The sequence below is a fragment of the Cyclobacterium xiamenense genome, assembly GCF_900109255.1.
GTDB classification, from domain to species: Bacteria; Bacteroidota; Bacteroidia; order Cytophagales; family Cyclobacteriaceae; genus Cyclobacterium; species Cyclobacterium xiamenense.
Genome location: NZ_FNZH01000002.1, coordinates 1,012,715 through 1,070,385, shown reverse-complemented (window position 1 = coordinate 1,070,385; position 57,671 = coordinate 1,012,715). Strand labels below are relative to the sequence as shown.

The 57,671-nt window shown below is 47.6% G+C and carries 51 protein-coding genes, 1 tRNA gene and 1 pseudogene (2 of these 53 running past the window's edge); 21 read left to right on the top strand and 32 right to left on the bottom strand.

The annotated features are described in order from the left end of the window. The 5 genes in view from BMW71_RS09260 to rodA are tightly spaced (at most 7 nt apart) and all read left to right on the top strand, a layout consistent with a single transcriptional unit that may run on beyond the window. Window positions 1-205 carry the final stretch of a rod shape-determining protein gene (locus BMW71_RS09260; RefSeq protein WP_092172517.1) on the top strand. Its footprint begins 824 nt before the window's first position, so the window shows 205 of its 1,029 coding nt (coding positions 825-1,029); its start codon lies off the left edge, out of view; it ends in the stop codon at window positions 203-205. Between the two features lie 7 nt (window positions 206-212). Further along, the gene (gene mreC / locus BMW71_RS09255; protein ID WP_092172514.1) at window positions 213-1,046 is read left to right on the top strand and encodes a rod shape-determining protein MreC; all 834 of its coding nucleotides are present in this window, start codon (window positions 213-215) and stop codon (window positions 1,044-1,046) included. Next, window positions 1,043-1,564 (top strand): rod shape-determining protein MreD, encoded by a 522-nt coding sequence (gene mreD / locus BMW71_RS09250; protein WP_092172511.1) that lies wholly within the window; start codon window positions 1,043-1,045, stop codon window positions 1,562-1,564. The genes mreC and mreD overlap by 4 nt, the downstream gene beginning before the upstream one ends. After that, window positions 1,565-3,367, top strand: a complete 1,803-nt coding sequence (locus tag BMW71_RS09245) for a penicillin-binding transpeptidase domain-containing protein (RefSeq protein ID WP_092172508.1) — start codon at window positions 1,565-1,567, stop codon at window positions 3,365-3,367. It begins immediately after the preceding gene. Next, a complete protein-coding gene (gene rodA / locus BMW71_RS09240) occupies window positions 3,368-4,642 on the top strand; it encodes a rod shape-determining protein RodA (RefSeq protein WP_092172506.1) in 1,275 nt (424 codons plus the stop codon). An 8-nt stretch (window positions 4,643-4,650) separates the two neighbouring features. Here the strand turns inward: rodA and BMW71_RS09235 are convergent, their stop codons facing one another. The 3 genes from BMW71_RS09235 to BMW71_RS09225 are packed head-to-tail and all read right to left on the bottom strand — an operon-like array spanning window position 4,651 to window position 8,483. Continuing rightward, the gene (locus BMW71_RS09235; protein WP_092172503.1) at window positions 4,651-5,397 is read right to left on the bottom strand and encodes an MIP/aquaporin family protein; all 747 of its coding nucleotides are present in this window, start codon (window positions 5,395-5,397) and stop codon (window positions 4,651-4,653) included. A 4-nt stretch (window positions 5,398-5,401) separates the two neighbouring features. After that, window positions 5,402-6,904: a glycerol kinase GlpK gene (gene glpK, locus BMW71_RS09230; RefSeq protein ID WP_092172500.1), complete on the bottom strand. Its 1,503-nt coding sequence runs from the start codon at window positions 6,902-6,904 to the stop codon at window positions 5,402-5,404. 4 nt (window positions 6,905-6,908) lie between these two features. Then, a complete protein-coding gene (locus BMW71_RS09225; protein ID WP_092172497.1) occupies window positions 6,909-8,483 on the bottom strand; it encodes a glycerol-3-phosphate dehydrogenase/oxidase in 1,575 nt (524 codons plus the stop codon). Window positions 8,484-8,577: 94 nt separating this feature from the next. Here BMW71_RS09225 and BMW71_RS09220 point away from each other — a divergent pair, with 94 nt between their 5' ends. Beyond that, window positions 8,578-9,339 carry a DeoR/GlpR family DNA-binding transcription regulator gene (locus tag BMW71_RS09220; RefSeq protein ID WP_092172494.1) on the top strand — a complete coding sequence of 254 codons (762 nt, stop codon included), beginning with the start codon at window positions 8,578-8,580 and terminating at the stop codon, window positions 9,337-9,339. Here BMW71_RS09220 and BMW71_RS09215 read toward each other — a convergent pair. The 5 genes from BMW71_RS09215 to tilS form a co-directional block, all read right to left on the bottom strand. Then, window positions 9,336-11,048, bottom strand: coding sequence for a mechanosensitive ion channel family protein (locus tag BMW71_RS09215; protein ID WP_244891126.1), 1,713 nt, complete (start codon window positions 11,046-11,048; stop codon window positions 9,336-9,338). The genes BMW71_RS09220 and BMW71_RS09215 overlap by 4 nt on opposite strands. A 10-nt stretch (window positions 11,049-11,058) precedes the next feature. Continuing rightward, window positions 11,059-13,785: a hypothetical protein gene (locus BMW71_RS09210; RefSeq protein ID WP_092172488.1), complete on the bottom strand. Its 2,727-nt coding sequence runs from the start codon at window positions 13,783-13,785 to the stop codon at window positions 11,059-11,061. An 87-nt stretch (window positions 13,786-13,872) separates the two neighbouring features. Beyond that, complete coding sequence (mdh, locus tag BMW71_RS09205; RefSeq protein WP_092172485.1) at window positions 13,873-14,811, bottom strand: malate dehydrogenase; 939 nt, start codon at window positions 14,809-14,811, stop codon at window positions 13,873-13,875. Window positions 14,812-14,897: 86 nt separating this feature from the next. Beyond that, window positions 14,898-15,413, bottom strand: a complete 516-nt coding sequence (locus tag BMW71_RS09200) for a Crp/Fnr family transcriptional regulator (RefSeq protein WP_092172482.1) — start codon at window positions 15,411-15,413, stop codon at window positions 14,898-14,900. Further along, window positions 15,397-16,737: a tRNA lysidine(34) synthetase TilS gene (gene tilS / locus BMW71_RS09195; protein ID WP_092172480.1), complete on the bottom strand. Its 1,341-nt coding sequence runs from the start codon at window positions 16,735-16,737 to the stop codon at window positions 15,397-15,399. Before tilS ends, BMW71_RS09200 begins: the two co-directional genes overlap by 17 nt. A gap of 49 nt (window positions 16,738-16,786) precedes the next feature. On the opposite strand from tilS, the gene BMW71_RS09190 reads away from it, so the two are divergent. The 8 genes from BMW71_RS09190 (at window position 16,787) to BMW71_RS09155 (ending at window position 25,426) form a co-directional block, all read left to right on the top strand. Continuing rightward, on the top strand, window positions 16,787-18,400 hold the full coding sequence (locus BMW71_RS09190) for an OstA-like protein (RefSeq protein ID WP_092172477.1): 1,614 nt from the start codon (window positions 16,787-16,789) through the stop codon (window positions 18,398-18,400). 197 nt (window positions 18,401-18,597) lie between these two features. Continuing rightward, complete coding sequence (locus BMW71_RS09185; RefSeq protein ID WP_092172474.1) at window positions 18,598-19,311, top strand: T9SS type A sorting domain-containing protein; 714 nt, start codon at window positions 18,598-18,600, stop codon at window positions 19,309-19,311. Window positions 19,312-19,376: 65 nt separating this feature from the next. Further along, a complete protein-coding gene (locus tag BMW71_RS09180; protein WP_092172471.1) occupies window positions 19,377-20,303 on the top strand; it encodes an outer membrane protein assembly factor BamD in 927 nt (308 codons plus the stop codon). A gap of 12 nt (window positions 20,304-20,315) precedes the next feature. Beyond that, the gene (locus BMW71_RS09175; protein ID WP_092172468.1) at window positions 20,316-20,630 is read left to right on the top strand and encodes a DNA-directed RNA polymerase subunit omega; all 315 of its coding nucleotides are present in this window, start codon (window positions 20,316-20,318) and stop codon (window positions 20,628-20,630) included. A gap of 1 nt (window position 20,631) precedes the next feature. Continuing rightward, window positions 20,632-21,870, top strand: coding sequence for a bifunctional phosphopantothenoylcysteine decarboxylase/phosphopantothenate--cysteine ligase CoaBC (gene coaBC / locus BMW71_RS09170; protein ID WP_092172465.1), 1,239 nt, complete (start codon window positions 20,632-20,634; stop codon window positions 21,868-21,870). A 58-nt stretch (window positions 21,871-21,928) separates the two neighbouring features. Further along, window positions 21,929-22,804, top strand: a complete 876-nt coding sequence (gene porD / locus BMW71_RS09165; protein ID WP_177179611.1) for a type IX secretion system protein PorD — start codon at window positions 21,929-21,931, stop codon at window positions 22,802-22,804. A gap of 47 nt (window positions 22,805-22,851) precedes the next feature. After that, window positions 22,852-24,504: a DNA repair protein RecN gene (gene recN / locus BMW71_RS09160; protein ID WP_092172458.1), complete on the top strand. Its 1,653-nt coding sequence runs from the start codon at window positions 22,852-22,854 to the stop codon at window positions 24,502-24,504. A 103-nt stretch (window positions 24,505-24,607) separates the two neighbouring features. Next, window positions 24,608-25,426: an enoyl-ACP reductase FabI gene (locus tag BMW71_RS09155; protein ID WP_092172455.1), complete on the top strand. Its 819-nt coding sequence runs from the start codon at window positions 24,608-24,610 to the stop codon at window positions 25,424-25,426. A 66-nt stretch (window positions 25,427-25,492) separates the two neighbouring features. On the opposite strand, the gene leuB is transcribed toward BMW71_RS09155, so the two are convergent. From leuB to ilvD, 9 genes are read right to left on the bottom strand one after another with little or no spacing between them, the layout of a single operon-like run. Beyond that, window positions 25,493-26,563 carry a 3-isopropylmalate dehydrogenase gene (gene leuB / locus BMW71_RS09150; protein ID WP_092172452.1) on the bottom strand — a complete coding sequence of 357 codons (1,071 nt, stop codon included), beginning with the start codon at window positions 26,561-26,563 and terminating at the stop codon, window positions 25,493-25,495. After that, window positions 26,532-28,121, bottom strand: a complete 1,590-nt coding sequence (locus BMW71_RS09145; protein ID WP_092172835.1) for an alpha-isopropylmalate synthase regulatory domain-containing protein — start codon at window positions 28,119-28,121, stop codon at window positions 26,532-26,534. Before BMW71_RS09145 ends, leuB begins: the two co-directional genes overlap by 32 nt. Window positions 28,122-28,172: 51 nt before the next feature. Then, window positions 28,173-28,763: a 3-isopropylmalate dehydratase small subunit gene (gene leuD / locus BMW71_RS09140; RefSeq protein ID WP_092172449.1), complete on the bottom strand. Its 591-nt coding sequence runs from the start codon at window positions 28,761-28,763 to the stop codon at window positions 28,173-28,175. A gap of 3 nt (window positions 28,764-28,766) precedes the next feature. Then, a complete protein-coding gene (gene leuC, locus BMW71_RS09135; RefSeq protein ID WP_092172447.1) occupies window positions 28,767-30,188 on the bottom strand; it encodes a 3-isopropylmalate dehydratase large subunit in 1,422 nt (473 codons plus the stop codon). Between the two features lie 22 nt (window positions 30,189-30,210). Continuing rightward, window positions 30,211-31,710, bottom strand: a complete 1,500-nt coding sequence (locus BMW71_RS09130) for a 2-isopropylmalate synthase (RefSeq protein ID WP_092172444.1) — start codon at window positions 31,708-31,710, stop codon at window positions 30,211-30,213. A gap of 8 nt (window positions 31,711-31,718) precedes the next feature. Continuing rightward, window positions 31,719-32,762, bottom strand: a complete 1,044-nt coding sequence (ilvC, locus tag BMW71_RS09125; protein ID WP_092172441.1) for a ketol-acid reductoisomerase — start codon at window positions 32,760-32,762, stop codon at window positions 31,719-31,721. A 30-nt stretch (window positions 32,763-32,792) separates the two neighbouring features. Next, window positions 32,793-33,293: an acetolactate synthase small subunit gene (gene ilvN, locus BMW71_RS09120; RefSeq protein WP_092172832.1), complete on the bottom strand. Its 501-nt coding sequence runs from the start codon at window positions 33,291-33,293 to the stop codon at window positions 32,793-32,795. Window positions 33,294-33,298: 5 nt separating this feature from the next. Beyond that, the gene (gene ilvB, locus BMW71_RS09115; protein WP_092172438.1) at window positions 33,299-34,993 is read right to left on the bottom strand and encodes a biosynthetic-type acetolactate synthase large subunit; all 1,695 of its coding nucleotides are present in this window, start codon (window positions 34,991-34,993) and stop codon (window positions 33,299-33,301) included. Window positions 34,994-34,998: 5 nt separating this feature from the next. Continuing rightward, window positions 34,999-36,681: a dihydroxy-acid dehydratase gene (gene ilvD / locus BMW71_RS09110; RefSeq protein WP_092172435.1), complete on the bottom strand. Its 1,683-nt coding sequence runs from the start codon at window positions 36,679-36,681 to the stop codon at window positions 34,999-35,001. 549 nt (window positions 36,682-37,230) lie between these two features. On the opposite strand from ilvD, the gene ispE reads away from it, so the two are divergent. After that, entirely contained in the window at window positions 37,231-38,040 is an 810-nt protein-coding gene (gene ispE, locus BMW71_RS09105) for a 4-(cytidine 5'-diphospho)-2-C-methyl-D-erythritol kinase (protein ID WP_092172829.1), read from the top strand. Window position 38,041: 1 nt separating this feature from the next. On the opposite strand, the gene BMW71_RS09100 is transcribed toward ispE, so the two are convergent. From BMW71_RS09100 to tgt, 3 genes are read right to left on the bottom strand one after another with little or no spacing between them, the layout of a single operon-like run. Then, on the bottom strand, window positions 38,042-38,959 hold the full coding sequence (locus BMW71_RS09100) for a DMT family transporter (RefSeq protein WP_092172432.1): 918 nt from the start codon (window positions 38,957-38,959) through the stop codon (window positions 38,042-38,044). Between the two features lies 1 nt (window position 38,960). After that, window positions 38,961-40,034 carry an LptF/LptG family permease gene (locus tag BMW71_RS09095; RefSeq protein WP_092172429.1) on the bottom strand — a complete coding sequence of 358 codons (1,074 nt, stop codon included), beginning with the start codon at window positions 40,032-40,034 and terminating at the stop codon, window positions 38,961-38,963. Between the two features lie 53 nt (window positions 40,035-40,087). Beyond that, a complete protein-coding gene (gene tgt, locus BMW71_RS09090) occupies window positions 40,088-41,218 on the bottom strand; it encodes a tRNA guanosine(34) transglycosylase Tgt (RefSeq protein WP_092172426.1) in 1,131 nt (376 codons plus the stop codon). A gap of 122 nt (window positions 41,219-41,340) precedes the next feature. On the opposite strand from tgt, the gene BMW71_RS09085 reads away from it, so the two are divergent. The 3 genes from BMW71_RS09085 to rsmG are packed head-to-tail and all read left to right on the top strand — an operon-like array spanning window position 41,341 to window position 43,721. Then, a complete protein-coding gene (locus tag BMW71_RS09085) occupies window positions 41,341-42,468 on the top strand; it encodes a glycosyltransferase (RefSeq protein WP_092172423.1) in 1,128 nt (375 codons plus the stop codon). Beyond that, window positions 42,459-43,070, top strand: coding sequence for an RNA polymerase sigma factor (locus BMW71_RS09080; RefSeq protein ID WP_092172420.1), 612 nt, complete (start codon window positions 42,459-42,461; stop codon window positions 43,068-43,070). The genes BMW71_RS09085 and BMW71_RS09080 overlap by 10 nt, the downstream gene beginning before the upstream one ends. Before the next feature lie 3 nt (window positions 43,071-43,073). Further along, a complete protein-coding gene (gene rsmG / locus BMW71_RS09075) occupies window positions 43,074-43,721 on the top strand; it encodes a 16S rRNA (guanine(527)-N(7))-methyltransferase RsmG (protein WP_092172417.1) in 648 nt (215 codons plus the stop codon). A gap of 88 nt (window positions 43,722-43,809) precedes the next feature. On the opposite strand, the gene BMW71_RS09070 is transcribed toward rsmG, so the two are convergent. From BMW71_RS09070 to era, 3 genes are read right to left on the bottom strand one after another with little or no spacing between them, the layout of a single operon-like run. Then, the gene (locus BMW71_RS09070; protein ID WP_143057595.1) at window positions 43,810-44,343 is read right to left on the bottom strand and encodes a hypothetical protein; all 534 of its coding nucleotides are present in this window, start codon (window positions 44,341-44,343) and stop codon (window positions 43,810-43,812) included. A 3-nt stretch (window positions 44,344-44,346) separates the two neighbouring features. Beyond that, on the bottom strand, window positions 44,347-45,660 hold the full coding sequence (gene der / locus BMW71_RS09065; protein WP_092172411.1) for a ribosome biogenesis GTPase Der: 1,314 nt from the start codon (window positions 45,658-45,660) through the stop codon (window positions 44,347-44,349). An 11-nt stretch (window positions 45,661-45,671) separates the two neighbouring features. Continuing rightward, complete coding sequence (gene era, locus BMW71_RS09060; RefSeq protein WP_092172408.1) at window positions 45,672-46,562, bottom strand: GTPase Era; 891 nt, start codon at window positions 46,560-46,562, stop codon at window positions 45,672-45,674. 241 nt (window positions 46,563-46,803) lie between these two features. Here era and BMW71_RS09050 point away from each other — a divergent pair. Next, window positions 46,804-46,876, top strand: a tRNA-Met gene (locus tag BMW71_RS09050). A 113-nt stretch (window positions 46,877-46,989) separates the two neighbouring features. On the opposite strand, the gene BMW71_RS09045 is transcribed toward BMW71_RS09050, so the two are convergent. The 3 genes from BMW71_RS09045 to BMW71_RS09035 form a co-directional block, all read right to left on the bottom strand. Then, complete coding sequence (locus BMW71_RS09045) at window positions 46,990-47,895, bottom strand: BspA family leucine-rich repeat surface protein (RefSeq protein WP_092172402.1); 906 nt, start codon at window positions 47,893-47,895, stop codon at window positions 46,990-46,992. Window positions 47,896-48,045: 150 nt separating this feature from the next. Beyond that, window positions 48,046-48,924, bottom strand: a complete 879-nt coding sequence (locus BMW71_RS09040) for a BspA family leucine-rich repeat surface protein (RefSeq protein WP_092172399.1) — start codon at window positions 48,922-48,924, stop codon at window positions 48,046-48,048. Window positions 48,925-49,062: 138 nt separating this feature from the next. Beyond that, a complete protein-coding gene (locus BMW71_RS09035) occupies window positions 49,063-49,254 on the bottom strand; it encodes a hypothetical protein (protein WP_143057594.1) in 192 nt (63 codons plus the stop codon). Window positions 49,255-49,866: 612 nt separating this feature from the next. Between BMW71_RS09035 and BMW71_RS09025 the strand changes: the two genes are divergently transcribed. Both BMW71_RS09025 and BMW71_RS09020 read left to right on the top strand, forming a co-directional pair. Next, window positions 49,867-50,949, top strand: a complete 1,083-nt coding sequence (locus BMW71_RS09025) for a phosphatidylinositol-specific phospholipase C1-like protein (protein WP_092172826.1) — start codon at window positions 49,867-49,869, stop codon at window positions 50,947-50,949. Between the two features lie 12 nt (window positions 50,950-50,961). Further along, on the top strand, window positions 50,962-52,827 hold the full coding sequence (locus BMW71_RS09020; protein WP_244891125.1) for a metallophosphoesterase family protein: 1,866 nt from the start codon (window positions 50,962-50,964) through the stop codon (window positions 52,825-52,827). A gap of 101 nt (window positions 52,828-52,928) precedes the next feature. Here BMW71_RS09020 and BMW71_RS09015 read toward each other — a convergent pair whose 3' ends face one another. From BMW71_RS09015 to BMW71_RS08985, 6 genes and pseudogenes are all read right to left on the bottom strand, one after another. After that, complete coding sequence (locus tag BMW71_RS09015) at window positions 52,929-53,795, bottom strand: SDR family oxidoreductase (RefSeq protein ID WP_244891124.1); 867 nt, start codon at window positions 53,793-53,795, stop codon at window positions 52,929-52,931. A gap of 87 nt (window positions 53,796-53,882) precedes the next feature. After that, window positions 53,883-54,923: pseudogene (locus BMW71_RS23900) on the bottom strand (serine hydrolase domain-containing protein). A 216-nt stretch (window positions 54,924-55,139) separates the two neighbouring features. Beyond that, window positions 55,140-55,700 carry a hypothetical protein gene (locus BMW71_RS09000; RefSeq protein WP_092172378.1) on the bottom strand — a complete coding sequence of 187 codons (561 nt, stop codon included), beginning with the start codon at window positions 55,698-55,700 and terminating at the stop codon, window positions 55,140-55,142. A 139-nt stretch (window positions 55,701-55,839) separates the two neighbouring features. Further along, a complete protein-coding gene (locus tag BMW71_RS08995) occupies window positions 55,840-56,055 on the bottom strand; it encodes a hypothetical protein (RefSeq protein WP_092172375.1) in 216 nt (71 codons plus the stop codon). A 225-nt stretch (window positions 56,056-56,280) separates the two neighbouring features. Continuing rightward, window positions 56,281-56,901, bottom strand: a complete 621-nt coding sequence (locus tag BMW71_RS08990) for a CatB-related O-acetyltransferase (protein WP_092172372.1) — start codon at window positions 56,899-56,901, stop codon at window positions 56,281-56,283. Between the two features lie 100 nt (window positions 56,902-57,001). Beyond that, a protein-coding gene (locus tag BMW71_RS08985; RefSeq protein WP_092172369.1) for an MFS transporter crosses the window boundary here: on the bottom strand, window positions 57,002-57,671 show its 3' portion. 557 nt of this gene lie beyond the right edge of the window; the window shows 670 of its 1,227 coding nt (coding positions 558-1,227); its start codon lies off the right edge, out of view; it ends in the stop codon at window positions 57,002-57,004.

Genomic DNA, 57,671 nt, shown 5'->3' with positions numbered 1-57,671 from the left:
ACCTCCGGAGCTCTCTGCGGATATCTACGATAATGGCATTCACCTGACGGGAGGCGGCGCATTACTCAAAGGCCTGGACCGGCGGTTGCACCAAAAAACCAAATTACCGATCCATATTGCAGAAGACCCGCTACGCGCAGTGGTCAGAGGCACCGGAAATGCATTAAAAAATATCAATAATTTTAGAACCGTACTCATGACGTAAAAGCAGAATGCAACAAATAGTTTTATTTTTATACCGTCTGAGGGCACTTATTCTTTTTCTAGTCCTGGAGATGTTGGCCGTAGGGATCGTTTTCACACATAATTCACCACAGGGTGCCGTTTTTTTCAATAGTAGCAACAAACTGACCGGAAACCTGCTTGCAGTGAAAACCAATTTCATGTCTTATTTTTCGCTCTACACCGTCAACCAATCGCTGGCAGAAAAAAATGCCTCTCTGCTCAACCGGCTAGACCAACTCACCCCTGTTCGGGATTCGGTGGAGTTTACGCTGGATAGCGTCCTGGCCAATTCCTTCGAATTCTGGTCGGCCAGAGTGATCAATAACTCCATTCACCTCAGCCAAAATTACCTGACACTCAATAAGGGAATCATTCACGGAATAAAAGAGGGAATGGGGGTTTTTAATGAACAAGGGGTAATCGGCCGGGTGAAGGGTTCAAGCACTCATTTTTCTTCGGTCATTTCCGTATTACATACCGACCTATTGATCTCCTCCAAAATCAAGGATACGGAAGTCATCGGGTCCACCCAATGGGACGGACTCAAATCGGATGAGGCCAAATTGCTGTATGTGCCCCGCCATGTAGAGGTTGTCCCTGGGCAAGAAATCGTCACCTCGGGATACAACGCCGTCTTTCCGGAAGGAATTTCCATAGGAAAAGTAAAAGAGGTCAGACCGGGGGTTGAAGGAAATTACCTGGACATCACCCTGACTTTAAGTGCCGATTACAGCCGGTTGAATTACGTCTATTTGGTAGAAAACTACCTTCGGGAGGAATTGGATAGTTTGGAGATAGAAAACAGCGCCCCAGGACTATGAGCTCAGGTAAAATTTTAAAATACAGTGGTAGTTTTTTGGTCTATTTCCTGATTCAGGTATTTATTCTCAAGGATTTGGTCTTGTTTGGCTATGCCTTTTGTTTTCTCTATGTGTTTTTTATTTTGAGCCTTCCGCACGAAATGCCGACTATTCCACTCATGCTTATTGGTTTCTTCATGGGGCTGCTCATCGATTTGTTTTACGACAGCCTGGGCATGCATGCGGCCAGTGGCGTGTTGGTGGGGTTTATCAGAAACTCCTGGATCAAGGTAAATACGCCCACTGGGGGCTATGACGACAATGTACCACCTACGTTACTAAACATGGGCATTGGTTGGTTTTCGTTTTATAGCCTGCCATTGTTACTGCTTCACCACTTGCTGTTTTTTTATATCGACAGTTTAGGAACAGAAGTATACCTGCCACTCGTTATACGTGTAGTAAGTAGCACCGCTTTCACGTTTATTCTTGGAAGCATCGTGCAAGCAATATTTTATCGAAAAGAAAGGGTACTATAAATGTATACAGGTAGGTCGTTGGTTGTTGCAGTCAGCATTGGGTTGATAGCATTTGTGCTGTTGGGAAAATTATTTTTAATTCAGGTTACGGATGACAGCTATTTGAGGAAAGCGGAAAAAAACGCCATCCAACGTGTCGTGGATCATCCCTACCGTGGACTGGTATACGACCGAAACAATTCGCTTCTTGTTTTTAACGACCCGGTTTTTGACCTGATGGTGATCCCAAGGGAATTTAACCTGGAAGATACGGCCAGGTTTTGTGAGCTTTTCGGTGTGGAAAAGGAGCTTCTGGTTACCAATTTCAACGCGGCAAAAAAGTATTCCTGGGTAAAGCCCTCGCCACTGATCAAACAGATTTCCAAAGAGGAATTTGCGGGAATTCAGGATTTCCTCATCGATTACAAAGGACTGTTTGTCATGACCCGCTCCGTTCGGTCTTATCCCCAATCGGCAGCTTCCAGCGCACTTGGGTATATCGGAGAAATCAATGCTTCTCAACTTAACCGCGACAATTCGCAGTATTATTCCCAAGGGGACTACGTAGGTTTGAGTGGAATCGAATCCTATTACGAGCCCGACTTGCGGGGAAAAAAAGGAGCCAAATACAAGCTGGTAAATGTGCGAGGGATAGAAAAAGGTGCATTTAAAAATGGCGACCTGGATACACTGTCCCTCCCCGGAGAAAACCTGCAGTCCACTCTGGACCTGGATTTACAGGTTTATGGGGAAAAGCTAATGGAGGGAAAGCGGGGTTCCGTAGTCGCTATTGAGCCAAAATCGGGAGAAATCCTGACGATGATTTCTGCCCCTGTATACGATCCCAACATTCTTACCGGAGCTAAATTTGGCCAAAATTACCAATCCCTCAACCTCGATCCGGAGAAACCCCTTTTCAACCGGCCCATTATGGCTATGTATCCCCCGGGGTCCATATTTAAAATTGTTCAATCGCTAATCGGGCTGCAGGAGGGTATATTAACCCCTAATACGACCTTTGCCTGCAACAAAGCCCTGGTAAACTGCCACGAACACGCCAGCCCCACCAACCTGTTTGGAGCCATTCGAAACTCCTGCAATCCCTATTACCATCAGGCATTTCGACAGATAATCAACCGGGAAATTTCCCCGAACACCTACAAAGACACCCAAATCGGCCTGGATCAATGGGGAGAATCGGTTAGGAAATTCGGATTGGGTGAGCGCCTGGGTATCGATATCCATGGTGAAAAAGGAGGGTCCATCCCTTCCAGCCAGCTGTATGACCGCATTTACGGGGAAGGACGCTGGAAGTATTCGACCATTTATTCCCTTTCCATTGGGCAGGGTGAAATGCTGGTGACCCCCCTTCAAATGGCCAACCTGGCGGCAATATTTGCCAATAAAGGATACTACTACACCCCGCATTTGATCAAGGCCATCGGTGGGGACCCGTCCCGAATTCCCGAAAAGTTCAAAACCAAGTGGTACACAGGGGTTGATTCGGTTCATTTTGATTTGATTCAAGATGCCATGGAAGCGGCCTTATCCGGTACTGCTTCCCGGGCAATCATGAAGGACATAGCCATCGCTGGAAAAACCGGTACGGCACAAAATCCGGCAGGTGAAGACCATTCGGTTTTTATCGCATTTGCCCCGAAAGAAGATCCCAAAATCGCTATTGCGGTATACGTAGAGAATGCGGGATGGGGAGGCCGGGCCGCTGCAAGTACGGCGAGCCTTTTGATCGAAAAATACCTGACCGGAGAAATTAATAGGCCCCTGTTGGAAGAGTATGTATTGGCCGGTGATTTTATTTATTAATTGAGACAGAAAGAAACATATTTCGATCGGATCGACTGGGTAACCATCGGGTTGTATTTTGCACTGGTTTTAGTGGGATGGCTCAACATTTATGCGGCCGTCTACGACGAGCAAAATGCCACGTCGATTTTTGACTTTTCCATCAATTCCGGGAAACAGCTGGTGTGGATTGGAACCGCCATCCTGTTAATTGTATTGATCATGGTTGCCGATTACAGGCTCTTTCAGAATCTGAGTTTGGTACTGTACCTCTTTTTTGTCGTCATTTTGTTCTTAACCCCATTTATCGGAAAGGAAATCAATGGACAGCGAGCCTGGTTTGAACTGGGTGTTTTCCGGCTCCAGCCCGCAGAGTTTGCAAAATTTGCCACCGCTTTGGCCCTGGCAAAACTCATGGAAAACCCCACCTTTGACTTGAGCAAACTGAGCTATCAGCTGAAGGCAATAGGCATCGTCTTGCTTCCTGTTTCCTTGATCATGCTCCAGCCGGACACGGGTACGGCCATGGTATACAGCTCCTTTTTTATCATGCTTTACCGGGAAGGAATGCCACAAAAGTACTACGTGTTTTCCCTTGGCTTGATCGGCCTGTCGGTAGTCACCCTTGCTGTGGAGAATTCCTGGTACGTATTCGGAGGATTGGGCTTTTTGGTGCTATTATTGGTACTGGCGAGCAAAAAATCCTGGAAAAATATGCTGGGAATAGTTCTTCTGGGGCTGCTGATGGCAGGCTACTCCTACAGCCTGGACAAGGTGGTAGAAAAACTCCCCCCACACCAGCAAAACAGAATCATGGTTCTTTTTGATCCCGACGTGGACCCATTGGGTGTCGGCTGGAACGTAACCCAGTCCAAGATCGCCATCGGCTCCGGAGGACTTCTCGGAAAAGGCTATTTGGAGGGAACCCAGACCAAATTCGATTTTGTGCCGGAACAGCACACCGATTTTATCTTCTGTACACTGGGAGAGGAATTTGGATGGACGGGAAGCCTCGTGATGATTTCGCTTTTTGTCGCCTTGTTACTGCGGCTTATTTTCCTCGCGGAGCGACAAAAGACACGCTTTTCCCGAATCTACGGCTACTGCGTGGTGAGTTTGCTCTTTTTTCATTTTGCTATCAACATTGCGATGACTATCGGCTTGTTTCCGGTGGTCGGCATTCCCTTGCCATTTTTTAGTTACGGCGGTTCGTCCTTGTGGTCGTTTACCTTGCTTTTATTCATCTTCGTTAAACTGGACTCCCATCGCATTCAAATTCTCGGCAGAAGCTATTAATACAGGATTTATACCATGCCCCCGACACCCAAGAGCAAGTAAATTCCAGCCGCCACCGCCGCACCCAATATTGGACCAAGGATTGGCACCCAACTATACCCCCAATCGGAACTGCCCTTGCCTTTTATGGGCAACAGTTGGTGCATAATTCTGGGACCTAGATCTCTGGCCGGATTGATGGCGTACCCCGTAGTACCTCCCAGGGAAAGACCAATCACCCAAACCAAAAACGCTACAGGGAGTGCGCCAAGCGAACCCAGGCCGATGGGTGTATTCCGGCCGTCTTCCAAAACCGGTCCGGTAGAATACAAAATCACGATGATCAACACCGAGGTACCTACCATTTCTGAAAGTAAATTGGAAGGTAGGTTTCGTATCGCAGGTACCGTCCCAAATGGGGCAAATTTTAATCCGGGGTCATCCGTTGCATCAAAATGGTCTTTGTACACCAGCCAGGCAATCCCAGAGCCAAACATGGCGCCGAGTACCTGGGCCAGCACGTACTTGGGCACCAGCATCCACTCAAAATCTCCGGCAAGTGCCAAACCAATACTTACCGCAGGATTTAAGTGTGCCCCACTGTAAGGACCAGCCACTACCACGCCAATAAAAACACCCAATGCCCAGGCAGTCGTGATAACAATCCAACCAGAATTGAAACCCTTTGTCTTGTTCAGGACCACGTTGGCCACAACACCCGAGCCCATGGCTAGCAGCAGGGATGTCCCGACGAATTCGGCTACAAATACGTTCATACAATCAGTCGGTTAACCAGTTAAGGGTTCTTTTTACAGCTCTGTGCCAATATTTCAGGTTCTTTTCCATGGCAACGTTGTCTTTTTTAGGAGTGAAGGATTCGTCTGCTTTCCAAAGGGTCCTGATTTCATCCAGATCTTTCCAATACCCTACCGCTAACCCCGCCAGGTAGGCAGCACCAAGAGCTGTCGTTTCGATGATTTCCGGTCTTTTGATTGCGCATTGGGTAAGGTCTGCCTGAAATTGCATCAAAAAATCGTTGGCCGTAGCGCCCCCATCCACGCGCATTTCCTTCGTGGCTTCCCCAGCATCCTTTTCCATGGCCTTGAGCACATCGTAGACTTGATAGGCAATGGCCTCCAACCCAGCCCGCACCAAATGTGCCCGGCTGGTTCCCCGGGTAATCCCAAAAAAAGAACCCCTGGCATCCTGATCCCAATAGGGTGCACCGAGCCCGGTAAGCGCCGGAACAAAATACACACCGCCATTGTCCGAAAGACTATTGGCCATTTTTTCACTATCCCTTGCATCGTTTACTACGGAGATTCCATCACGAAGCCATTGAATGGCGGCACCGCCAATAAAAACGCTCCCCTCCAGGGCGTACTGTACCTGATCCCCTATTTGCCAGGCAATGGTAGTAAGCAGTTGGTTGTTGGATTTTACCGGTTTTTCCCCCGTGTTCATTACCAAAAAACACCCGGTCCCATAGGTGGTTTTGGCCATACCGGGTTCGGTGCATAACTGCCCAAACAACGCCGCCTGCTGATCGCCAGCTATACCCGCAATGGGAATCCTGGCCGACAACAAATCACCGGAGGTGGTGCCATATACTTCACTGCTCGATTTTACGACCGGCAAAATGGCCCGGGGGATGTCCAACAATTCCAGTAATTCCTCGTCCCAGGCCTTTTCGTGAATATTAAAAATCATGGTTCTGCTGGCATTGGTAATGTCCGTGATGTGCGCTTTACCACCAGTCATTTTCCAAACCAGCCAACTATCCACTGTACCAAAACAAATCTCTCCTTTTTCGGCCCGTGCTCTGGCCCCCTCCACATGGTCCAGTATCCATTTGATCTTGGTTCCCGAAAAATAGGCATCAATGATCAAACCGGTTTTGTCACGCACCATCTCCGAATACCCCTTCTCCTTGAGGGAATTGCAGAAGGCTGCGGTACGGCGATCCTGCCAAACGATGGCATTGAAAATTGGCTCTCCGGAATTTCGATCCCATAATATCGTGGTTTCGCGTTGGTTGGTAATGCCGATACCAGCGAGTTGGTGTGCACTGATATTCGCACGGGTGATGGCCTCTGTCGCTACCGAAGCCTGGGACGTCCAGATCTCCCTGGGATCGTGCTCCACCCAGCCCGATTGAGGAAACAGCTGTTCAAAATCCTTTTGAGCGGTAGCTACCGGCTGCCCCTTTTTGTCAAAAATTATAGCTCTGGAACTGGTCGTGCCCTGATCCAATGCCATCAGGTACTGGTTATTCTGGTCCATGGGTTTATATCTGAATTAAATATTTCTTGGCTAATTTATAAAATTCTTCGAGTTCTGACATGATCCAGTCCGCATCTTTTCCAAGTTCGGCCGCCATAAGCTCCGCTACCTTTGGCGCCATGTGCAAGGCAGCTTTCGCATCCAATAGCAAAATCCGGCACCTTCTGGAGAGGAAATCCTCCACGGTTTGGGCCATCTCCTCCCGTACCGCCCACACTACCTCTGCTCCTGTATAGGGATAATCCGGATGGATCGGTTGTGCCCATTCGGGATGGGATTCCTGTAACTTCCGAATGGTTGCCGCATCCGAACCATACAACTGCAGGGGACCCGCTTCCGGAAACTCCTGGTAACCATGTAAACGCCGGCCGGCCGACTTACTTTCCACGGGATTGATCCCATGCATTTTGTAATGCGCATCCACCGTGTCTTCCCCCATTTTTCGGAAGGTGGTCCACTTCCCCCCCGTAATGGTAATCAACTGGCTATCGGAAACGATCACCTTGTGGCTTCTGGAAATTTCCTTGGTCTTGGTACTGCCCTCCTTTGGCGCAGCCAGAGGCCTTAAGCCCGCAAAGACGGAAAGCACATCTTCTCTACGGGGTGCTTTTTCCAGGTACTGGCCGGCAGTCTCCAAAATAAAAGTAATCTCTGATGAGAGTGGCTGGGGCTCCATTTTCGGCTTTTTCCGCAAAGTATCCGTGGTGCCTACCACGAGTTTTCCCTGCCAGGGGACCGCAAAAAGAACCCGTCCATCGGACGTCTCCGGAATCATCAATGCATCGTTCCCTCCAAGGAACGACCCCTCCAATACCAAATGCACACCTTGACTGGGTTGAATCATCTTGGGTGCATCGGGTTGATCCATTCGGAGAATTTTATCGGCAAACACGCCGGTGGCATTCACTACTGTTTTTGCCTTCACCCGATAGTTTTTCTTGCCTATCAGGTCCCGAAACCGAAGCCCATTGATCCTTCCTGACGCATCCTTACTGAGTTCGGTGACTTTGGCATAGTTGAGCATGCAGCCACCCATATCGTCGCAGGTGCGGGCCAACATTAAAGCTAGTCGCGCATCATCAAACTGCCCATCGTGGTAGACGATGCCCCCACGAAGCTTTTCCATTCGGATTTTGGGCAGGCGACGTTGCGTCTCTTCCGGAGAAATAAAACGGGATTTTCCCAAACGTAGCCCCCCCGCCATCCAATCGTAAATCTTTAAGCCGATACCATATTTTAACCGATCGAACAAGGTATACAAGGGAATGACGAAGGGCTGATTTTCCGTGAGGTGTGGTGCATTTTTCAATAACCTCCCCCGTTCTTTCAACGCCTCGAACACCAATCCCACCTCTCCCTGAGCCAGGTAGCGCACGCCCCCATGCACGAGCTTGGTACTCCTGCTAGAGGTGCCCTTTGCAAAATCAGATTTTTCTAAAAGCAATACGCGAAGGCCGCGGGACAGCGCATCCAGGGCCACACCCAGCCCTGAAGAACCTCCTCCGATCACCACCAAATCCCAATTATCTCCTGATTCTTCTACCTTTTCTACCCGGGATAAATTCTTTTTTCTATTCATTCCATCATTTTTACCTCACTAAAGTAGTATAAAAGGAAACAAAAAGAAACAAAAAGAAATTTTTTCTTACCTTTATTGGAAAAGTAGTGCGCCTATGGTAATTGCAGAAAGACATAAGTTTATTCTGGACAAGCTGGAACAGGCCGGTTATGTTAGTGTAGCGGCACTGAGCAGGGAGATGAACGTAACCATGGTAACGGTCCGAAAGGACCTTAAAATACTCGAAGACAAGGGGTTACTTTTTCGCTCCCACGGAAGTGCCACCCCAGTAGCCCCTTACGTCAACGATAAACCTGTAAATGAAAAGCAGCTGGTGCAGGTAGAAGAAAAACGGGCGATTGCGCGGAAAGCAAGTAGTCTGGTAAACGCAAAGGACGCCATCATCATCGGTTCCGGCACCACCGTATTGGCCTTTGCCCGGGCCCTTCCGCGGGACCTGCCCCTCACGGTACTCACCGGAGCCATGAATGTCAGCATGGCACTTCTGGATTTTCCGGAGGTGGAAATTGTGCAACTGGGAGGTGTGGTACGAAAAAGCAGCAGCTCGGTGGTTGGTCATTATGCCGCCTCCATGATCGAGGATTTTGCCTGTAGCAAACTTTTTATCAGTGTGGATGGCATTGACCCGGAGTTTGGTCTCACTACCTCAAACATGATGGAAGCGCACCTGAATCATGTGATGATCCAAGCGGTACAAAAAACCATCGTACTTGCCGATAGCAGCAAGTTTGGAAAAAAGAGTTTCGGTAAGATCGCCGCACTTGAAGACATCGATACCATCATTGTCGACCAGGCACTTCCCAGTCATTACGTGCAGGTATTGGAAGACAAAGGGGTTGAGGTCTTATTGGTTTAACTGGTTGTTTTGTCAGGAGGGCTGCTCCCCGCCCCCGTTTCGGATTTGATAAACTGCTCCAGTTTCTGCTGGTACCCTGCCCTGCCGTCTTCGTAAATGGGGGTAAACCCCTGTTTTTCAGGGAATGTCTCCATGTGTAAGGTTTGGGTAGGAAACGCAAAGCGCACCTCCAGCTTGTTGGCCAGCCGAATCGCCGCCAAAATCAGGTCTTCTCGTGCCTTTAACTCCTCGGGCCAGGAGGGTACTTCAAAAAACACGTAAAACATGATATCCAGGCTGTATGCAGAAAGGTTATTCAGGTAAATATTGTAATAATCCTTTCGCGTTTTGGGGTGGTTTTGTACGATCCGGCGCAGGCCTTCCACAAACACTTCGATCAGTTCCGGCGGCGTATCGTAAGTGATGGTAATGGTGCTGTAAAAGCGTCTGTATTTCCGAAGACCATGGTTATCAACGGTAGCATCGGCGATTTTTCCATTTGGAATGTACATGAGTGAATTTCTGAACGTGCGGACCCGGGTAGACCGGAACCCTACCTCTTCCACGGTGCCGTCTACGTCCCCACTCGTGATCCAGTCTCCCACCTGAAACGGTTTATCGATAAAGATCATTACCGACCCGAAAAAGTTTTTGATGGTGTCCTGTGCCGCCAGGGCAAAGGCCAGACCGCCAATCGAAAGACCGGTCAAAAACGGAACGATATCAATTCGCAACCCATATTTCAAGACAAAAAGCGAGCCTACAATGATCACAAAGGCCTTAAGTGTCTTTCGCACCAGGGGCACCAGTTGATCATCCAGCGTAGAGGCAGTTTTTTCCGCCATCCGCTCCATGTAGCCAGAAAAGACATTCACCAATTTGTAAAAGATGATGGTGACGATAAACGGCTTTACGGCATTTAGAAAAATTGTTACCCAGGAAACAATGGAAATGGGCAATTGAAGTACCCGGACAAAAATAGCCAGTAGCAATACGATCAGGTAGATGCTTACAATCCGAGCTACGGGCAGCAGGTATTTTTTTGCAATGGTACCGTAACCCGAACGGACCAGCACGTAGTACAGCCCCCTATCTACCAAAAAGGTAAACAACCGATGGCTGGCAAAAACCAGCAGCAGGAGAAAAAAGAGACCAAAAAGCTGCCATAGGTGAAGCCCGAAATACACCTGACTGCCCAGTTTGGGAAGAAGTGTCAACAACTTATCCGTTCCATACGGATAGGTTTCCTTGTGCAAGGCTTTGATGTTTTGTACCGTGGTCGATGAAAATTTCCATTGATTCCCCACCTTTTCTAAATACACAGAAGGAAGGATAATTTCATCAAACACATAAATCTGCTGACTATTCCGCACCGAATCCCGGTAATTCGGAGCATTCGGAATTTCGTTCATGCGCACGTACACGCCATTTCCATCAAAAATCTGCTTGAGCATCACGGCCAATGCGGCGGCATTCTGTCCTTCGCTACCGACCATGTTCAGCGCTCCCGCTGAAATGTCCGGGTCATAGTTGCCTTCGTTCAGGTGGTAAAAAAAAGTATAGGTGCTGTGATAAGGCGTGCTGAAATTAGTATGATCTGTGGTATCTGGGAGGTAATTCACCCCGGTTTGGAAAGCGTGGGTGGCCGTAGAACCTACCCAAACCAAAAGTGCGAGAAAAAAACTGCACCTGGATACTGATCGATTTTTTTTCATTGGAGTCGTCGTCATAAAAATCGCGTTATAAGGGTATTTTGTATTCGTTTAGCCGATTCATGTAAACGGTGACCAGGCTGTATTCATTGGTACTTCCCGAAAATTCCACCCATAGGTCTCCGCTGACATTTACGGGCTTTTGGTTAATCAACGTCCCATCGCGGTTGTACAAGTAGGCAAAATCCTGCACCCGATCCAACACAGCAAAGATCTTATTTTCCGGACCGAAGGAGAAATACCGGTAATCCAGCTCTTCGGATAGAATGTCCAGGCCAAACAAGAGTCTTTCGTCTGGAGAAAGCACTTTCAATTGATTGTATTCCTTGATCACCCACACAAAATCAGAACCGTTTTGGTCGTTTACAAGGGAAAATCGGGTATCCCGATCCGGACGCAGCAATTGATTTCTGTAAGTAAGTTCGCCTTTAAAGTTCACTTTTACTACTTCTCCGGCATCGTTTATTGTTACCAACCTTGCCTGGCCTTCCACGATACCTTCTTCGATACCGTATGCAGTGGAGATACCCTCTCCCAGGACTATAGGCCCACCGGTCTTCGATTCGCCCCTACGACTGTACAAGCCGAGACTTCCGTTTGCGTGGAGCGCCACCATGAAGTCGCCAAGCCCGGGTACCCGGTGATGCGCAGGTGGGCTCGCCAGCATTCCCCGATTGGTCTGCTTGGGGGCCCAGTCATCCAACAGCTCTCCGGTTCTGGAATACAGGTAAAGATTGCCCTGCTGATCGGCCACAAAAAACCGGTAATCCCGGCTATTGTCGTAATCCAGTACGTTCAGGTGCGCGATATTCACGCCTTCTTCGAAATGAATGGGAAAGCCCGGAAGCAGGTTACCGTACCGATCCAATGCATACACGAGGTTTTGGGTGGCGAAAACCAATTGCAACTTCCCATTTTCATAGAAATCGATCTGAAATACGTCCGAGATAATTTCACCCGGAATCCGCTGAGTAAAAACCAACTCCCCTTCGTTCGTGAGTAAATGAACAAAATAATCTTCATCCTGAACCAAAAAATCCGTACTCCTATCGTTGTAGTTTTGTAAGCCCGCCGGCCCGTAAATCAGCGGTTTGTCAAATGCTGAACTCCTGCTTTCTGTGAGAATGAGTGAGCGACTTGCTGCCTTTTCTTCGAAATTTATGGCCAGATCGATCGCTAGTTTACCACTTTCCAAAAAGGAAACAGACAACCAATCAAACGATCCAAAGACCTCGGCATATTTTTGAAACAAAGCCGCCCAGGACGGATCGCTGTTGCCAGTCAATGCCGGAAAAAACCGGTCATTGTTTAAAAAAAAGCGAATGGGAGCCCTGGCTTGCTGCTTTAACTGTTCCTGTTGCCAGATGGATTTGCCCCAGGTATTATCCTGATACACATCATCTAGCAGATTTCTGAGGGTACGCAAGCTATTGGCGAAGACCAGCTGTCCGTTTACAGCGGCGAAGTAAGTCTTTGAAAATCCGGTGAAATTTCCGCTAAATAGGTGTGCTGGAAATTCTTCGAGATCCAGCAAAACCACCTCAGTACCCCGGTAGTAATCTCTAAAGACCGTTGTTGAATCGTTTTGGTTTACCGCCAGGGAATAGGAATTTAGGTGCTCAAGGGATCCAAATGGATCATTTGTGCCAAGGATCAACAATTGTCTCGGCGATTCCTCCAGCAATCCCTCCTCGATGACAAGTACGGTCTGTCCGGTGATCGTCCTTCGAAAATTTTGGATTTCCGGACTGTTTTCCAACTCCGCCTGTAGCACGGGTTTTGCTGAGAAGGATGGATTCGTAATCCTTTCGAAATCTGTCAAATCTGACATCCAATAGCTACTGACGAGCATTGATCGGTTGCTAATCAGGGAATTCATTTCCTGAGACACCTCCGAAATCGCCGCTTCCGAACCCAATTCTTGTAACGTTCCTGCTACAAAAAAGTCTCCCCTGAATTCTATAGCGGCATCGGAAAATCCTGGGATGAGGTTTGCAGAAAAATCGCCTGCGCGCAGGTCTTCTACAAGTTTATTGGAACTGCCAAGGGTTACTTCCTGAATAAAATTAGCAAAATTTTTCCCGGACAGGTGCACCAGCCCCTGAGGTGGCAGTTCGGAGTCCTTCGAAAATAAGTGGGGGAAGGTTTCTTTGAAGTTTTTCAGACCCTCCGACTGTGCATAACGAATCGCATCTTCTACCAGAAAAGAATGGTAGCTACCTAGCAATACGTTGTCAACTATCGCATAAGTAAACCGCTTCTCTCCATTTTCTAGGGAGATTTCAAAGAGGGAGATGCCACTGTAACTCCGTCTTTTGACCTCCCCCCCCTGGTTTTTGAATTTCTGTTCCAGGTTTTTTATGAAAGGAAGGAATTCCCGGTTTGTAAAGGCTGTGGCAGCGAGGAAGCCGAATGTTTGCTTTCCCAACGGATGGAGGGAAAGTCGAAACCGCTGCCCCTTCAAAAACTGGTGTAGGTTACCTTGATTTCCGGTGATATTGTCCAGAAATACCAATTGGGATTCGAGTTGTTGCAAACCAGCGAATTGATGCAATTTTTCCCATACCGGCTGTTGCACGAGGGAATTCCAAAACCCCACGGGATCATCTGTTTCAAAGACAAATACCGCATTGGGGGGTATCATCTCGGTACCTTCCCATTGATCGTCAAAATAGCCTGTTTTCAGCATTAGAAACGCTGCAACTCCCAAAACCAAGATCAATAAAATTACCAGTAAGTTTTTTAATTGGCTCACGTTATCTACGGTTAAACCTCACCCAAAACAACAAAAAAATCCCAACGTGTGAAAGTTGGGATTTCATAAGTTTACTAAGCGAAAGGATTAGTTGGCAGATAATTTATCAAGTACGGCCATTACCTCCTTCACGTGTGTGCGGGATACTTCCAAAAGTGCTTTCTCCTCGTTATTCAGATCCAGCTCAATAACCTTTTCAATGCCGTTTTTACCCAAAATCACAGGCACTCCAAGGTAGCAGTCATCGATCCCATATTCCCCATCCAACTTGATACAAACCGGAAAAACGCGTTTTTGATTTTTTACGATCGATTCCACCATTTGTGCGGCGGCAGAACCTGGCGCATACCATGCAGAGGTGCCCATCAGCTTGACTAACTCGCCCCCGCCAAACTTGGTACGCTCGATGATGGCATCCAATTTGTCCTTGGCGATCAGTTCTGTCACCGGGATCCCAGCAACGGTCGTGTATCGGGGAAGGGGAACCATGGTATCCCCGTGTCCACCCATGAGAATTGCTTGAATTTCTTTCGGAGAAATATTGAGTTCTTCAGCTAAAAAAGCCCGGTATCGCGCCGTATCCAGGATACCCGCCATGCCCATGACCTGTGTTTTTGGCTTTTTGGAGGTAATATGTGCCTGATAAGTCATCACGTCCAAGGGGTTGGAAACGATGATGATAATGGCATCTGGAGAGTGTTTAATCACGTTTTCGGTAACCATTTTCACGATTCCCGCATTGGTTTCGATCAGGTCATCCCGGGTCATGCCAGGCTTTCGCGGCAAACCGGAAGTGATGACCACTACGTCAGAACCCGCGGTTTTTGAGTAATCATTGGTGCTACCAATGGTCCGGCTATCGTACACATTAATGGGTGCTTTTTGCCAAATATCCAGGGCTTTCCCTTCGGCCACCCCTTCTTTGATGTCTACCAAAACGATTTCCTCGGCTATTTCTCGGTAAGCCAAAACATCTGCACATGTTGCGCCTACATTCCCGGCTCCGACTACGGTTACTTTTGTCATTTTTTATAATCGGTTTAGATTGTTATTTTTTCAAAATTTGCGCTAAGATATTAAAGAATGCGCTTTATACGAAGGAATATCCCGAATTATTCGAACATCTGCCCCAGGTTAAAAAACCCATAGGAGTTTCTGTAGGAGGAGAATAATTGCTGGTTCGTTTGGTTGTAAAAGGCCGCAAGCGCCGTCATCATTTTCGCGCGTATTTTTTGATTGTTTTGAAAAATATCCAGTATCGCATAGTTGGGAATCACCCATAAAATCGCCTCCTCGGTACTGACGATCGCGGTGTAAATTCGTTTGGAATCGGCCAGCATCGAGTTCTCTCCAAAAGGATTGCCTTCCTTTAGTTTGATGATGGTTTCAAAGGTTCCGCGAATGTCGATGTTCAGCGTGACTTCTCCTTTTTCTAAAATATACAGCGCCTGACTGGGATCGTTTCGAAAAAAAACCACCTCGTCTCGCGCGTATTTTCGTTGGTGAATGGCTGGTAAGAATCGGGACAGCTCTTCGTAGCTCAGGTCCCGAAAAAATCTGGCCTTTTCCAAAAACGCAAACTGCTTCAACTCCGTTGCGCTGTATTTCTTTTTAAACGGATTCACCATTTTGTTTCTTTTTAAAATATACTACCTCACGTGTCGCACCGGTCAATTTAAACCGATCGTCTATCCGATATCCTACTACCCACGCTATTTCTCCTCCGGAACATAGCACTTTTACCTGATTTTTCGTAATCAGGGGAACTTTCAAATCGATCAGAAAGTCGCTCACCTTTTTAAACTGCCGCATGCCCAAAGGCCTGAAGCGATCTCCTTGCTGCCAATTTCTCAGAAGGAGGGGAAATTCAAGCAACTGCTTGTCCAACTGGGCATTTTCAGGAGACCGGTCCAGCTGCCAATCTCCTTTCAACTGGATGATTTCGTAGGTACGCCGTTCATCCGCCCTGAACGAGATGGCATGCTGTTCGAGTTCGATAGATTCCGCCCTACTGCTTTCCTTCCCCAAAATTAAGTTTTCCCGGTCGACGTTAAGCATCCATTCGCCTGAAAAAAAACACTTCCCGGAAGCATTTTCCTCCATGGCTTGCAATATTTCCAGCACCTGCCCATAGACAAACCCCTTATTTCTCAACCAATAAAAAAGAAGCGAGGCCTTCCCCGGCACGCCCTGCAGGCTGGAAAAAGGGAGGTATTCAACGGGGAATTCCTGCACCACGTTTTTTTTCCGCCATTGCTCAAAAAAATAAAAAAAAGCTTTTCCTGTATCTTTTATTCGCTCGAAACTAGTGCGCATGGACTCCGGTCCACTGGGATCCCTTTTTTCCACTACCGGAATCAATTCATGGCGCAGGTAATTCCTTTTGTAAATGGTCTGACTATTGCTACTGTCTTCCCGCCAATCCAGTGCGTTTTCCTCCAAAAAGGCTACGATTTCAGCTCGCTTAAATGGTAACAGTGGCCGGAAGATATAGTCCCGGCGCTCCGACATCCCGTACAGTCCCTCGATGCCTGTTCCCCGCATGAGGTTAAGCAGAATGGTTTCGAGCTGATCGTCTGCATGGTGGGCCAGGAGCACCCCATGCGTGTTTCGCGCCGCGTGCATCTGAGCGAACCACTGATACCGCAACTCCCTGGCAGCCATTTGAAGGGACAGTCCCTGCTCCTGCATGTAGGGTTCCGGCGCAAAATCACGGACATGGAGCACAAGCCCCAAACGATCCGCCAGTTTCTGCACAAATGCTGCATCGCCGTCGCTTTCCTTTCCACGCAAATGGAAGTTGCAGTGCAGTAACTCAAAATCAAAGCCAGCCCGATGCATCAGGTGCGCAAGAGCCACACTGTCTGCTCCTCCGCTGATTGCCAAAAGATACCTGTTGTGGACATCTAAAATGTTATTTTCCCGTACATGTTGGATAAATCGGCTGAGCATAACTCAAAAATACCATTTTATATTAATTTTGATCCGGAAATACATGCGAATGACACAAAACAACTTATTTTTACTGGGCATTTGCTTCCTGCTGGGCTGGCAATCGGCCCAAAGTCAAACCGAACAAAGCCGGTTAGAAATCCTTCATGCCGACGCGCTTCGGAAAGGAAAAGGTTATGACCGGCTGCTGGACAGCGTGGTGATGAAGCACAAAAACTCCCTTATCTATTGTGACTCGGCGCATTTTTACGGACAAGATCAACTGGCCAAACTGTTTGGAAACGTAAAAATCGAAAACCAGGAAGACTCGGTCACTGTCACCAGCCGCTATGCCGAATACGACGGGGAAACACAACTTGCCAAACTACGAACAAATGTGGTATTGGTCAACGAAGGAACCACTCTTTATACGGATTTTTTGGATTACAACCGGGAAACAGGTGTGGCCAACTATTACAACACCGGCATGGTAAAGGACAGTATCAATACCCTTACAAGCCAACGGGGCGTCTACGAAACCCGGGACGAAAAAATCACCTTCAGGGATAAAGTAGTTTTGGAGAACCCCGACTACACCATGAAGTCAAAAATACTCTACTACTTCACCCTGACCAAAATCGCCGAAACAGAAAAATTGACAAACATCCTTTCCAAGGAGGGCGACAAACTCAACGCGCAACGGGGGAGCGTTTACGATACCGAAAACAAAATTTTTCGGTTTTACGATGGAAATGTGGAATCGGAAAACAGTGTTGTTTCGGGAGAAATCCTCTATTACGATGAAAATGCCAAGTATTTTGAGGCCAGAGAAAACGTGAGCATCTTCAACAAGGAGCAGAACGTGGAAGTGTTTGGTGAGGAAGGGAAGTACTGGGAAGACCTGCAATATTCCAGGGTGTACGGCCGGGCGCTGGTCCGCAAGTACTTTGAAGCCGATACCCTGTTTATGATCGCCGACACCCTCGTTACCCAGGACAGCGATGTTCCCGAGGACCGCTACATGCTGGCTTATCCGGATATGCGGATGATCAAGTCAACGCTCGCGGGTAGGGCAGATTCCATGGCCTACACCTATGCAGATTCTACCGTGTACCTATTTTCCGATCCAGTATTATGGAACAATAAGAGCCAAATCACGGCAGACAGCATCCGCTTTTTACTGGCTAACGAGGAAATTGACCGGGCTTTGTTGGTCGACAATGCCTTTGCCATTACCCGGGATACTGTAGCTAACTTCAATCAAATCAAGGGTAGAAAAATGACCAGCTATTTTGCTGAGGGAGACATCGAGTTACTGGACGTGGAAGGAAACGGCGAATCATTGTACTTTGCCCTGGAAAATGACACCACATTTAAGGGACTTAATAAACTGCTTTGCGGCAGAATAATCATGGAGTTTCAGGAAGGAACCGTTTCCCGAATTAGTCATTCGATCAAACCGGAAGCCTCGTTTACACCTCCTCACCTGATCGAGGTCGACCAGAAACAACTGAAAGGATTTACCTGGCGATCCGAGGAAAGACCCGACCGGCAACGCATTGATGATTGGAGGACACCCAAAAGAAGGGAAAAAAAACCTTATAGTTACTTTGACGAACCCGACGTCATCCTGCCCCTTCCGGATGAGGATGAACTGCAAAAACGTATAGATAATTTCTATTAATTATCTGTTAAATGACATTTTTTTGAAAAAGGAGCAGCCTAAAAACCATTTTTTAACGGTTGTCCAGAAAAAAAATTTTATAAAGGTTAACATTTTTTAACCCCTTTGTGCGTAAAATGTGGAACCAATTAAGTATTTTTATACGTATATACTAACAGAGAATAGAAAAAACGGAATCCTATTGATTTAAACTTTACATGAAATTTTTGCTCGCACTTGTCTTCACCCTAACCCTGTTTATTCAGCAACATGCTGAAGCGAGGCAGGTGCGTGTGCTTAGCGAGAGGGTAGAGTTCAACGGGAAGGTAAATACTACGCAACGAAAATCCCTTATTCTCCAAAACGAATCCGAAGAATTGTCGGTATATTACCTGCGTTATTTACGTGGAAATATTGGCTCTTCCCAGAATATCCAGGTTTGCCTGGGGGACAATTGCTATGACCCCAGAAAGGACCTTTCCCAGATCAAACTTACGTTGAAACCGGGAGAAATTTACACGGACTTGTACATCGAATTTGAATTGGGAATCATTCCGACCAAGGGTACATTTGATCTGCATTTTTTTAACAGCGCTACCACCCGGGATTCGTTCATTATCGAAAGTGTGTATAGCGTCTCCGGTGAAAATCCCTTGGAAGAAGTGAGTCACAAAGATGTGGATATGGGAAGCATCTACCCAAACCCCAGTGTCCGGTCCGCTCAACTTGATTACAAAATTAAAAACCCTGCTGCCAACGTACGGGTGGTCATCAATAGCTTCATCGGCAACCCCATTTATGACTTCAGTCTGGATCCGGTTCAAGAGACACTGGTCATTCCGGTCACGGATTTAAATCCAGGCACCTATTTTTATACACTCATTGTCGACAATAAAAATATTGTCACCAAAAAACTCTACGTTAAAAGGTAAGCGAAACTGCTGCAGTAGGCGTTCCCTTGAAAACCAATTATTAATCCCTTATATTTGCAGGCTACATGATAAAATCAACACCATACGTTCTTGTATTACTACTGGCAGTTCTACTTTCCGGCTGTGGAGAGTTTTACAAGTTAGAGAAGAGTACCAATTGGGATGAGCTGTACGAAGCGGCAAACCGGTACTATGATCAGGGCGATTACAACAAGTCCATCATTCTATACGATCGGGTGCTGCCCGTAATCAAAGGCAGTGGAAAGGCGGAATTAGCAGAATTTAATTATGCCTATGCGCATTTCCGTACAAAACGGTACATCGAATCTGCCGGTTATTTCAAAACCTTTTTTGATACGTACAACCGATCTCCCATGGCCGAAGAGGCGCTTTTTATGCATGCGTACTCGCTCTACCTGGATTCTCCCGATTACAACCTCGACCAGCGTAGTTCACGGGAAGCGGTAAATTCCATTCAGTTATTTATGAATCGGTACCCGGAATCCGACTCCTACGAGCGGGCCATTTCCATGATCGATGACCTACAGAAAAGGTTTGAAGAAAAAGCCTTTGAAGAGTCCAAAATGTACTACCGCCTCACCGAAGGGCTTTTCCCGGGAGAATTCTACCGAGCGTGCATCATTAACTTTCAAAACTTTGCCAAGTCCTATCCCGATAGCGATTACAACGAAGAGCTGGCGTTTAAGCTGGTGGAAGTCAGTGCTGCGTATGCAGAACGAAGCGTTTTTGACAAGAAGGAAGAGCGTTTGAAGCAATCCATCGAATTTGCACAGGACTTTTCCCAAAAATATCCTGAGAGTAGCTTTGTTAAAAAAGTAGAAAACATCAAAAGTAAAACCACTACCGAGCTGGAGTCTCACTACCGGTTGAAAGAACAATACGAAGCCCGTTCTGCGGAAGCGCGAAAGCTTCGTGAGGAGGAAGAGAGAAATCAGGCAGCTACGGAAGCATTGCGAAACACAGAAAACTAAAAATAAACAATCATGGCGGTTAATCCATCAATAGTAACCAGAGACCTGGATAAAGTGGCCGAAAAATCAGGCAACCTATACGAATCCATCTTTGTGATTTCACAACGGGCAAAGCAGATTTCTTCTTCCATGAAGGAGGAATTGAACAACAAGCTATCCGAATTTGCTTCCACTGTGGACAACTTGGAGGAAGTATTCGAGAACAAAGAGCAGATTGAGATTTCAAAGTTCTACGAACGGATGCCCAAACCCAGCACCCTGGCGATGGAAGAGTTCATGGAAGACAAAGTAATGTTCAGGTACCCGGAAGAGGAAACCGAATCCTAACATGTCGTCACTTTCCGGCAAACGCATCTTACTCGGGGTTACCGGAGGAATTGCTGCCTACAAGGCGGCACACTTGATTCGATTGCTTGTCAAAGAGGGGGCAGAAGTGCAGGTCATTGTGACTGCTTCTGCCCTCGACTTTATCACGCCACTAACCTTGGCTACCTTGTCGAAAAATCCGGTGTACCGGGATTTTTTTGATAAAAACACAGGAGCATGGAACAACCACGTGGAGTTGGGAAATTGGGCCGATCTACTGGTGATTGCACCGCTGTCTGCGAATACGCTGAGCAAGCTGGTGAGTGGTCAGAGTGATAACTTGCTTTTGTGCACCTACTTGTCCTGTACCTGCCCCATACTGGCAGCTCCCGCCATGGACCTGGATATGTACCGTCATCCCGCTGTTCGTCAAAACCTCAGCGCCTTAGCGGCATACGGTGCCCACGTGATGGAAGCGGCTAGTGGGGAGCTGGCCAGTGGGCTGAATGGACAAGGCCGAATGCCTGAACCAGAAGAAATCGTATCCCGCATATACCAGCTGCTTTCCCCCTCCTCCTCGCTCAACGAAAAATCGGTATTGATTACAGCCGGACCAACCCGTGAAGCCATTGATCCGGTCCGCTACATCAGCAACCATTCCAGTGGTAAAATGGGAATTGCGCTTGCCGATATAGCCGCTGCGAGAGGTGCCCGCGTCACCTTGGTATTAGGTCCGACCAACCTGCGGCCCAGCGATCCAGCTGTGCAAGTAATGCCTGTCACAACGGCGCTGGAGATGTACGAAGCAGCCGAAACCGCGCACGCACAATCGGATGTAGCGATCTTTACCGCAGCGGTCGCTGACTACCGACCGGAGAACCCATCGCTAGCAAAGATTAAAAAAAAGGAGGCACACTTACACCTTTCCTTAATCAAAAACCCCGATATCGCGGGTGCCTTGGGAAAGAAAAAAACAACCCGGCAAATACACGTCGGTTTTGCACTGGAAACGGACGAAGGGTACCGCAGTGCCGAAGGCAAACTGGCCTCCAAAAACTTTGACTTCATCGTATTGAATTCCTTGCTTGATCCGGAAGCTGGATTTCAGAAAGACACCAACCAGGTCACTTTTTTCAGTGGCAACGAAAAAAGTGAAAAGACACCGGTGCTAAAAAAAGATGAATTGGCATCCCTCATCCTGGATAGAGTTGAAGCTCGCATTCGGGAAACCGAAGCCGATACAAAACGTTTAAACGCTTAGACAAACAAACAAGCCCAAACCGATGACGCGCTACCTGGTACTTTTCGGATTCCTTGCGATGGGATTTTTGCCCGGTGCGAGCCAGTGCCAGCAACTCAACTTCACCGTTACCATCAACAGTGAGCGGGCAAGGACCCAGGACCGGGACATTTTTGAACAGATGAAGTCCTCCTTCGAACAATTTTTAAACGGACGAACCTGGACCGACGATGAGTACAAACCCGAAGAACGCATCAAGGGAAATTTACTGATTACCATCAATGACATGCCGCAGGTGGGCCTTTTTTCTGCCACCGTCCAGATCCAGACGGTACGGCCCATTTACGGATCCAACTACGAGAGCCTGATGTTGAATTTTGCCGATCGCAACTGGACCTTCGAATACGTAGAGTCCCAGCCGCTGGAATTCAATCAGTTTTCCTTCCTGAACAACATTACTTCACTGCTAGCCTACTATGCCTACATCGCCATAGGGTTGGACTACGATTCCTTTGCTCCAAGGGGAGGGGATCCGTATTTTGAAACTGCCAATAACATCGTCGCAAATGCCCAGCAGTCCTCCAGACCGGGCTGGAACCAAAACCCATCCGATAAACGAAACCGCTACTGGCTAGCCAATGAGTTGTACAATTCGCAGGTAATGGTACCAGTAAGGGATGCGTACTACCTTTATCACCGAAAAGGGCTCGACTTGCTGACCTCCAAACCAGAGGAAGGTTTCGAAAACATCCTCCAGGCGATAAAAATGGTGGAAGAAGCCAATCAGGTACAGCCCAATAGCATCCTCACGATCAGCTTCATGGATGCAAAATCGGATGAAATAAGTAAGCTCCTAAAATCCGCTCCGGATGAAATCAAAGAGGAAGCCGTTGAGGTATTGTTGAAAGTCGACCCCAACAACGCCCGAAAATACAATGATATTTTAAAAGGATAATCCTCAATTTTGGTTAATTTTGACTCCTTAAACGAAACCAGAACAGCATGTTAACCAACCTTAGCATAACGAATTATGCTTTGATAGAAAAATTGGAGATGAACCCCTGCCCGGGACTGAACATGATAACCGGAGAAACGGGCGCGGGTAAGTCTATCATGTTAGGGGCCGTTGGCTTATTGCTGGGCAACAGGGCCGATACTAAAGCCCTGTTTGACGAAAGCAAAAAATGCATCATCGAAGGTGTAGTCGCCATACAAAGTTACGGGTTGAAGTCCTTTTTTGATCGGGAAGAATTGGATTACGAGACCACTTGCATCATTCGCAGAGAAATTGCCCCTTCGGGCAAATCCCGGGCCTTTATAAACGATACGCCGGTAAAGCTGGATGTCTTGAAAGAGCTGGGAAAAACCCTTATGGACATTCATTCCCAGCACGAAAACCTACTCCTGGGAGCTTCCGTGTACCAATTGTCCCTGGTAGACGCCTTTGCTACCACCAAGGGTGAAAAAGCGCTTTACAGCGAACAGTACGGGCATTTCCAGACCCTGAAAAAAAAGGTGCGGGCATTGGAACAGGAGATGCTAGGCTTGCAACAGGAAGCCGACTACAACCAATTTCAGTTGGAAGAACTATCCGCCCTCAATCTGGAAAAAGGGGAACAAGTCCGGCTTGAATCGGAGGAAGAACTCCTAAACCACGCCGAAGAAATAAAATCCCAGGCCATGGAAGCCCTGGGATACCTGGATCACGATGAAATGGGCGCCCTCCAAATGCTGGGTTCTGCCAAACCCCATTTTCACTTTCTGAGCAGATTTGGAAAGGAGTTTGAGGATTTAAACCAACGCTTTACCAGCCTGCTGATTGAGTTGAAGGACATCGCGGAAAGCCTATCAACGGAAGAACAACGGATGGAGGTGGATACGGAACGATCCGAATGGATCCGTGAGCGCCTAAGTAAAATTTACCAACTACAAAAAAAGCACGGGCTACAGACGGATGCCGAACTAGTCGACCTGGCTGCCACACTTGCAGACAAGGTGTTTCGGGCCGATCACCTGGAGGAAGCCCTCGATCGAGAAAAAGCGGCACTGGAAGAGGCCCGAAACGCACTCATGGACGCAGGCCAGCGCCTTTCTGAAAAGCGCCTGGGTGTTTTCAGCAGCTTCAGCGAGGAACTACAAGCATTGTTGGCTCAACTAGGAATGGAAAATGCCCGAATCGAAATCCAACGCAAGGAAATCCCTGCCAATGAGTCTGGAATCGACGAAATCGAGGTTCTGTTTTCGGCAAACAAGGGCATATCTCCACAACCCATAGGGCAGGTCGCGTCCGGGGGTGAGTTTTCTCGCCTGATGTTTGCGATCAAATACGTGATGGCCGATAAAATGGCCTTGCCCACACTGATCTTTGACGAAATCGATTCGGGTATCTCCGGAGAGGTAGCACTTCAGATGGTACGCATGATGCAAAAGATAGCAGAAAAACACCAGGTTATCTGCATCAGCCATTTGCCTCAGGTAGCGGCAAAAGGCGAAAAGCACTACTTCGTCTACAAGGACAACAGTGCCAAAAAAACCGTCAGCAAGATAAAATTGCTGAACGAGGAGGAACGGCTCCTTGAAATTGCCACGATGATTTCCGGGTCCAATCCATCCATTACCGCTTACGAAAATGCCAGGGAATTGCTTGGCAAATAAAGCCCCCCTTGATCGTAATTTTCAAAAACTAGAAAGTTTACACTAGAATTAGTTAAATTTGTAAAATATTATTTAATCCAAGAAAGAAAATCAAAACTAAAATATGCCTGAGAACTTATTAAAAGGAAAGAAAGGAATTATTACCGGAGCCCTGGATGAGAATTCAATCGCCTGGCAAGCGGCGCTGAAAGCCAAAGAGCAAGGAGCGAAATTTGTACTTACAAATGCGCCCATCGCCATGAGAATGGGTGCCATCAAAGAACTGGCCGAGCATTGCGATACCATAATCATCCCAGCAGATGCCACTTCCGTGGAGGATATCGAAAAACTTTACGACGAAGCGAAAGAATATCTGGGAGGGAATTTTGATTTCCTTTTGCATTCCATCGGCATGTCGCCCAACGTGAGAAAAGGCAAGCCTTATGGCGACCTGAACTACGAATGGGTTCAGAAATCCTACGACGTGTCCGCAATATCGTTTCATAAAATGCTACAAGTAGCCGAGAAAAAAGATATATTAAACGAGTGGGCTTCTGTGGTGGGATTGAGCTACATTGCTGCTCAACGGGCGTTCCCCTTTTATTCTGATATGTCGGAAGCCAAAGCGATTCTGGAAAGCATCGCTAGAAATTATGGATTAAGGTACGGAAAGCTCAAGAAAGTCCGCGTCAACACCATTTCCCAATCGCCGACCAAAACAACGGCTGGATCCGGAATCGGGGGATTCAACGATTTTTACGATTTTGCGGACATTGCTTCCCCTCTGGGAAATGCCTCGGCCGCATCCTGCGCTGAATACATCGTGACCCTGTTTTCTGACTTCACACGGATGGTCACCATGCAAAACCTCTTCCACGACGGAGGCTATTCCTCCAGCGGCATTACTCAGGAGTTAATCGATGTTTTCATGGAAAAAAAATAGTCCAAAGTAAAAAGCCGCCCTACGACCAATCGAAGGGTGGCTTTTTTATTTAACGAGATTTGGGTCTTATGCTTTTTCGATTTGTTCGGCCAGCCAGTCCCCTACCTCTGAGGTCTTGTAAGCAACCTCACCCTCGGCCAGGTCTTCTGTAACTATTCCCTTTTCCAGAGAAAGGTTCACCGCATCGGATATGGCTTTCGCTTCATCCATTAGTTCAAACGCATACTCAAACATCATGGCCGCCGAAAGTACGGTTGCCAGGGGGTTGGCGATGTCTTTGCCTGCTGCCTGGGGATAGGAGCCGTGGATCGGCTCAAATAACTTCGTATTGACTCCCAGGGAGGCCGACGGCATCAGCCCCATGGACCCACTAATCACCGAAGCTTCGTCTGTCAGTATGTCTCCAAACAGATTTTCCGTAATCAGCACATCATAGGCCTTGGGCCATTGAATCAGCCGCATGGCCACGGCATCTACAAATTCGTATTCCACGGTCACATCCGGATATTCAGGAGCCAATCGCTGGACCGTTTCCCTCCACAACCTGGAAGTAGCCAACACATTGGCCTTATCCACACAGGTGAGATGTTTTCTTCGCTTTTGGGCAAATTCAAATCCCATTCGGGCAAGGCGCTCGATCTCTTCTACTGAATACACGCAAGTATCAAATGCCTTGGTCCCCTGCTCGTTTCGACCTCTTGGCTCTCCAAAATAGATACCTCCGGTAAGCTCCCGAAGAAAAACCAAATCCGTTCCCTCAATGCGGTCACGCTTGAGGGGCGATTTATGAACCAGGGAGGGAAAAGTAAACGTGGGGCGTACGTTCGAAAACAATCCCAGTCGTTTTCTCATCTCCAACAAGCCCTGCTCCGGACGAACCTTCGCACTGGGGTCATTGTCAAACCGAGGATCACCTATGGCTCCAAAGAGTACTGCATCTGCCTGCAGACAGACCTGATGCGTCTCTTCCGGATACGGATGGCCGACGGCATCAATGGCCGCAGCTCCAGTAATTGCCTCTTTAAAAGTGATGGTATGTCCAAATTTTTTCCCGATTGCCTGGACTACTTTTACCGCCTGTGCGATTACTTCCGGTCCAATACCGTCACCAGGCAATAGGGCTATATTCATTTCCATAGGGATTCTTTTTTTCTGTTTTGTTACTGTTTTTTATTTGTTCGATGATGTTTAGCATTTTCTCGGTGGCTTTCATCGCGGCGATCGTTTGGTCGCTATCCAGACCTTTCGTCTTAAAGATTCGTCCATCAAGGTCCCAGGTAATCACGCATTCGACAAAGGCATCCGTCTTTCCTCCGGGAGGAATACTGATTTGGAAATCCGTCAGCTTGGGGAGTTCTTTGTTTAAAGATTTGTAAATCTTCTTCAGGGCCTTCATAAAGGAATCGTATTGCCCGTCCCCGGAAGCATTCTGCTCGTAAAACTCGTGGAATATTTTTACGCGCAACTGAACCGAAGGTTTTAGGCCCTTGGAATGAACCATGTGGTACCCGTCGATGACAATGTCCCGGTGTATGGAGTTGTTTTGCAACACATCTGATATGATGTACGGCAAATCCTCCGTAGTCACCCGCTCTTTTTTGTCACCCAGTTCGATGATCTTTTGGGTCACCTTGGCCAATTCATCCGGCTCCAGCGAGATTCCCAGCTCCACCAGGTTTTTTAAGATATTGGCCTTGCCCGAAGTCTTTCCCAGTGCATACTTCCTGGTTCTGCCAAACCGCTCGGGTAGCAAGTCACTGAAATACAGGTTCTTTTTGTGGTCTCCATCCGCATGAACGCCTGCCGTTTGGGTAAACACATTCTCACCTACCACCGGCTTATTTGCTGGAATTCGTAAGCCGGAAAATTGTTCGATCAATTTACTAATACGGTATATTTTGGTTTCCTGTATGTTTAAACCGAAATTGGTAAAATCCTGAATAACGGCTACGATCGACTCCAGAGGTGCATTTCCGGCGCGTTCCCCCAGTCCGTTCACAGTAGTATGAATGCCTTTGGCTCCTGAATTCACCGCGGTTAGCACATTGGCCACGGACAAATCGTAGTCGTTGTGCGCATGAAAGTCAAAGTGCATGTCTGGAAACTCGGTACAAATCAATCCCAAAAACTCCTTTACCTCTTCGGGACACAACAGCCCCAGGGTGTCCGGCAGCATGATGCGTCTTACGGGTAATTCGGAAAGAAACCGGATCATGGACATCGCGTATTCCCGGGAATTCCGCATACCATTGCTCCAATCTTCCAGGTACACGTTTACTTCGATCCCCCTTTCTTCCGCGTACTGAATACAATCGGCAATCTCCTCGAAATGAACTTCCGGGGTCTTTTTCAATTGATGGGTGAGGTGGTTGAGTGAGCCTTTTGTGAGCAGATTCAACACCTTGGCTCCGGCATCCACCATCCAATCCACGGACTTGGGTGTGTCCACAAAGCCCAACACCTCTACTTTGTCCAAATACCCTTTTTCGGAAGCCCAATGTGTAATCTTTTTTACTCCCTCCAACTCCCCTTCCGAAACCCGGGCAGAGGCCACTTCGATGCGGTCCACCCGCAACTCTTCCAGTAAAAGTTTGGCAATCTGCAACTTTTCTGAAGGGAGGAAGGACACACCAGAAGTTTGCTCACCATCCCGAAGGGTGGTGTCCATGATTTCAATATTCATTTCTCTACTCATACCCAGTCCGTTAATCATTCCTTCGTTGGTTTCCCAAAAGCTTTTGGCTCGTTACCTTTCGGCCTCAAATACCTGTATCTCCTCCTGCAGGTTCAACAAATAATCTATGTCATCAAATCCGTTTTTCATATTTTGCTTTTTGTACGAATTGATGTCAAAATTTTCCGACTTCCCGGTTGCCAAAAGCGTAATTGTCTGCGTGTTGATATCCACCTCCACTTCGGTGCTGGGGTCTGCCTCAACGGCTGCAAACAGCTCGTCGGCAAACTCCGATGATATGGTCACGGGCAACACCCCGATATTCAGGCAGTTGTTTTTAAAGATGTCGGCAAAAAAACTGGAAACCACACAGCGGAACCCGTAATCGTAAATGGCCCACACCGCGTGTTCCCGGCTAGACCCCGAACCAAAATTTCTACCCGCAAGCAGAATTTTACCTTCGTAGGTGGGGTCATTCAGCACGAAATCGGGTTTCGGATTTCCTTCGCTGTCGTAACGCCAATCGCGAAACAGGTTGTCCCCGAACCCTTTCCGTTCGGTTGCTTTCAAAAACCTGGCCGGGATGATCTGATCCGTATCCACATTTTCGGACGAAAGGGGAACCACCCTGCTCGTCAGTATATCAAATTTATCGTATGCCATGTCTTATTTTTCTAATGCTAATTCCTCAATCAAATCCCGTGGGTCGGTAATTTCTCCAGTAATCGCTACTGCAGCCACTGTCAGTGGGGAAGCCAATAGCGTCCGGCTACCCGGTCCCTGCCTGCCTTCAAAATTACGGTTGGAGGTAGACACCGCGTACTTGCCGGAAGGGATCTTGTCGTCGTTCATCGCCAAACAGGCGGAACAGCCCGGCTGCCGGAGCTTAAAGCCCGCTTCCTCCAATATTTGCACCAGACCCTCTTCGATGGCCTTCTTCTCGACCTCCCTGGAACCAGGTACAATCCAGGCCGTGATTCCATCTGCCTTCTTTTTACCTTTAACAAAGTTGGCAACGGTACGAAGGTCTTCAATACGGCCATTCGTACAACTACCCACAAAAACGTAGTCAATTTTTTTCCCCTTCATCGGCTCGCCGGGCTTAAATCCCATGTACTCAAGCGACTTGAGGTAAGACTTCTTCACGCTTTCCTTCATGCCATCGGTGGTAGGAATGCTGTCCTTCACCTTTACGCCCATACCGGGGTTGGTCCCGTAGGTAATCATCGGTTCGATATCCACCGCATTGTATTGGTATTCCAGATCAAATTCTGCTCCATCATCGGTTTGGAGGGTTTTCCAATGTGCTACCGCCTGGTCCCAGGCATCCCCTTTGGGTGCAAAGTCTTTCCCTTTGAGGTACGCAAAGGTGGTCTCATCAGGAGCAATCAATCCCCCCCGGGCTCCCATTTCGATGCTCATGTTACAAATCGTCATGCGGGCTTCCATACTTAGGGAGCGAATCGCACTTCCCGCATATTCGATAAAATATCCGGTACCGCCACTGGCGGAAATCTGGGCAATGATGTACAAAATAATGTCCTTGGAGGAAACACCCGGGCCTAGTTCTCCATCCACGGTGATGCGCATCTTCTTCGGCTTTGCCTGCATGATACACTGGGTAGCCAGGACCATTTCCACCTCGGATGTACCGATACCAAAAGCAATCGTACCGAAGGCCCCGTGGGTAGAAGTATGGCTGTCCCCACAAACGATGGTCATCCCTGGCTGGGTAATACCCAGTTCGGGCCCTATTACGTGGACAATACCGTGATGATCGGAGCCCAGGTCATGAAGTTCTATTCCATGCTTCTTGCAATTTTGCCGGAGCTTTTCCACCTGCATCCGGGAAAGCTGATCCTTGATGGTCTTGTCCTGATCGATGGTGGGCACGTTGTGGTCCGGCGTTGCCACCGTTCGTTCCGGAAACATGACCTTAACCCCTCGTTTCTCGAGGTTTAGAAATGCGACCGGACTGGTGACTTCATGGATAAAATGCTTATCGATGAAAAATACGTCCGGACCATCTGGGATAGATTTGATCACATGTGCGTCCCAAATCTTATCAAATAATGTTTTCTTCTCCATTATGGTTACATTTTTGTCAGTATCACTTGACAGGTAATTTGTTTAATGCATCAAGAAAGGCCTTTGCAGACGCCAATACGATGTCCGTTTCTGAGCCAAAACCGTGGTAGGGCTTGCCTTCGTGCATCAGACGCATGTGTACTTTGCAAATATCATCGCTACCCTTGGTAATCGCCTGAATCAGGAATTCATCCAAAATCACTTCCTGCGGGATCAATTGCTTGATGGACTTGATGACCGCGTCCACCGGGCCGTTGCCTTTTGACGCACCTTTCTTAAGCTCATCGCCGATATTCAGAATTACCTCGGCTTGTGCCTCTTCTCCCTCCTTTCCCTGGTAGGAAATCTCTTCCAGGGCGATAAAAGGGGAATGCTCCAGGTGCTCACCCAACAAAGAAAGCAGGTCTTTTCTGCCGATGTCTCGTTTGGAATCGGCAAGGACCAGAAAATCTTCGTAGATCTCATCCAACTTCTCCTTATCGAATTCGTAGCCGAGCAATTTCAGGTGATGTTTCAGCGCGGCTCTACCGCTCCGGGCGGTCAGCACAATCGACGACTCTTCCACGCCGACATCTTTGGGGTCGATGATTTCGTAATTCTCCCGGTTTTTGAGTACCCCATCCTGGTGTATCCCGCTGGAATGCGCAAAGGCATTTCTACCGACAATGGCCTTGTTTGGCTGTATCGGCATGTTCATCAGCTTGGAAATAATCCGGCTGGTTTCGTAGATTTTTTTTGTGTTGATATCCGTGTAGACGGGTATTTCCTGGTGACTTTTGATCGCCATCACTACCTCTTCCAGGGAGGTATTTCCGGCGCGCTCTCCGATCCCGTTCATGGTTACCTCCACCTGCCGGGCACCATTCAAGACACCGGAAAGACTATTGGCGGTAGCCAGACCCAGGTCGTTGTGGCAGTGAGTAGCAATGATGGCCTGATCGATGTTGGAAACATTTTCTTTCAGGTGGCGAATGATGTTGCCGTACTGCTCGGGAAGGCAGTACCCCGTCGTATCCGGGATGTTTACTACCCGCGCTCCGGCTTTGATCACTGCTTCCAGCACACGTACCAGAAATTCCGGCGATGCCCTACCCGCATCTTCTGCGTAAAACTCCACTTCCTCCACCAGGTTCCGGGCAAATTTCACTGCCTTAACGGCTTTCTCCAACACGGCTTCCGGAGTACTGCGGAGCTTGTGTTGGATATGGTACCCGGACACACCGATACCCGTGTGAATACGGCTTTTTTTTGCGTACCGAAGTGCCTCAGCGGCTACCTCGATGTCTTTTTCAACCGCCCTGGAAAGGGCGCAAATGGTGGGTTCCGATACCGCCTTGGATATTTCTACAACGGAATTGAAATCCCCGGGGCTGGATATTGGAAATCCAGCCTCAAGAATATCAACACCCAATGCCTCCAAAGCCTTGGCTACTACAATTTTTTCCCTGGTATCGAGCTGACATCCCGGCACCTGTTCCCCATCTCGTAGAGTGGTATCAAATATCCAAAGCTTTTCTGACATAGGTCAATTTAATTATTTTCCGGGCGCAATTTACGTACCGTAGCACCCGCCTGCCACATTTCTGATTCTCTAAGTTCTTTTAACTCCTCTTCCAGCTTAACGCGGTAATCGGACTTGCTATTGGATTCGATCGATTTGGCGGCCTCTTTACCTGTTTTCACACTGTTGTAAAGTTCCTCAAAAACAGGCTTGGTGGCATCCCGAAAGGGTTTCCACCAATCCAGGGCACCTCGCTGGGCTGTAGTCGAACAATTGGCATACATCCAATCCATGCCGTTTTCTGCTACCAGAGGCATCAGACTTTGGGTGAGCTCTTCTACGGTTTCGTTAAAAGCCTCTGAGGGAGAATGCCCGTTGGCACGCAACACCTCGTATTGAGCCGCGAAGATTCCCTGAATGGCCCCCATTAGTGTACCCCGCTCTCCGGTCAGGTCGGAAGTAACTTCTTTGTAAAAATCCGTCTCAAACAAATAGCCGGACCCTACGCCAATACCCAATGCCACTACACGATCCCGGGCATTGCCGGTTGCGTCCTGGTAAATGGCAAAGGAAGAGTTCAACCCCCTGCCTTCAACAAACATTCTTCGCAATGAAGTTCCGGAGCCCTTAGGCGCCACCAATATTACGTCCACATCTTTTGGAGGGATAATTCCCGTTTGGTCCTTATAGGTGATCCCAAAACCGTGGGAGAAATACAGCGCTTTGCCCGGAGTCAGGTGTTTCTTTACGGTTGGCCACAAGGCAATTTGACCTGCATCCGAAAGCAAAAACTGAAGAATGGTACCCTTTTCGCAGGCTTCCTCCAGCTCAAACAAGGTTTCTCCCGGCACCCAGCCATCCGCTATGGCTTTGTCCCAGGTTTTGGAACCTTTTCGCTGGCCAACAATCACATTGAAACCATTGTCTTTGAGGTTTAAGGCTTGGCCAGGTCCCTGCACACCGTATCCAAGCACGGCTATTACTTCGTCTTTTAGTACTTCTTTGGCTTTTTCAAGAGGAAATTCTTCTCTTGTTACGACATTTTCTTCAACGGTACCGAACTTCAGTTTCATAATTATCGAGTAAAATTTATTTTAAATTAGTTACAAATACTTGTCAATTGTTTCCATGGGTTTCGCGACGGCTACTCTCCCGGAACGTACAAATTCCAATACATTAAAATCTTTCAAAACCTCCAGCAATTCCTGGGTCTCCTCTTTGTGTCCCGTCATTTCGATGACCACAAAATCCTTCTCGGCGGAAATTATTCGGGCATTGTGCTGCCGGATCACTTTTTCCAGGCCGGCATCGATGCTATCGATGGGGATTTTGTACAAGGCGATTTCCTGAAAAACCATTTCCTCATCCAGGTAGTAAAATGCCTTGATCACGTCAATGATCTTTTCGATCTGTTTGGTGAGCTGGATGATTTGTGCTTCACTTGTAGTCACCACGATGGTAATTCGATAGATCCCTTCTTCCCGGCTCTCTGAAGCCGTAAACCCATCAATATTGATCCCCCTACGGGTAAATATCAAGGTGATCCGGCTAAGAATCCCAATAAAATTTTCTGTAAAAACAGAAATCGTATATTTTTTATTCATCTGAATCAACTAAGTCTAACTTCCTCTACTGAGCTTCCCGAAGCAATCATCGGGAAAACGTTGTCTTCTTTTTCTACGACTACCTCTAGGAAATAGGGGCCGTCGTGTACAAACATTTCCGCCACGGCCTGCCTCAAATCGGCACGCTCGTCCACTTTTTGTACTTTGAAGTTGTACGCCTCCGCGATTTTGATAAAGTCCGGGTTGTCCAACTCGGTAAAGGAATAGCGTTTGTCAAAAAACAATTGCTGCCATTGCCGTACCATTCCCAGAAAATTGTTGTTCAGCAATACCACTTTTACCGGTGCTTTGGTTTGCATGATCGTACCCAGTTCCTGAAAGGTCATCTGAATACCTCCATCGCCCACCACGCAAATAACCTGCCGGTTGTAATCGTGGAGTTGGGCTCCGAGAGCAGCAGGAAGTGCAAATCCCATCGTACCCAGTCCACCGGATGTGACCTGGGTACGGCTGGTCTTGTATTCAAAATACCTCCAGGCCACCATTTGGTGCTGTCCTACATCGGTTACCAGAATGGCGTCATCCGCCTTGAATTCATTGATATGCCGAATTACCTCTCCCATGGTCAACCCTACCTTGGTCGGCGAAAGATCGTTCCCTACGACCACGCGCTTTTCCTCGGCTTCCAACTCCCTAAACTCCTTGATCCAGTCGGGGTGGGTTTTCTTCTCCACCTTTTCGGTAAGCTTCTCCAGGCTAATCCTGCAGTCGCCTACAACCGCTACCTCGCTCTTCACCGTCTTGTCGACTTCCGCCGGATCCAATTCCAGGTGAATTACCTTTGCCTGCTTGGCATAGCGCTTTACATCTCCGGTAACCCGGTCGTCAAAACGCATCCCTACTGCGATCAATACATCACATTGATTCGTAAGTAGGTTGGGTCCGTAATTCCCGTGCATGCCTAATTTACCCACAAAATTTGGGTGCTCCTCCGAAATGGCTCCAGTACCCAGAAGGGTACATGCCGCTGGTATGCCGGATTTATCGAGGAATGCCTGCAAGGCTTTTTCAGCCTTACCCAAAATGACTCCCTGACCAAATAAAACATAGGGCTTCCGGGCCTGATTGATCAGACTCGCCGCCTTTTCAATGATGTGATCCTCCACTTTGGGATAGGGTCGGTACGAGCGGATGTTTAAACAAGGCACGTAATTGAAATCCCCAAGGCTGGTCTGGGCGTCTTTGGTAATGTCTATCAACACCGGTCCCGGCCTTCCCGACCGGGCGATGTGAAAACCTTTGGCAATCGCCGGAGCGATGTCTTCCACCCGTCTAACCTGAATGTTCCACTTGGTACCCGGCATGGAAATCCCCACCACGTCGGTTTCCTGAAAGGCATCTGTACCCAACAGATGCGAAGCCACCTGTCCGGTGATGCACACCAGGGGTGTACTGTCGATCAGCGCATCGGCCAGGCCGGTGATCAAATTGGTCGCACCCGGTCCGGAGGTAGCCATGCAGACACCAACCTGACCAGAAACCCGGGCATAGCCCTGGGCCGCATGAATCGCGCCCTGTTCGTGTCGGGTCAGAATGTGCTGTATGCGATCCATGTAATCGTAGAGGGCATCGTATACAGGCATAATGGCGCCTCCGGGGTAGCCAAAAATATATCTGGCATTCTCTGCCACCAAGGACTTGATGACAATTTCAGCTCCTCTTATCTGTGAATCATTCATAGTGGTTAACTTTTATCTGTCACGCATCCTTCAGATGCAGTGGAAACTAACTGTGAATATTTTTTCAAGGTACCATTTAGATGGCTCAAGTCTTTGTTTACCCAGGTTTTCTTTCGCTCTGCGAAGGTCTCTTCCGAAACGTTGCAGCTGATTTCCAGCGTTTCGGCATTGATAGTGACCACATCCCCATTTTGCAACAGACCGATGGGGCCACCCAAATAGGCCTCAGGCGTGACGTGGCCGACGACAAAACCGTGCGTACCTCCGGAAAAGCGGCCATCCGTAATCAAAGCCACATCCGCTCCCATACCCGAACCGATAATAATGGAGGTGGGTTTTAACATCTCCGGCATACCCGGTCCTCCTTTGGGACCTACGTACCGGATTACTACCACGTCCCCCTTCTGAATCTCCTGATTTTTCATAGCGTCGTTGGCCTCCTGCTCGGAATTAAATACCTTCGCAGGGCCGGTAAACGAAATCCCTTCCTTTCCAGAGATTTTAGCAACGGATCCTTCCGGTGCCAGGTTCCCTTGCAATACACACAAATGCCCCGTCGCTTTGATTGGATCCTCCAGCGGGTGTATGACGTTTCCGCGTTCCGCTTTCACTGGGGTAACATTGGCAAGGTTTTCGGCAACGGTCTTTCCCGTAACCGTCATGCAATCGCCATGGAGCATACCGTTGTCTAGCATGTATTTCATAAATGCCGGAAGCCCTCCCTGTTCGTGCAGGTCTTCCATCAGGTACTTGCCACTAGGTTTGAAATCCCCCAGCACCGGCGTGGTTGCATTGATTTGTTTTAAATCTTCCAACCCAAAATCAATGCCAGCGGTACGGGCGATGGCCAATAAATGAAGTACCGCATTGGTACTCCCAGCCAAAGCAACGACCACCCTCACCGCATTTTCCATACTTTTTCTTGTAAGGATATCCTTCGGCTTGAGGTCCATGGCAAGTAGGTTTGCAATAAAGGTTCCGGCAGCTTCACATTCTGCCGCCTTTTCCGGAGAGGTAGCCGGGTTGGAAGCGCTGTAAGGAAGAGACAAACCCATTGCCTCGATTGCCGAAGACATGGTATTTGCGGTATACATCCCTCCGCAGGCACCGGCACCCGGACAGGCGTTTTTGATCACGCCCATGTAATCCTCGTCATTAATTTCGTTTTTGATACGCTTTCCATAGGCCTCAAAGGCCGATACAATGTTCAGCTTCTCCCCCTTGTATTTGCCGGAACGGATCGTCCCGCCATATACCATGATGCTGGGGCGGTTGACCCGCAACATCCCCATAACCGCTCCGGGCATGTTTTTGTCGCAACCGGCAACGGCAATCACTCCGTCGAATGCATGCCCCAAAATGAAAGATTCGATGGAGTCCGCGATGATTTCCCGCGAGGGTAAGCTATAGCGCATGCCCGCAGTACCCATCGAAATCCCGTCACTAATCCCGATGGTATTGAAAACCATTCCCGTAAGATTCGCTTCCACAGTAGAGGCCTTGATGGCTCTGGCAAAGTCGTTGAGGTGCATGTTGCAGGGATTGCTTTCGTACCCACAGCTAGCCACTCCCACAAACGGTTGCTTCATTTTCTCGTCTGAAAGACCTGTGGCATACAACATGGCCATGGAAGCAGGATTTTCCTGATTATCACTTACCTCCCAACTGTGTTTCTTCGAATTACTCATTAGTTTCTATCGGTTTTTTTTAAGGACTGGCTTATAAAAAAAAGTGCTTCACTCAAATGAAGCACTTTATTGAATTTTTCTATCGTGTAAATAGATCAGCGCTTCATCCTGTACTAGATGATAATGACGATAAGGACGACCACGCTGACTAGTAGAAACATATTTTTATCACCCGAAATGGGTTTGTTTTCTTTTTGACATGTATTTATAATGCAATATTAAAACCCTTATTCCATACTTACAATATTTTATTTCTTTTTTTAATTTGAACAAAACAAGAAAATTATGCAATTGAAATAAAACTAGAAATTATAGTTTATTATTATATTAAATGAGAAATTTTATTTTTTAAATTTTAACATTGGAAAAAATTTCAAAATATTATTCTGATGCAAATTATTGTTAATTTTTTTGTCGAAAACCCCCTTCCTTATCGCCCCGGTCTGCCATTCTGCCTTCGATTACGGATTTTCGGTTTCGTTAATTCGCCGAAGCATGGGTGCTATTCCCGCGCTTTCTTTTACTTTTGAAAACAAAAGCCATCCTTACATGATCACTTTTCCAAATGCAAAAATCAATCTGGGCCTTCACATCCTCGGAAAACGGAGCGACGGCTTTCACGAGATCGAGAGTTGCCTCTACCCCATACCTCTCACCGATGCCCTGGAAATTATCCCATCCCCTGCGCTTACCTTTTCCAGCAGCGGCAATGCAATCCCAGGAGCGGAGGCAGACAACCTGATTTTACGGGCATACCAACTGCTTGCCAACGATTTTCCCGAAGTTTCTCCCGTCGCCGTTCATTTGCACAAACACATTCCTATAGGTGCCGGACTCGGTGGTGGCTCATCCGATGCTGCCTTTGCATTGCAGACACTCAACCGTATGTTCGATTTAGCATTGAGCGATCAAAAACTAGCGGAATATGCCGGGAAATTGGGCAGCGATTGCCCTTTTTTTATTCGGAACAACCCCCAACTGGCGCGTGGAAGAGGAGAAATGCTCGAAGAAGTGGCAGTAAGCCTGGCAGGTAATTGGTTGTTTTTGGTCCATCCGGGCATTCATGTCAGTACGGCAGAAGCCTATGCGGGTGTCCGTCCAGGGCCGGCCACAAAAAAACTAGCGGACGTTTTGGCCAACCCGGCTTCCTGGAAACAGGAGCTGGTCAATGATTTTGAAAAAAGTATTTTCGCCAATCATCCGGAAATTGCCCGCATCAAAGAGCGGCTGTACGTGGCTGGTGCCTGGTACGCAGCCATGTCCGGCTCGGGCTCGGCAGTAGTCGGCCTTTTTGCCGGGGAACCCAAAAACCTGAACTTTCCATCGGACTATTTCTGCTTTTCCCAGCAGCTGTCCTAAGCTACTGTATGCGCCGCAATTGCCGCACACGTTTTTTCTTCAGGGCGTAGTGAATAAGGGGATACATGCCCACTGAGGCCAGGATGATGCATGTCCCCAGGTAAAATTCCGGGGTCATTTTTTCCTGTTCCCCAAACACCAAAACAGCGAGCAGGATGCCATACACGGGCTCCATATTGATGGTCAGATTGATCGAAAAAGCCGAAAGACGTTTCATCAGCGCAACCGATAGGGTAAATGCCGCCACGGTACACACCTGAGAAAGCACCAGTAACCAAAACCAGTCCCATGCAGTAGGCAGCCAGGCGATCCCCGTATCCGAAATAAACCGGGCATATACCGGCAAAAAGCAAACGGAAGCCAAAAAGGCCCCGCACATTTCGTAAAACGTGATGATAAACGAACTGCGGGTACGGGTGAGTTTTGCGTTTATCACCGTAAATACGGCGCCAACCACCGCAGAAATCACCGCCAGGCTCAAGCCCAGCCAATAGCCTCCTTCGAATTTAAATATGATGAGCAAACCGACAACGACCAATAATCCCAGGGCCACCTCGTACCATTTTACCGGTTGCTTGTTTGCCAGCGGCTCAATCAAGGCGGTCCAAAGGGAGCAGGTAGCCATGCCGGCCAAACAAACCGAGATGGTAGACACCTGTGCCGCCCAAAAGAAAAGTATCCAATGAATAGCAATCAACGCGCCGGTTCCGAGAAACCGAACAAAATCCTGCAAAGACACCCGCAATCCCCTTCCTTTTAGTCGAATCACTATCGCCAGCCCCAGCCCGGCCAACAGCGTCCGATAGGCAACCATTTCTACCGGAGGAAGGCTGATAAGCACACCCAGAACCGCCGTGAAGCCCCATAGGAAAACGACGAGGTGAAGCCAGAGATAATCTTTTACCAGCTGCTGATCCATCTTAACGGGGAACGGTTTTATACAGCACCAGTCCCGTGAGCCCAAAAACAATGTTTGGTATCCAAACCGCTAAGACCGGATAGGCCGTTCCTGCCTCGGCAAAGGTTCGGGAAAGTAGGAAAAGAATGATGTAGACAAAGGCCAAAAGAAAACCCAGGGCGATTTTAAACCCGGATCCTCCCCGGGTCTTTTTCGCCGAAACGATCACCCCGATGAACGTGAGCAGGATCGCCGCAAAAGGGGACATGAAGCGTACGTATTTTTCGATCCGGTAGAAACTGATGTTGTCCGCGCCGCGTTCTTCCAGGATTTGTATCTGTTCGGTAAGTTCGGGAAGCGTAAGTGTCTCGTGATGGTTGAGCGGTAGGTCAAAATCCTTTGGCGTGACGGACAGGGTAGTGTCCATTTCCTCGCCTGTCGACCACTCTTCCTTCATCTCACGCAACTCGCGCAGCTTCCAGTTTTTTGCGCTCCAGGCGTTCTTCGTCGTATCCCACACAATACGGTCCGCCGAAAACTTAGATACCAGCTTTCCCGAATCGATCTGCTCCAGCGTAAAATCGTGGCCGGTATTGACCGAAGTATAGTACCGGGAAATGTACGCGTACACGTCGGGTGCCACTTTTATATGAATGTTTTGTTGGTTGGATTGGTATTGCTTGTCCAGGTATTCCACCTTGAATTCGGAAACCCCAGCCGTAGCTACCGGAAGAACCCAGCCATTAAGAAAAAAACTAACCACCGCGATGAGGCAGGCAGATAACAAAAACGGAACCAACATCCGAATAAAACTAACCCCACTACTCAAAATCGCAATAATCTCGGTTCTTCCGGCCATTTTCGAAGTGATAAAAATGACCGAGATAAAGACCGTAATGGGTGTGAGCAGGTTATTGAGGTACAAACCGTAATTCAACATGTACTGAAGTACCTCTTTGGTAGGAACGTTATTCCGGATGTAGGTGTCGTTTTTTTCTGTAAAGTCGAGCACTAAAACGATCAGAATCAACATCAAAACCACAAATAGGTAGGTTTTGAGAAAATCCCGGATGATCAGCTTGTCCAGTAATTTCATACCAAAGGGTCTTTCATGTCTTTCCGATACAGACGGATAATTTCCGCCATGGTTTACAAGCGCCGGCTTACTTTTTCCACCATTTCTGTTTTCCAGGAGGAAAAGTCTCCGGCAAGGATCCGTTCTCTCGCCTGACCGGTCAGCCAAAGGTAAAAGGATAAATTGTGAATGCTTGCAATCTGAGCCGCCAGCATTTCTTTGCTGAGGGTCAGGTGGCGCAGGTAGCTTTTGGTGTAGAAATTACTCACGTAGGACTGAAACCCCGAATCCAGCGGGGAAAAATCCATTTTCCATTTTTCGTTCCGAATATTGAGAATGCCTTCCGAGGTAAACAACATGCCGTTTCTCGCATTCCGGGTGGGCATCACGCAATCGAACATATCAATCCCCAGTGCAATCGCCTCCAAAATATTGGCCGGCGTACCGACACCCATCAGGTACCTCGGTTTGTCTGCCGGCAATAGGTCCGTGACCAGGTCGGTCATTTCGTACATCAATTCGGCCGGCTCGCCTACCGACAAACCACCGATGGCATTTCCCTCCCTATCCTGATCGGCTACGAACCGGGCTGCATCCTGGCGCAAGTCTTTATAGGTACTTCCCTGCACAATGGGAAACAGCGCCTGCTGGTACCCGTACTTTCCTTCGGTGGCATCGAAGCGCTGCATGCAGCGTCCCAGCCATCGATGCGTGAGATCCATGGAAGTTTTGGCGTAGCTCCGCTCACAGGGATAAGGCGTACACTCATCAAATGCCATGACGATATCTGCACCGATACTACGCTGTATGTCCATCACCGATTCGGGAGTGAAATGGTGCCTGGAACCATCGATATGGGATTGAAACACCACTCCCTCTTCAGATATTTTCCGGCTTTCGGCCAGGGAAAATACCTGGTAGCCGCCACTATCGGTCAGAATGGGGGCAGACCAGCCCATAAATTTATGCAATCCTCCCGCGGCCTCCAGCACCTCGAGGCCAGGCCGCAGGTACAAGTGGTAGGTATTGCCAAGTATAATCTGCGCTTTCACGTCGTAGGTAAGCTCCCGCTGATGCACGGCTTTTACCGTCCCGGCCGTACCCACCGGCATAAAGATCGGGGTTTCGATCTCCCCATGGTCTGTATATAGAACGCCTGCCCTGGCTTTGCTGTCCTGATCCTTCTCTAGAAGTTTAAATTTCATTCCTGGCATTCGTTGAAAAATCCCCCATTTACTCCGTATATTTAGGCACAAAAATAGGTGCATTTCTACAAAAGAAACGAAATTTTTGATTTAATCTTACGCTGCCTTCAAAGCGGAACACTATGGAAATGATTTTATGGGGACTGTTTTTTTTAGCTGCAGGACTTCAATTTACCTATTTGCTAATCGTCTTTGGGAGGTTTGCTTTTTTCTACACCGATGGCAACAAGCAAAACCTGGACCTGAACAGCAGTGGCGTATCCATCGTCATTGCCGCCCGAAACGAAGCCGCCCATCTCAAAGACCTGATCCCGCTGCTCATGCAGCAAAATTACCCGGAATTTGAAATCGTGGTGGTGAATGACTGTTCCACGGACGGGTCCGAAGAATTACTAAACGCTTATTCTGCCCAATTTGCCCGGCTTCGAGCTGTACACATTCGCTACACCCCCGCCCACCTGACTTCCAAAAAATACGCACTCACCCTGGGCATCAAGGTATCCCGATACGATACCGTTTTACTCACCGATGCGGATTGCCGGCCTGTATCGACCAACTGGATCAAACGCATGTCGGCACCGATACGTAACGAGGGCAAAACGTTTGCCTTAGGTCACGGCTCCTACCTGGCCTTGCCTGGCTTGCTGAACAAAGTTATTCAGTTTGAAACCCTGATGACCGCTATCTATTATTTTTCGTTTGGGCAGTGGAAGTCTCCGTTCATGGGGGTAGGGAGGAACCTTTGCTACCGGAAAGATTTTTTTATGCAACAGAAAGCATTTAAATCCCTCTGGCATATCGAAGGAGGAGACGACGACCTGTTTGTAAACCGCCACGCCACCTCGGCCAACACCGCCGTGGTGGCCCACCCGGAGAGCATTACCGTGTCCGAACCAAAGACCAGTTTCCGGGAATACTTCATTCAAAAAAAGCGGCATTTCCACGCAGGGAAATATTACCAGACCAGGGACAAACTAAAACTGGGGCTGTATACGTTAAGTCATTTGGTATTTTGGACCGCAGGGGCAGGCCTGGTTATTGTTGCTAGTAACTGGGAACCAATTGCCTTGGTATTGGGGTTTGTTTTGGCAAGAGCCATGGTACAATACGTGATCATCGGTGAAGCTAGAAAAAAATTGGAAGGTAGGGGAAAAGTGGTTTGGACCCTGTTTTTCGATGTCATGTATATGGCTTATTTTTGGGTCTTGGGTATGCAAGGATACCTGTCAAAAACGGTTAAATGGAAATAAACGAACGAGGATTTTCAGACAAAGCGCTAGAGGATTTTGAACTGATCGACAAGGCCGTCAGGGAGAAGGACCAGCAGGCCTATGCCACGCTGATGAAACGCTACAAAAAAGCCGTTTATTTCATGATTCTCAAAATGATTCGGGATGCGGATGATGCAGAAGACCTCACCATGGAAGCTTTTGCCAAGGCATTCCGAAACCTGCATAAATTCAAAAAAGACTACACCTTCAGTACCTGGCTCTTTCGAATCGCTACCAACAATACCATTGATTTTATCCGGAAAAAGAAGCTCAAAACCATGAGCCTAAACAATACCATGACCGACGACGGCGGCAACTCGGTCACCATTGATATCGAGGACGACGAAAACAATCCCCAAGACGAATACATCAAAAGTCAACGAAAAGAAATGGTGCGGATTTTTGTTTCCAAACTGCCTGCCAAATACCGCAAATTGGTAAAACTACGTTATTTCGATGAACTTTCGTACGATGAGATTGCCGCGGAATTGGGGAAACCACTGGGCACTGTAAAAGCCCAGCTGCACCGGTCCCGGGAGTTGCTTTTTGAAATCGCTCAAGGCAAAAACGAGCATATCTAAGCCATGAACCCTGATCATACCCTGATTCAATCCTATTTCCCAAACCTTAGCCCCCTTCAGATCGAGCAGTTTGCACGCCTGGGGGACCTTTACCAGGACTGGAACAGCAAGATCAATGTGATCAGCAGAAAGGACATGGAGCATTTTTACGTTCACCACGTGTTGCATTCCCTGGGAATTGCCCGGGTAATTGATTTTCCTGGCGGCAGCAAGGTACTGGATATTGGCACGGGAGGAGGATTTCCCGGGATTCCCCTGGCCATCTTGTTTCCCGAAGTGCACTTCCACCTGGTGGATTCTATCGGAAAAAAAATAGCCGTGGTCAAGGACGTGGTCCGGCAATTGGGATTAAAAAACGTGGAAGCGCAGCAAGCACGGGCGGAAAACTTAAACCGTACCTATCACTTTATCGTCAGCAGGGCAGTTACCCAAATGGAAAAATTTTACCCCTGGGTTCAGCGTAAATTCCGAAAGGAAGACCTGCACAAGGATTTCCAAAACGGCGTTTTTTACCTTAAAGGAGGCGAGGTAGACGAAGAATTGGAAGCCTTGCAGCTGAGTTATGTGTCCTTCTTTCTGGAAGATTATTTCACCGAACCCTATTTTTCTACAAAGAAGGTTGTTTACATTCCCTACGAAGGAAAACGGTAAGGGCAATCCATGCGCAACCCGCCGCTAACAACAGCCGATGTGTTTTCCAAAAAAAACGACCGTTTCCAGTGCAGTGCGATCGGGTTTTCTAGCGGGTCAATAGAAATTCTGCACGAGCTTCACCTACCGTCACCCCTTCGAAATCGAACTCCTCAAAATCGGAAGCATCCGGCACAGTGGCTACGCGAAGCCGGTTTGGCGTGAATTCAAGCACATCCATGACAAACGAGTCGTCCAAATCTTCCATCAGTAGCTGTCCATCCTTTAGCTCCCAATTTCCGGTAAAACGCTCGTTTCCTTGTATGGGAAACCGCTCGCTACGTACAGGAATGCCTGCAGCGCTTGCTTCTACCAAAAAAACGAAGCCCCCTTCTGCTTCTACCGATTTGGGGTCTTCACCGAATGTCACGCTCATCTGGTACTGTTCGCCGGTACCGGTAAGGGATACGGGGATCGCTACCGGGGAGCCCGGCAGCATGGCACTGCCCGAAGCCTGTACGCTGGCCGCTTCCAGGTTCCAAACGCCGCCCGACAGTTTGGGCTGCTCCGGCGTTTCTTCCGCTGGATCACAACCAAACAACACCATCAAACTGAAAATCGATAACGGAAGCAGTCTTTTCATACGCTATTTCTTTTTGTAAGTAATTTTGACCGGAACACCTTCAAAATCAAAATTTTCCCGCAGCCTGTTTTCCAAAAACCGCGTATAGGGAGATTTAATGTATTGGGGCAAATTGCAGAAAAAGGCAAACACCGGATTCTTGGTCGGCAACTGGGTAATGTACTTGATTTTGATGTATTTTCCCTTGTTCGCAGGGGGCGGGTATTTTTCGATTTCAGGCAGCAGCAGTTCGTTTAACTTGGAGGTCGGTACTTTCCGGTGCTTGTTTTCGTACACCTTCATGGCCAGTTCCATGGCCTGAAAGATCCGTTGCTTGGTCAATGCCGAGATAAAGATGATCGGAATCCATTTGTTTTCCCCCAGTTTTTGGGTCATGTCGTCCTTAAATGTTTGCATGGTCTTGTGATCTTTTTCGATCAAATCCCATTTGTTTACCATGATCATGATTCCCTTGTTGTTTTTGATCGCCAGGGAGATCAGGTTGACATCCTGCGATTCTAGTCCCCGGGTGGCATCCACCATGACAATGACCACATCCGAGTCTTCCAGCGTACGCAAGGACCGCATGACGGAATAAAACTCAATGTCCTCCTTTACCTTCGCTTTCTTACGTATACCGGCCGTGTCGGTCAGGATGTAATCCTTGCCATAAAGTTGATACCGGGTGTGGATGGCATCCCGGGTAGTACCCGCTTCGTCCGTAACAATGGACCGTTCTTTTCCAATCAGGGCGTTAAGAAAGGAAGATTTTCCCACGTTGGGCCTGCCCAAAATGGACAGTTTGGGAACGCCTTCATCGGGGTCTTCTTCACCTTCGTCCGGAAACTTTTGGATTACGTCGTCCAACAGGTCGCCGATTCCGCTTCCGCTAGCCGAAGAGATGGGGAAGATCTTTTCTTCCCCCAGGCCCAGGGAGTAAAATTCATTGGCCATCAGCATTTTATCCAGGTTATCCGCCTTGTTGGCCACCATAAACAAGGGCTTGTCCGTGCCCCGGAGTTCTTTGGCAAATTCGGTATCCAGATCGGTCAACCCATCCAAACAGTCTACCACAAACAAAATCACCGAGGCTTCTTCAATGGCCAATCGTACTTGTTTTCTGATTTCCTTTTCAAAAATATCGTCCGATCCGGTCACGTACCCCCCAGTATCGATCACGGAAAAGAACTTGCCTCCCCACTGTGCATGGCCGTAATGCCGGTCACGGGTCACTCCACTAAGGTTATCTTCGATGGCTTTTCGCTCTTCAATGAGCCGGTTAAAAAGCGTGGACTTCCCCACGTTAGGTCTCCCTACAATTGCTACTATATTAGCCATAATGTGCTGTTTTATTGGTCGTAACCAAATTTTCTAAGTTTGTTTTTATTTTTCCGCCAGTTTTCCTCCACCTTTACATAGGTTTCCAGGAAAACTTTTTTGCCGAAAAATTGCTCCATTTCGTGCCGGGCTTTTGTTCCCACCTTTTTCAGTGCATTTCCCTTGTCCCCGATGATGATGCCTTTTTGGCTCTGTCGCTCCACGTAAATAATGGCCCGCATGCGGATGAGTTGGTCCGTTTCCTCAAATTCCTCCACGCGCACCTCGGTGCTGTAGGGAATTTCTTTTTTGTATTGGGTGAAGATTTTTTCCCGGATGATTTCGGAAGCAAAAAAACGTTCCGGACGATCGCTTAGTTCATCCTTGTCGTAAAAGGGTGGATGTACCGGCATTCGGTCCAGGATTTCCTGCAGCACCTTCTGCAGGTTAAAGTTTTCCAGAGCAGAAACCGGTATGGTTTCCACCGCCTGAATGCGTTCCTGCCAGTATTGGGTCACTTCCTGTAGCTTCTCGTCCTTATTCAGGTCTATTTTATTGATAAGCAACAGCACCGGCACACCGGCGGCATTGATTTTCTGAATGATTTCCTCAATATCCGCATCGTCTTCAAACAAATCCGTCACAAACACAATCACATCCGCATCCTCCAGGGAGAGGTTCACAAAGCTCATCATGCTTTTGTGCAGCTCGTACTTGGGTTTGAGCATGCCGGGTGTATCCGAAAAGACGATTTGGTACTCCGGTTCGTTCATGATTCCCAAAATCCGGTGGCGTGTGGTCTGGGCTTTGGAGGAAATAATCGAAAGTTTTTCACCCAACAGGGCATTCATCAGGGTGGACTTTCCCACGTTGGGTTTTCCTATGATATTGACAAAGCCTGCTTTGTGGTTGCTTTCGGACATGGACTCAATTTTTTTACAAAGGTACTTGATTTTTGAGAATATGTCCTTACCTTTGTATCACAATAACGGACAGGGCAACAAAAAACGTTTGTTGCCGTATAAAATACCGAAAAGCGATTATAAGTATTTAAAAGATATATCGCGGGATGGATCCGCCGCGGCGGATCGTTGGGCTCATATCCGCCGCGGCGGACACAGGTTCGAGTCCTCAAAAAATTGAAATGTTGAATTAAAAATATATCGCGGGATGGAGCAGTTGGTAGCTCGTTGGGCTCATAACCCAAAGGTCACAGGTTCGAGTCCTGTTCCCGCTACACAGAACCCCTTATACGTTACGTATTTGGGGTTTTTCTTTTTTTTTAGGGGGCCGTATAGGGGGCTGTTTGCTGTGGGTGAACGTAAAATAAGTTAGAAATTCGATCACTCATTATCCAGGACAAGTTCCCCATTTTGGGTGATTTGAAAAAGAAAAAAGACTGTTGTTTGAGAAACGAGGTGGTTCGGATACTATTTCTATTACGCACCATTTTGAAATATTTTGGTTGAATTGAGAATTATAAAACATACCTCTCATATCTGTAACATTACTAACGTTCCAATCTCCAATAGATTGGTTAAAAGGTGAATCCCAAAACATTGCGCCCATATTAAACACATTGCTGACATCCCAATTACCAATTGGTTGATTGAAAGGTGAATTTCGAAACATATAACTCATATCGATGACTTTGCTGACATCCCACTGCCCAATAGGTTCGTTAAATGGGGAATCCCAAAACATTGCACTCATATTATTAACGTTCTTTACATTCCATTCTTCAATTGATTGATTAAAAGAGGACAACGTAAACATTGTTCTCATGTCGGAAACGTTACTGACATCCCAATTGCCTATCGGCTGATTGAAAGGAGTATTGAAAAACAAATATTCCATATCAACTACCTTGCTGACATCCCAATTACCAATTGGTTGATTAAATGCAGTATTAAAAAACATACTTTCCATATTCCTAACATTGCTGACATCCCAATTTCCTATAGGTTGGTTAAAATCAGTTTCAGAAAAAAGTTCTTTCATATCTGTTACCAATGAGGTACAAAGCGTTGTCATATCTACCCCCTCATCCCTTCGCTGTCTTAGTAGTTGATTGTCTACTACTTCATATTCTACCCCATCCACAATCCCTTTAACTCCTACGGCACAATCTTCGCATTTTATAGTAACTCCATTGATGTCAAGGTAGACTTTTGGTTGATCGGGATCCGGATTTTGGGTTGTTTCACATGAATAGAAAACAATACATAGTACAAAAATGCTTAGGGCTAACTTCATGGTTAGTTTTTTATTATTCGTTCTAGTTGTATTAACACAACCAAATTAAGACTTATAATCAGTTAGTTAGTCAGCTTTACAGGGGTTTAACCGGGTAATCAAGTAACTTAATGGTAGGAATCAAAAATTCAACTTATCCGATTAGCAAATTTAGTCTGGACAAGTACCCCATTGCGGCGTATTCTCAGGAGCAAGGACAAAACTGCTGGCAAAATCAGCGTATTGTTCTTCAGATGTCATTAGTTCGACACACCAATTTGAAATATCCTGATTAAAGGGTGACAATGAAAACATCGCTCTCATAATAAATACATTGCTAACATCCCAATCGCCAATAGGTTGATTGAATTGAGAACTATTAAACATAACCCCCATATTGGTAACATTACTAACATCCCAATTTCTAATAGGTTGGTTAAATTGAGAAAGCCAAAACATACCCGTCATATTATTTACATTACCTACATCCCAATTTCCGATGGGTTGATTAAAAGGTGAATTCATGAACATTACGATCATGTTTTTAACATTGCTGACATCCCAATTTCCAATAGGTTGGTTGAATTGAGAATTTTGAAACATTCCACCCATTAGGTTTATATCACTTTCATTGCCCATCGTCAATACATTGCTCACATCCCAATCTCCGATAGGCTGGTTAAATGGGGTTCCATGAAACATCCCGCTCATATCTGATACATTACTTACATCCCAATTTCCGATGGGTTGGTTGAATTCACTTTCAATAAATAGATCACTCATATCTGTTACCAAAGAGGTACAAAGCGTTGTCATATCTACTCCCTCATCCCTCCGCTGCCGTAATAACTGATTGTCCACAACTTCATATTCCACCCCATCCACAATCCCTTTATCCCCAACGGCACAATCTTCGCATCTGATGGTTATTCCGTTGGAATCAAGGTAAATCTTAGGTTGATTGAGATCTGGTTCTTCGGAAGATTCGCATGAAAAAATTAAAATTACTAAGGTTAAAAACAGGGGAAAAATCTTTATGGCAGGCTTCATTATATTTTAGCTCTTTGTTTCTTATAACTAAATGTACGGATTTTTAACAACCAAATCCAAAATTAACTTAGTTAGTTAGCTAGGTGTATAGGGAGTTGACCAGGTAACTAAGTAGAAATTCTCCCACCCATACTGAAATTAGGTTTTTACCCATTCAATCCCAGGGAAAGACTGACCAAAAACCCTGCTTATTAATTCCCTTTTTTGTTCCTGCATGTTTTTTTCATCCTCATTCGAATAAACCCATTCGGCAGGTCCTATGTATTTGCCATTTGCTAGTAAAAATTCCATTTCATCTTTCGAAATCGTATTTTCAAAATAAGCTTGCAAAATTTTGGCTTTGTCGCTCCTGGAAACTGGCATACTATCGAAATAAAGGTGAAATGATCCCCATTTTTTCTAAACCTAGGATATAGTCTCGCAACGGGTTTGGCCCGTTTTCTGGAAAATCAAAGAACAAAGGTAGTTCTTCATTTCCAAAACCCCTTTTTAGGCACTCCTTAGCCTCCACTTTGGAAATAATGCCTTCGTAAAGGGCCTTTACTACCTCTTTTCTGAAATTGCATTTAGGGCTTTTTACCATTTCCTAACGTGCCATTGGTGAAAAAGTGCTGTTGTACGGGAAACAGCGTTGGATATAGTAAATCAAAAGCATCCAGCTTTCCATCTCTGGACAAATCCCGTTACACTTACCAGCTCCGTTTCTGGATATCCGGCCATTTTTTAGGGCTGCCAGGATTCAATTACCCGATGCCTTTCCCAATCAAACGCGGCAAGATTGTACCCAGAAAAGGCGATGCGCTCGAATAGAATGCGACCTATCTGAAGCCGTTCCGCTGGTACCCTAGCCGGTGATGCCTAATGAAAACGTAACAAAATAGTGATCTTATGCTTCAAGAGTTACAGCGAAAAAACGGCAAATTGCTAGCTAAAAACAATCCAATGAAACAAGCATATTCTATCTTCCTGACCGCTTTATCCCTTCTCGTCCCCCTACTTCTACCCGCACAGGGTCTCAAACTAAATGAGATACAGGTCATCGGCAGTCACAATAGCTACAAAAGCGCCATGGCGCCGGAAATTTTGGAATACCTGGCGGGCATCAACCCTGCTTCCTCCAAAAGCCTGGAGTATTCCCATATTCCCTTAGAGGCCCAGTTGGACCTGGGGTTGAGAAATCTCGAGCTGGACGTATTTCACGATCCCCTGGGCGGACGGTATGCCAATCCCCGGGGCTTGGAAATTAGTAAGGCCAAAGGAGGGAGCCTTTCGGACTTTGATTCCGCAAAATCCTTGCTTAAACCCGGATTAAAACTTTTTCACGTGCAGGATTTGGATATTCAGTCCCATTACCTGCTATTCGCAGACGCCCTAAAGGCATTAAAAGCATGGAGCGAAGGGCATCCCGAGCATTCGCCCGTCTTCGTTTTAATCAATGCAAAAGACGGCACTATTCCCGGCACGCAGCCAACGTTGCCGTTTACTGCCGCTGCGCTGGATAGCATCGATTTAGAAATCCGTACCCATTTGGGTATGGACCACCTCATCACTCCGGATTTGGTCCGCGGGGAGTTTGCCCATCTGGAAGCGGCAGTCTTGGCGGGCAACTGGCCCTTGCTGGACGATGTCAGGGGGCGGTTTCTTTTTGTATTGGATGAAAATGAAGAGAAAATTGATCGCTACCTGAGTGTCAAGCCTGAATTGAAAGGAGCCGTATTCTTTGTGAATAAAAAAGAAGGAAATCCCACGGCCGGTTTTCGAATCATCAACGACCCCATCAAAAACGAAGCGTATATTCAGGAATTGGTCCGAAAGGGCTACATGATCCGAACCCGTGCGGATTCGGATACCCGCGAAGCGCGCACGGAAGATTACACCAAATTTGAACATGCCAAGGCTTCGGGGGCACAGGTACTGTCCACGGACTACTACCAACCATCCACCTACTTCCCTTCCAGGTATCGCGTCCGTTTCGAAGGAGAGCTCTTCGAAAGGCCAAACCCCCTTCTTATTCCAAATCCTTAATTCTCACCTAAATTGACAACAAAATACTTTCTCCTGCTCGTGTTGACTGCCGCATCGCTGCGGATGCTCGCCCCTTCGAGCTCGCTTGCACAATCACGGGAGATCGAGGTTGCATTTCTTTCCGACATCCATTTACAGGATGTCTATGCTACATTACATTCAGCGGATTTCAAGGGGGTATTCCATCCCAAAACGGGTAAGTATGCGACCATTCGAAGCATGAAAAGCCAATTGAATTCCACGCGGCTCTTCAATGAAAACTATTTTGCCTTTATCCAGGCCTTAGAGGACCTGAAGCACAAAGGCATACGACTGGTGGTCCTACCCGGAGACTTTACCGATGACGGACAGCCAATGAATGTGCTGGCTTTACAAGGGATTTTGGAACGATACGCGGAAGCCTGCGGGATGCGGTTTTTTTTGACTACCGGAAACCACGATCCGGTGAAGCCTTATGGAGGAATCGGGGGAAAGAAAGATTTTCTGGCAGCGGATGGCTCTGAACAAGCCATTGCCGGAGATGCTGATTTCTTTCCATCCGAAAAAGTGGCCGTTTCAAGTCAGATCAATTATTGGGGGTACGAAGAGATTACCCATGCACTTTCCGATTTTGGCTTTTTTCCCGCCGCGCAAGACCTATTTTGGGCGCATCCCTTTCAGGAATTGGATGTGGATGGATATGACTTTCGCCGGGCAATGGAAAATTCCCGCCTGGATCAACGCCTGTATAAGACCGAAAATTCGGAAAAGCTAGTGCCGGATGCCAGCTATGTGGTCGAACCGGTTGCCAGGGTTTGGCTTTTAGCGCTGGATGGCAACGTGTATACTCCTTCTGGAGCGAATTGGAGCGGCTCTTCCGTAGGGTTTAATCAGGCGGTAACAGCGAAGCGTCACCAGTTGGAATGGATCAAGAAAGTAGCCCTGGAAGCCGCGAAACGGGGAAAAACCCTGATTTCCTTTAGTCACTACCCCTTGGTGGATTTCCACGATACCGCTTCGGATGCCATGAAATCACTATTTGGCGAACAAAAATTCCAGCTGGCCAGAGTCCCTTCCCCGGAAACCAGCAGCGAATATGCCAAAGCGGGCATACGCATTCATTTTGCCGGACACATGCACATCAACGATACCGGGATGTTCAAAGAGGCTGTAAGCGGTAAAACGCTCTATAATGTACAAGTACCTTCTTTGGCGGCCTTTCCCCCTGCCTACAAAATCCTGACCCTTCCGGAGCCGGAAACCATGGAGATTTCTACGATTCAACTCGAAACGGTGGATCGCATGGATGAGTTTTTTGACCTGTACCGCGTGGAGCAGCAATGGCTACTACAGACCGACGATCCCAAACGCTGGAATCCACGTATTTTGGACGCCAGAGACTACCTGGACTATACACGAAACCACCTGCTACAACTGACCGAATCCCGATTTATCCCAACCGATTGGCCGGAAAACCTGGCGGCTGTATTGCAGGAACTCAGCCAAATGGATTTGGAACGCTGGGCGGGCATGGGTTCCGAAGACGGCGAAAATTTTTTGATGAAAAAACTGGAAGAAACAAACCAAACAGAGCGACCGGATGATTTCCAGGGAAAGCTGATTGAGGACTTCTATTTACTAAAAAATGGAGATGAGTTGGGGAAAAACCTGATTCCCGCGGTAAGGCTACGTTTTTACGAAAGCTTTTTTTTAAAATTGCTGCATAAGCCATTGTCGGAAAGTCAGGTGCTGGATGCCCAATTGGTTCGGTTTTTTAGTATTTTCAAACAGCTGTATCATTCCTTACCCTCAGATCATTTTTTAATCGATCTGCGACAGGAGGAGATCAGGCGGTTTGAAAAAAAACCAAGCAGTTTGGAAACCACGCCGCAACGATGAAGTTACAAACCGCAATGGAGGAACTGATTTTGAAATATTCTCAATCCTAAATCGGATTCCTAAAACAATGCTGGACGGTGCCGGGAGCGAACCGGCAGCACCTACTTCTCCTCTATCCGATCGCTTTCTTCTCTGAAAAAGGTCTCTAACCGATGTATCCCATACCGGGGCGCTATGTTGTCCTTTGCCGCCATGGTGAGAAAAAACTCGATCGGTCCATAGATACGCGAAGCCGTACAGGCACGAAGAATCCCGATGGCCGATTTTCGCAGCCAATCGGGCAAATGGATGATACTTCCCTCTTTGTGCATTGCCTGTAGCGCGAGGGCAGCGATTTCATTTTGAGTAAGAATATCGGGGCCACCTACCTCCACTTCTTGCTGATTGGAGTCAATTAGATCGACCACTACGCGCGCGAGGTCGAGACCATGAATGGGGTTGAGTTTGTGTTCACCATCCCCAAATAGAAAAATCCTACCCGATCGGGCCATCGCAAGAAAATCCTTCATGTCTGAATAGAATCCATTGGGCCGGACAATGGTATAATTCATCCCCGAAGCTTTCAGCACATCTACGAATCGCTCCTTGGCTTCCGTGATTTTCAGCTTGCGCATTTGATCCCCATGAAGAACGGATAGGTAGATAAATTTCCGTGCACGATGCCTGAGGGCAAAGTCCAGAAGATGGATATTCGCCTGATAATCTACGTCCATGTAGCTGAGGCCATCCTTTTGTCGGGTAATGCCTACCGTCGATATCACGGCGTCAATGGGGCCTTTCAGACGGGGAAACGTGGTAGAATTGGTGACTTCCACCCGCTCTATTTCCTTTTCCTCCAGCCCTAATTGCCGAAGTTTTTGCGCATTCCGCCCAAAAGCCAGGAGGGGCCTACCCTGCCGTTTAAGTTCTTTCGCAATAAACCCTCCCAGGTATCCGCTGGCTCCTGCGAGAATGATTTTACCGATCATATTCATCTTGATTTTTTGGACAAATAGGCATTTTTTGGATGCAAATCGAGTACGCTCCTACCTGCTAACGGGCGACAGCCATTGGTTTCACACCTTGGTGTCCCGCATATGCCGTAGCACGTCGATCAGAAATTTTATGGCACCTTTTTGAAATGCCGACTGATTAAAAGTTCCGGTCAGGTAAACGTTCAATTCAGGGCAGTAGTACATAAATGAGCCGGTGAATCCGGAGTGTCCGACGAGGGTAAGGTTGGGCAACAGTGGGAACAATTCATTTAGCCTCCATTGCATCAAGCCATACCCATAGTACACCCCTTTGCCGGCCGGAGTCCAGTCCTGCATGGCTTCCAAACTTTCTTTTTGGATCATTCGTCCCTCGACTAGCGCTTTTAGAAAGGTTGAAATATCCTGGGTAGTGCTTTGGAGACCGCCGCCCGCCTAATCACTGGAAAGACTGCTCATTCGAGACACCTCCAGATCACCAAAGTAAATCTCGGTCATGGGACCGACCGGTTTTTTCCGCGGTGCAGATCTCAGGTGCATGGAGGTACTGGCCAAGCCTAGCGGGGTAAAAATCCTTTCTTCGAACACCTCATGGAGCGGCTTTTTCTCCAATTCTTCGATGATCAATCCCAGCAAGACGTATTCGGTATCTGTGTAGTGATAGTCTGTTCCAGGAGCAAAACGCGCTTGGAACCCCGCCGTGTAGAAGTCCAGAATTTCTTTGGGAGACCAAAACTTGTCTCGGTTGTGAAGGATCTCTTTCAGCATGTTTTCTCCGATACTGGGCCGGTCTTCGAAGTAATCCGAAAGCCCGGAGCGGTGTTGCAAAAGATGGGCAAGGGTTATTTCCTTCGTCCAATCTTTTCCTTCCCAAATATGAAGTCCCTGGGCTAGAGTATCCGGAAGAAAATGGTGCATGGGGGAATCAAACTCGATTTTTCCTTCCTCCACCAATAAGGCAATGACCACTGTGGTGAAGGTCTTTCCCAGGCTGGCTGTGTGAAAAGGACTCTCGGCAACTACCTTTTGACCGTTCTTAAATTGCCCAAAGGCCCAACTTTTTTCTAAATCCAGTGCTTTGGATTCAAGGCGAAAGACTCCCTGTTTTAGTAGCTGCTTGTTCATCGTCTTTTGAAAAAGACGATCAAGCTTTCGTTCCATTTTGGGAAGGCCCTGGGTAGCGAGGAATTGGAAAATAAACATGACTGGAATGAGTAAATAAAGGTTTCGGGATTTCATTACTAATGAATTATTTGGTTGAAGAAACCCGGCAGGGGCAAGCCAGGAAAACACCATGGCTATCCCCTACTGGTTTCCGGGGCATTGGGATTATCGCTGATTTTAGAAAAGCGAAATGCCCACTCCGATCGAGAAATTGGTTCCATCCAGGTTTCCGCCCTCATCGCGGCTCACCCGAGCCATATAGAGCCGGGTTTGAAGATCCAGGGCCCATCTTTCGCGCTGCAGCAGCTCATATCCAGTGGCGAGCAAAACCCCTTTTCCCCAGTCTGATTTTCGGGACTGGCTTTTCGACTCATACAGGGCACGGGTATCCAACGAAGCTCCGTACCCGCCACTGAGCCACCATTTGTCGGTAGCCCAGAATTGGATGGAGGGAACGATGCCTTCAAAGCTCCTATCCACTCCCTCGGACTCGTAGATTTGTCCGACTGTATTCACATAAATGGCTGTTCTGGGGGATATAAACCAACCCATTTTCAGGTTGGGGAGGGATATTCCTCCTCGCGTGGCTTTTTCGCTCATGCCTTCGGTGAAGTGCAATGCGCCTACCCCCACGAAAGCTCCGGCAGTGAAGCCTTTGCGGATGGGCTTTTCCGTTTGTGCCTGAATGTTCAAGACGGCAATCAGGGCGATAATGAAGGTGAAGATTAGCTTTTTCATTTTTTTGTTGTTTACGTTTGACTTGTTTTGGTTTTAAGTTGATGGGACAAAGTTGGGCGATACGAAACGGTCGGTCGTCCTAAATGATGATTTGGGACGTTTCGATGAAATGCCGGACCTTTGCCGATTTGATCATGAATTACTCCTCCCCGGAAGATTTGAGCATGAAGTTAACGAGGCCGATTCCTCCACCTACGGCCATGCCCGTACTGATCCAGAAAGTGATTTGATTATCAAGGTCCACTCCCAATAATCCGAGTGCCGTGATTCCGATGGCCGTACCGACGGCCACTCCGAGTAAGGTGCCGATGGCAACACCAATACCTGTTCCCAGTGTAATTGCTTTGTTTTTCATTGTTGAATGAGTTGTGTTTTTGATAAATGAGTGGGACAAAGGTAGGCCGGAGCAAGCCGCCAGTCGTCTTGATTTATGATTCGGGACGTCTTGGTGAAATCCCGAACGTTGAAGTAAAGTGGGATTTAAAAAACAGGCAATTGGAGTAGGGGTACCGAAAGATATGCCCATAGGAGAGTGGATCCCTACGGCCGATTGAGCCAGGAGGTAGTAGATTCACGCCCATCAAAGAAGCGAATCGACTTGCTCTCCGGTCAACTGCTGTGCATGCTGGGTGATTCGCTCGATTGGCCAATCCCACCATTTCAACGCCAAGAGCTGTTCAATTCTTTCCGTAGAAAAACGCTTTTTTATTTCCCGGGCTGGGTTGCCTCCCACTACGGTATAGGGATCGACGTCTTTGGTGACTACCGACTTACTGGCAAGGATGGCGCCGTCTCCGATTTGGACTCCTGGCATGATGGTGGCTCCAAAGCCTATCCACACGTCATTCCCGATCCTTGTATCTCCCTTATTAGGGTAGCTTTTCCCTTCCATGGCTTTTTCCCATCCTTTTCCGAAAATGGCAAAAGGAAAGGAGGAAATCGATTTAGAAAGGTGATTGGCTCCGTTCATAATGAAGGTCACATCCGAGGCAATCATGCAAAATTTACCGATAATCAATCGGTCCCCCACGAAATCAAAGAGGTATTTGACATTTTTTTCAAAATGGTGAACATCCTCGAAGTCATGGTAATAGGTATAGTCGCCTACGTGGATTTGAGGATTCTTGATCACATTCTTTAAAAAGCAAAGGCGCTCATAGGCTGCTAAAGGGAAGGCCTGGTCTTTATCTGGTCCGCTCATGGTTTGATCTTTATTTAGTAGAAATCAAAAGTCGCGGATACCAACGGACAAATCGTCCGGGTGTATGATTTCGGACGTTTTGGTAGACACATTTATTCGGTCAATCCGATTCCGAATAAGGGTTGGCTTCAACCCGGGCATTCACCAAAAAGATCATCCCCGTAGATAAAAGCATCAAAACTACGACCAACGTACCGATCTGGGGATAATGGAGCAGTCGTCCATCCAACGCCTGAAAAGTAATCCAGCCTGCAATCGCTGCTGCTAAGCCTCCTGCCAATTGCTGAATGGAAGCATCTATCGCCAGAAAAGCTCCGCGGTCGGACGTTCTGGGAACTGCCGTAGCTAATGCCGTGGCAGCAACCATGCGGGCATTCACTCCCAAAAATAATCCCACGTGGATACCGAGTACCCATTCGAAGGTTTGAATGCCTCCCCAGGCATAAACCGCTACTGCAGCTATGGCGATTAGCGTACCCGAAACGAATACGGGCCATTTTCCAAATCGATCGGCTAGTTTCCCCAGGGCCGGTGCTGCTAACAGGCTGGTGAGGCCGATTGCACCGTACACATAGGGCAGTTGACTGTCAGCTATTCCCAGATTATTGGTGAGAAAGGCGGCATTGAAAGTCATAAAAATCACATCTCCACCCACGATCAATGTGTTGGCGCCATATACTGTCCAATAGGAGGGATTTTTAAGGTTCGAAAAAAGGTGATTCCAGGGAGAGGACGATTCGGGCGAGGATTTTTCCAGCGGGCGAATAAGA

Coding starts and splice junctions, on each gene's coding strand:
- BMW71_RS09000 (WP_092172378.1), bottom strand. CDS start 55,700: ATGAAAAAGCTAATCTTCACCTTCATTATCGCCCTGATTGCCGTCTTG.
- BMW71_RS09045 (WP_092172402.1), bottom strand. CDS start 47,895: ATGAAGTTAGCCCTAAGCATTTTTGTACTATGTATTGTTTTCTATTCA.
- BMW71_RS09145 (WP_092172835.1), bottom strand. CDS start 28,121: ATGAGTAGAGAAATGAATATTGAAATCATGGACACCACCCTTCGGGAT.
- BMW71_RS09235 (WP_092172503.1), bottom strand. CDS start 5,397: ATGAACGTATTTGTAGCCGAATTCGTCGGGACATCCCTGCTGCTAGCC.
- ilvB (WP_092172438.1), bottom strand. CDS start 34,993: ATGAATGATTCACAGATAAGAGGAGCTGAAATTGTCATCAAGTCCTTG.
- mreD (WP_092172511.1), top strand. CDS start 1,043: ATGAGCTCAGGTAAAATTTTAAAATACAGTGGTAGTTTTTTGGTCTAT.
- era (WP_092172408.1), bottom strand. CDS start 46,562: ATGTCCGAAAGCAACCACAAAGCAGGCTTTGTCAATATCATAGGAAAA.
- BMW71_RS08990 (WP_092172372.1), bottom strand. CDS start 56,901: ATGAGCGGACCAGATAAAGACCAGGCCTTCCCTTTAGCAGCCTATGAG.
- leuD (WP_092172449.1), bottom strand. CDS start 28,763: ATGGCATACGATAAATTTGATATACTGACGAGCAGGGTGGTTCCCCTT.
- porD (WP_177179611.1), top strand. CDS start 21,929: ATGGGATTTTTGCCCGGTGCGAGCCAGTGCCAGCAACTCAACTTCACC.
- ilvD (WP_092172435.1), bottom strand. CDS start 36,681: ATGAGTAATTCGAAGAAACACAGTTGGGAGGTAAGTGATAATCAGGAA.
- ispE (WP_092172829.1), top strand. CDS start 37,231: ATGATCACTTTTCCAAATGCAAAAATCAATCTGGGCCTTCACATCCTC.
- ilvC (WP_092172441.1), bottom strand. CDS start 32,762: ATGAAACTGAAGTTCGGTACCGTTGAAGAAAATGTCGTAACAAGAGAA.
- BMW71_RS09155 (WP_092172455.1), top strand. CDS start 24,608: ATGCCTGAGAACTTATTAAAAGGAAAGAAAGGAATTATTACCGGAGCC.
- glpK (WP_092172500.1), bottom strand. CDS start 6,904: ATGGACCAGAATAACCAGTACCTGATGGCATTGGATCAGGGCACGACC.
- BMW71_RS09095 (WP_092172429.1), bottom strand. CDS start 40,034: ATGAAATTACTGGACAAGCTGATCATCCGGGATTTTCTCAAAACCTAC.
- BMW71_RS09180 (WP_092172471.1), top strand. CDS start 19,377: ATGATAAAATCAACACCATACGTTCTTGTATTACTACTGGCAGTTCTA.
- BMW71_RS09220 (WP_092172494.1), top strand. CDS start 8,578: ATGGTAATTGCAGAAAGACATAAGTTTATTCTGGACAAGCTGGAACAG.
- leuC (WP_092172447.1), bottom strand. CDS start 30,188: ATGGAGAAGAAAACATTATTTGATAAGATTTGGGACGCACATGTGATC.
- BMW71_RS09130 (WP_092172444.1), bottom strand. CDS start 31,710: ATGTCAGAAAAGCTTTGGATATTTGATACCACTCTACGAGATGGGGAA.
- BMW71_RS09100 (WP_092172432.1), bottom strand. CDS start 38,959: ATGGATCAGCAGCTGGTAAAAGATTATCTCTGGCTTCACCTCGTCGTT.
- BMW71_RS09025 (WP_092172826.1), top strand. CDS start 49,867: ATGAAACAAGCATATTCTATCTTCCTGACCGCTTTATCCCTTCTCGTC.
- BMW71_RS09190 (WP_092172477.1), top strand. CDS start 16,787: ATGACACAAAACAACTTATTTTTACTGGGCATTTGCTTCCTGCTGGGC.
- rsmG (WP_092172417.1), top strand. CDS start 43,074: ATGAACCCTGATCATACCCTGATTCAATCCTATTTCCCAAACCTTAGC.
- mdh (WP_092172485.1), bottom strand. CDS start 14,811: ATGACAAAAGTAACCGTAGTCGGAGCCGGGAATGTAGGCGCAACATGT.
- BMW71_RS09080 (WP_092172420.1), top strand. CDS start 42,459: ATGGAAATAAACGAACGAGGATTTTCAGACAAAGCGCTAGAGGATTTT.
- BMW71_RS09215 (WP_244891126.1), bottom strand. CDS start 11,048: ATGACGACGACTCCAATGAAAAAAAATCGATCAGTATCCAGGTGCAGT.
- BMW71_RS09070 (WP_143057595.1), bottom strand. CDS start 44,343: ATGAAAAGACTGCTTCCGTTATCGATTTTCAGTTTGATGGTGTTGTTT.
- recN (WP_092172458.1), top strand. CDS start 22,852: ATGTTAACCAACCTTAGCATAACGAATTATGCTTTGATAGAAAAATTG.
- tilS (WP_092172480.1), bottom strand. CDS start 16,737: ATGCTCAGCCGATTTATCCAACATGTACGGGAAAATAACATTTTAGAT.
- BMW71_RS09175 (WP_092172468.1), top strand. CDS start 20,316: ATGGCGGTTAATCCATCAATAGTAACCAGAGACCTGGATAAAGTGGCC.
- coaBC (WP_092172465.1), top strand. CDS start 20,632: ATGTCGTCACTTTCCGGCAAACGCATCTTACTCGGGGTTACCGGAGGA.
- BMW71_RS09225 (WP_092172497.1), bottom strand. CDS start 8,483: ATGAATAGAAAAAAGAATTTATCCCGGGTAGAAAAGGTAGAAGAATCA.
- BMW71_RS09040 (WP_092172399.1), bottom strand. CDS start 48,924: ATGAAGCCTGCCATAAAGATTTTTCCCCTGTTTTTAACCTTAGTAATT.
- BMW71_RS09245 (WP_092172508.1), top strand. CDS start 1,565: ATGTATACAGGTAGGTCGTTGGTTGTTGCAGTCAGCATTGGGTTGATA.
- mreC (WP_092172514.1), top strand. CDS start 213: ATGCAACAAATAGTTTTATTTTTATACCGTCTGAGGGCACTTATTCTT.
- ilvN (WP_092172832.1), bottom strand. CDS start 33,293: ATGAATAAAAAATATACGATTTCTGTTTTTACAGAAAATTTTATTGGG.
- BMW71_RS09200 (WP_092172482.1), bottom strand. CDS start 15,413: ATGGTGAATCCGTTTAAAAAGAAATACAGCGCAACGGAGTTGAAGCAG.
- BMW71_RS08995 (WP_092172375.1), bottom strand. CDS start 56,055: ATGAAAAACAAAGCAATTACACTGGGAACAGGTATTGGTGTTGCCATC.
- tgt (WP_092172426.1), bottom strand. CDS start 41,218: ATGAAATTTAAACTTCTAGAGAAGGATCAGGACAGCAAAGCCAGGGCA.
- BMW71_RS09085 (WP_092172423.1), top strand. CDS start 41,341: ATGGAAATGATTTTATGGGGACTGTTTTTTTTAGCTGCAGGACTTCAA.
- der (WP_092172411.1), bottom strand. CDS start 45,660: ATGGCTAATATAGTAGCAATTGTAGGGAGACCTAACGTGGGGAAGTCC.
- BMW71_RS09015 (WP_244891124.1), bottom strand. CDS start 53,795: ATGATCGGTAAAATCATTCTCGCAGGAGCCAGCGGATACCTGGGAGGG.
- leuB (WP_092172452.1), bottom strand. CDS start 26,563: ATGGAAATGAATATAGCCCTATTGCCTGGTGACGGTATTGGACCGGAA.
- BMW71_RS09185 (WP_092172474.1), top strand. CDS start 18,598: ATGAAATTTTTGCTCGCACTTGTCTTCACCCTAACCCTGTTTATTCAG.